This is a genomic window from Pseudomonas sp. BNK-30 (assembly GCF_047456185.1).
GTDB lineage: Bacteria > Pseudomonadota > Gammaproteobacteria > Pseudomonadales > Pseudomonadaceae > Aquipseudomonas > Aquipseudomonas putida_E.
The window spans coordinates 56,756-112,835 of sequence record NZ_CP179904.1 but is presented as its reverse complement, the minus strand read 5'-3'; the positions used below and the strand labels follow the sequence as shown (position 1 = coordinate 112,835).

The 56,080-nt window shown below is 63.2% G+C and carries 53 protein-coding genes and 2 tRNA genes (2 of these 55 cut by a window edge); 26 read left to right on the top strand and 29 right to left on the bottom strand.

What is annotated here, in order from left to right; all coding sequences use genetic code 11:
• From ispE to ACMGGN_RS00540, 7 genes are all read left to right on the top strand, one after another.
• Positions 1-643, top strand: partial view of a 4-(cytidine 5'-diphospho)-2-C-methyl-D-erythritol kinase gene (ispE, locus tag ACMGGN_RS00570; RefSeq protein ID WP_346640994.1) — the 3' portion only. Its footprint begins 218 nt before the window's first position; the window shows 643 of its 861 coding nt (coding positions 219-861); its start codon lies off the left edge, out of view; its stop codon occupies positions 641-643.
• 19 nt (positions 644-662) lie between these two features.
• Positions 663-737, top strand: a tRNA-Gln gene (locus ACMGGN_RS00565).
• A gap of 48 nt (positions 738-785) precedes the next feature.
• Positions 786-1,727: a ribose-phosphate pyrophosphokinase gene (locus tag ACMGGN_RS00560; protein WP_003247410.1), complete on the top strand. Its 942-nt coding sequence runs from the start codon at positions 786-788 to the stop codon at positions 1,725-1,727.
• 118 nt (positions 1,728-1,845) lie between these two features.
• Positions 1,846-2,442: a 50S ribosomal protein L25/general stress protein Ctc gene (locus tag ACMGGN_RS00555; protein ID WP_012316267.1), complete on the top strand. Its 597-nt coding sequence runs from the start codon at positions 1,846-1,848 to the stop codon at positions 2,440-2,442.
• A gap of 76 nt (positions 2,443-2,518) precedes the next feature.
• Complete coding sequence (gene pth / locus ACMGGN_RS00550; protein ID WP_008099045.1) at positions 2,519-3,103, top strand: aminoacyl-tRNA hydrolase; 585 nt, start codon at positions 2,519-2,521, stop codon at positions 3,101-3,103.
• Positions 3,104-3,125: 22 nt separating this feature from the next.
• Entirely contained in the window at positions 3,126-4,226 is a 1,101-nt protein-coding gene (gene ychF / locus ACMGGN_RS00545) for a redox-regulated ATPase YchF (RefSeq protein ID WP_046784567.1), read from the top strand.
• A 273-nt stretch (positions 4,227-4,499) separates the two neighbouring features.
• The gene (locus ACMGGN_RS00540) at positions 4,500-6,221 is read left to right on the top strand and encodes a SulP family inorganic anion transporter (RefSeq protein ID WP_414156374.1); all 1,722 of its coding nucleotides are present in this window, start codon (positions 4,500-4,502) and stop codon (positions 6,219-6,221) included.
• Between the two features lie 4 nt (positions 6,222-6,225).
• Here the strand turns inward: ACMGGN_RS00540 and ACMGGN_RS00535 are convergent, their stop codons facing one another.
• Genes ACMGGN_RS00535 through ycaC form a run of 7 tightly spaced genes read right to left on the bottom strand, consistent with a single transcriptional unit; the run spans position 6,226 to position 13,695 of the window.
• Complete coding sequence (locus tag ACMGGN_RS00535) at positions 6,226-7,236, bottom strand: DUF2955 domain-containing protein (RefSeq protein ID WP_414156373.1); 1,011 nt, start codon at positions 7,234-7,236, stop codon at positions 6,226-6,228.
• Positions 7,226-8,311: an HlyD family secretion protein gene (locus ACMGGN_RS00530; RefSeq protein ID WP_046784570.1), complete on the bottom strand. Its 1,086-nt coding sequence runs from the start codon at positions 8,309-8,311 to the stop codon at positions 7,226-7,228. The genes ACMGGN_RS00535 and ACMGGN_RS00530 overlap by 11 nt, the downstream gene beginning before the upstream one ends.
• Positions 8,311-9,822, bottom strand: a complete 1,512-nt coding sequence (locus tag ACMGGN_RS00525; RefSeq protein WP_414156372.1) for an efflux transporter outer membrane subunit — start codon at positions 9,820-9,822, stop codon at positions 8,311-8,313. Before ACMGGN_RS00525 ends, ACMGGN_RS00530 begins: the two co-directional genes overlap by 1 nt.
• A 13-nt stretch (positions 9,823-9,835) precedes the next feature.
• The gene (locus ACMGGN_RS00520) at positions 9,836-10,933 is read right to left on the bottom strand and encodes an AI-2E family transporter (protein WP_115273855.1); all 1,098 of its coding nucleotides are present in this window, start codon (positions 10,931-10,933) and stop codon (positions 9,836-9,838) included.
• 38 nt (positions 10,934-10,971) lie between these two features.
• On the bottom strand, positions 10,972-12,168 hold the full coding sequence (locus tag ACMGGN_RS00515) for a monovalent cation:proton antiporter-2 (CPA2) family protein (RefSeq protein WP_414156371.1): 1,197 nt from the start codon (positions 12,166-12,168) through the stop codon (positions 10,972-10,974).
• Between the two features lie 36 nt (positions 12,169-12,204).
• Positions 12,205-13,023, bottom strand: a complete 819-nt coding sequence (gene ppk2 / locus ACMGGN_RS00510) for a polyphosphate kinase 2 (protein ID WP_125923387.1) — start codon at positions 13,021-13,023, stop codon at positions 12,205-12,207.
• Between the two features lie 51 nt (positions 13,024-13,074).
• Positions 13,075-13,695, bottom strand: coding sequence for an isochorismate family cysteine hydrolase YcaC (ycaC, locus tag ACMGGN_RS00505; RefSeq protein WP_046784574.1), 621 nt, complete (start codon positions 13,693-13,695; stop codon positions 13,075-13,077).
• A gap of 201 nt (positions 13,696-13,896) precedes the next feature.
• Here ycaC and ACMGGN_RS00500 point away from each other — a divergent pair, with 201 nt between their 5' ends.
• The 5 genes from ACMGGN_RS00500 to ACMGGN_RS00480 all read left to right on the top strand — a co-directional run bounded on the left by ACMGGN_RS00500 (position 13,897) and on the right by ACMGGN_RS00480 (position 18,380).
• The gene (locus tag ACMGGN_RS00500; protein ID WP_046784575.1) at positions 13,897-14,292 is read left to right on the top strand and encodes a hypothetical protein; all 396 of its coding nucleotides are present in this window, start codon (positions 13,897-13,899) and stop codon (positions 14,290-14,292) included.
• A complete protein-coding gene (locus ACMGGN_RS00495) occupies positions 14,289-14,813 on the top strand; it encodes an RES family NAD+ phosphorylase (protein WP_115273853.1) in 525 nt (174 codons plus the stop codon). Before ACMGGN_RS00500 ends, ACMGGN_RS00495 begins: the two co-directional genes overlap by 4 nt.
• 137 nt (positions 14,814-14,950) lie before the next feature.
• Positions 14,951-15,340, top strand: a complete 390-nt coding sequence (locus ACMGGN_RS00490) for a YybH family protein (RefSeq protein ID WP_039601730.1) — start codon at positions 14,951-14,953, stop codon at positions 15,338-15,340.
• A 93-nt stretch (positions 15,341-15,433) separates the two neighbouring features.
• The gene (locus tag ACMGGN_RS00485; protein WP_115273852.1) at positions 15,434-16,936 is read left to right on the top strand and encodes a purine-cytosine permease family protein; all 1,503 of its coding nucleotides are present in this window, start codon (positions 15,434-15,436) and stop codon (positions 16,934-16,936) included.
• A 13-nt stretch (positions 16,937-16,949) separates the two neighbouring features.
• The gene (locus ACMGGN_RS00480; protein WP_046784578.1) at positions 16,950-18,380 is read left to right on the top strand and encodes an aldehyde dehydrogenase family protein; all 1,431 of its coding nucleotides are present in this window, start codon (positions 16,950-16,952) and stop codon (positions 18,378-18,380) included.
• Between the two features lie 58 nt (positions 18,381-18,438).
• Here ACMGGN_RS00480 and ACMGGN_RS00475 read toward each other — a convergent pair whose 3' ends face one another.
• From ACMGGN_RS00475 to ACMGGN_RS00465, 3 genes are read right to left on the bottom strand one after another with little or no spacing between them, the layout of a single operon-like run.
• On the bottom strand, positions 18,439-20,838 hold the full coding sequence (locus ACMGGN_RS00475) for a DUF3772 domain-containing protein (protein WP_237859850.1): 2,400 nt from the start codon (positions 20,836-20,838) through the stop codon (positions 18,439-18,441).
• 56 nt (positions 20,839-20,894) lie between these two features.
• Positions 20,895-21,947 carry a bifunctional DNA-binding transcriptional regulator/O6-methylguanine-DNA methyltransferase Ada gene (ada, locus tag ACMGGN_RS00470; protein ID WP_119687783.1) on the bottom strand — a complete coding sequence of 351 codons (1,053 nt, stop codon included), beginning with the start codon at positions 21,945-21,947 and terminating at the stop codon, positions 20,895-20,897.
• A gap of 30 nt (positions 21,948-21,977) precedes the next feature.
• Complete coding sequence (locus tag ACMGGN_RS00465; protein ID WP_119687784.1) at positions 21,978-22,604, bottom strand: DNA-3-methyladenine glycosylase family protein; 627 nt, start codon at positions 22,602-22,604, stop codon at positions 21,978-21,980.
• Between the two features lie 169 nt (positions 22,605-22,773).
• Between ACMGGN_RS00465 and ACMGGN_RS00460 the strand changes: the two genes are divergently transcribed.
• The 3 genes from ACMGGN_RS00460 (at position 22,774) to ACMGGN_RS00450 (ending at position 26,802) form a co-directional block, all read left to right on the top strand.
• Positions 22,774-23,289, top strand: a complete 516-nt coding sequence (locus ACMGGN_RS00460) for a sigma-70 family RNA polymerase sigma factor (protein ID WP_115273848.1) — start codon at positions 22,774-22,776, stop codon at positions 23,287-23,289.
• On the top strand, positions 23,276-24,232 hold the full coding sequence (locus tag ACMGGN_RS00455) for a FecR domain-containing protein (protein WP_161871135.1): 957 nt from the start codon (positions 23,276-23,278) through the stop codon (positions 24,230-24,232). Before ACMGGN_RS00460 ends, ACMGGN_RS00455 begins: the two co-directional genes overlap by 14 nt.
• Before the next feature lie 95 nt (positions 24,233-24,327).
• The gene (locus tag ACMGGN_RS00450; protein ID WP_204918897.1) at positions 24,328-26,802 is read left to right on the top strand and encodes a TonB-dependent siderophore receptor; all 2,475 of its coding nucleotides are present in this window, start codon (positions 24,328-24,330) and stop codon (positions 26,800-26,802) included.
• A 95-nt stretch (positions 26,803-26,897) separates the two neighbouring features.
• Here the strand turns inward: ACMGGN_RS00450 and ACMGGN_RS00445 are convergent, their stop codons facing one another.
• The 3 genes from ACMGGN_RS00445 to ACMGGN_RS00435 form a co-directional block, all read right to left on the bottom strand.
• The gene (locus tag ACMGGN_RS00445; RefSeq protein ID WP_115273845.1) at positions 26,898-28,058 is read right to left on the bottom strand and encodes an MFS transporter; all 1,161 of its coding nucleotides are present in this window, start codon (positions 28,056-28,058) and stop codon (positions 26,898-26,900) included.
• Positions 28,059-28,142: 84 nt separating this feature from the next.
• Positions 28,143-28,286 (bottom strand): hypothetical protein, encoded by a 144-nt coding sequence (locus ACMGGN_RS00440; RefSeq protein ID WP_176512188.1) that lies wholly within the window; start codon positions 28,284-28,286, stop codon positions 28,143-28,145.
• Between the two features lie 204 nt (positions 28,287-28,490).
• Positions 28,491-29,702, bottom strand: a complete 1,212-nt coding sequence (locus tag ACMGGN_RS00435) for an MFS transporter (RefSeq protein ID WP_115273844.1) — start codon at positions 29,700-29,702, stop codon at positions 28,491-28,493.
• A 180-nt stretch (positions 29,703-29,882) separates the two neighbouring features.
• Here ACMGGN_RS00435 and ACMGGN_RS00430 point away from each other — a divergent pair, with 180 nt between their 5' ends.
• Positions 29,883-30,815, top strand: a complete 933-nt coding sequence (locus tag ACMGGN_RS00430; RefSeq protein ID WP_115273843.1) for a FecR family protein — start codon at positions 29,883-29,885, stop codon at positions 30,813-30,815.
• Between the two features lie 95 nt (positions 30,816-30,910).
• Positions 30,911-30,987: transfer RNA gene (locus ACMGGN_RS00425), tRNA-Met, on the top strand.
• Positions 30,988-31,191: 204 nt separating this feature from the next.
• Here ACMGGN_RS00425 and ACMGGN_RS00420 read toward each other — a convergent pair.
• From ACMGGN_RS00420 to ACMGGN_RS00410, 3 genes are all read right to left on the bottom strand, one after another.
• Positions 31,192-31,776: a D-Ala-D-Ala carboxypeptidase family metallohydrolase gene (locus ACMGGN_RS00420; RefSeq protein ID WP_174141596.1), complete on the bottom strand. Its 585-nt coding sequence runs from the start codon at positions 31,774-31,776 to the stop codon at positions 31,192-31,194.
• Between the two features lie 106 nt (positions 31,777-31,882).
• Positions 31,883-32,338 (bottom strand): ribosomal protein S18-alanine N-acetyltransferase, encoded by a 456-nt coding sequence (gene rimI / locus ACMGGN_RS00415; RefSeq protein ID WP_012316291.1) that lies wholly within the window; start codon positions 32,336-32,338, stop codon positions 31,883-31,885.
• The gene (locus ACMGGN_RS00410; RefSeq protein ID WP_046784589.1) at positions 32,335-33,123 is read right to left on the bottom strand and encodes a hypothetical protein; all 789 of its coding nucleotides are present in this window, start codon (positions 33,121-33,123) and stop codon (positions 32,335-32,337) included. Before ACMGGN_RS00410 ends, rimI begins: the two co-directional genes overlap by 4 nt.
• A 219-nt stretch (positions 33,124-33,342) precedes the next feature.
• Between ACMGGN_RS00410 and mksB the strand changes: the two genes are divergently transcribed.
• From mksB to mksF, 3 genes are read left to right on the top strand one after another with little or no spacing between them, the layout of a single operon-like run.
• Positions 33,343-34,620: an Mks condensin complex protein MksB gene (mksB, locus tag ACMGGN_RS00405; RefSeq protein ID WP_012316293.1), complete on the top strand. Its 1,278-nt coding sequence runs from the start codon at positions 33,343-33,345 to the stop codon at positions 34,618-34,620.
• Positions 34,610-35,317 (top strand): Mks condensin complex protein MksE, encoded by a 708-nt coding sequence (gene mksE / locus ACMGGN_RS00400; RefSeq protein WP_046784590.1) that lies wholly within the window; start codon positions 34,610-34,612, stop codon positions 35,315-35,317. The genes mksB and mksE overlap by 11 nt, the downstream gene beginning before the upstream one ends.
• Entirely contained in the window at positions 35,314-38,145 is a 2,832-nt protein-coding gene (gene mksF / locus ACMGGN_RS00395) for an Mks condensin complex protein MksF (protein ID WP_115273842.1), read from the top strand. The genes mksE and mksF overlap by 4 nt, the downstream gene beginning before the upstream one ends.
• Before the next feature lie 118 nt (positions 38,146-38,263).
• On the opposite strand, the gene ACMGGN_RS00390 is transcribed toward mksF, so the two are convergent.
• The 5 genes from ACMGGN_RS00390 to rplU all read right to left on the bottom strand — a co-directional run bounded on the left by ACMGGN_RS00390 (position 38,264) and on the right by rplU (position 41,955).
• Positions 38,264-38,725 carry a CreA family protein gene (locus tag ACMGGN_RS00390; RefSeq protein ID WP_039603157.1) on the bottom strand — a complete coding sequence of 154 codons (462 nt, stop codon included), beginning with the start codon at positions 38,723-38,725 and terminating at the stop codon, positions 38,264-38,266.
• Positions 38,722-39,840, bottom strand: a complete 1,119-nt coding sequence (proB, locus tag ACMGGN_RS00385; protein WP_012316297.1) for a glutamate 5-kinase — start codon at positions 39,838-39,840, stop codon at positions 38,722-38,724. The genes ACMGGN_RS00390 and proB overlap by 4 nt, the downstream gene beginning before the upstream one ends.
• An 87-nt stretch (positions 39,841-39,927) precedes the next feature.
• Positions 39,928-41,154 (bottom strand): Obg family GTPase CgtA, encoded by a 1,227-nt coding sequence (cgtA, locus tag ACMGGN_RS00380; RefSeq protein WP_046784592.1) that lies wholly within the window; start codon positions 41,152-41,154, stop codon positions 39,928-39,930.
• A 190-nt stretch (positions 41,155-41,344) separates the two neighbouring features.
• Positions 41,345-41,602 (bottom strand): 50S ribosomal protein L27, encoded by a 258-nt coding sequence (rpmA, locus tag ACMGGN_RS00375; RefSeq protein WP_008092023.1) that lies wholly within the window; start codon positions 41,600-41,602, stop codon positions 41,345-41,347.
• A gap of 38 nt (positions 41,603-41,640) precedes the next feature.
• On the bottom strand, positions 41,641-41,955 hold the full coding sequence (gene rplU / locus ACMGGN_RS00370) for a 50S ribosomal protein L21 (RefSeq protein WP_008092021.1): 315 nt from the start codon (positions 41,953-41,955) through the stop codon (positions 41,641-41,643).
• A gap of 245 nt (positions 41,956-42,200) precedes the next feature.
• Here rplU and ACMGGN_RS00365 point away from each other — a divergent pair, with 245 nt between their 5' ends.
• The 3 genes from ACMGGN_RS00365 to ACMGGN_RS00355 all read left to right on the top strand — a co-directional run bounded on the left by ACMGGN_RS00365 (position 42,201) and on the right by ACMGGN_RS00355 (position 44,000).
• Positions 42,201-43,169 carry a polyprenyl synthetase family protein gene (locus ACMGGN_RS00365; RefSeq protein WP_039603156.1) on the top strand — a complete coding sequence of 323 codons (969 nt, stop codon included), beginning with the start codon at positions 42,201-42,203 and terminating at the stop codon, positions 43,167-43,169.
• A gap of 160 nt (positions 43,170-43,329) precedes the next feature.
• Positions 43,330-43,671: a zinc ribbon domain-containing protein YjdM gene (locus tag ACMGGN_RS00360; RefSeq protein ID WP_012316300.1), complete on the top strand. Its 342-nt coding sequence runs from the start codon at positions 43,330-43,332 to the stop codon at positions 43,669-43,671.
• Positions 43,672-43,754: 83 nt separating this feature from the next.
• Positions 43,755-44,000, top strand: coding sequence for a hypothetical protein (locus tag ACMGGN_RS00355; protein WP_039603155.1), 246 nt, complete (start codon positions 43,755-43,757; stop codon positions 43,998-44,000).
• Between the two features lie 117 nt (positions 44,001-44,117).
• Here the strand turns inward: ACMGGN_RS00355 and ACMGGN_RS00350 are convergent, their stop codons facing one another.
• The 5 genes from ACMGGN_RS00350 to ACMGGN_RS00330 form a co-directional block, all read right to left on the bottom strand.
• Complete coding sequence (locus ACMGGN_RS00350) at positions 44,118-44,735, bottom strand: FKBP-type peptidyl-prolyl cis-trans isomerase (protein ID WP_012316302.1); 618 nt, start codon at positions 44,733-44,735, stop codon at positions 44,118-44,120.
• An 85-nt stretch (positions 44,736-44,820) separates the two neighbouring features.
• Positions 44,821-45,126, bottom strand: a complete 306-nt coding sequence (locus ACMGGN_RS00345) for a DUF6482 family protein (protein ID WP_046784593.1) — start codon at positions 45,124-45,126, stop codon at positions 44,821-44,823.
• A gap of 144 nt (positions 45,127-45,270) precedes the next feature.
• Positions 45,271-45,759, bottom strand: a complete 489-nt coding sequence (locus ACMGGN_RS00340) for a TIGR00645 family protein (RefSeq protein ID WP_012316304.1) — start codon at positions 45,757-45,759, stop codon at positions 45,271-45,273.
• 201 nt (positions 45,760-45,960) lie between these two features.
• Positions 45,961-46,299 carry a hypothetical protein gene (locus ACMGGN_RS00335; protein WP_012316305.1) on the bottom strand — a complete coding sequence of 113 codons (339 nt, stop codon included), beginning with the start codon at positions 46,297-46,299 and terminating at the stop codon, positions 45,961-45,963.
• A gap of 163 nt (positions 46,300-46,462) precedes the next feature.
• Positions 46,463-48,901 carry a Lon protease family protein gene (locus ACMGGN_RS00330; protein ID WP_046784595.1) on the bottom strand — a complete coding sequence of 813 codons (2,439 nt, stop codon included), beginning with the start codon at positions 48,899-48,901 and terminating at the stop codon, positions 46,463-46,465.
• A gap of 251 nt (positions 48,902-49,152) precedes the next feature.
• Between ACMGGN_RS00330 and ACMGGN_RS00325 the strand changes: the two genes are divergently transcribed.
• From ACMGGN_RS00325 to ACMGGN_RS00315, 3 genes are all read left to right on the top strand, one after another.
• Entirely contained in the window at positions 49,153-49,641 is a 489-nt protein-coding gene (locus tag ACMGGN_RS00325; RefSeq protein WP_012316307.1) for a DUF3015 domain-containing protein, read from the top strand.
• A 74-nt stretch (positions 49,642-49,715) separates the two neighbouring features.
• Positions 49,716-51,569, top strand: a complete 1,854-nt coding sequence (locus tag ACMGGN_RS00320; protein WP_414156370.1) for a DUF4105 domain-containing protein — start codon at positions 49,716-49,718, stop codon at positions 51,567-51,569.
• Positions 51,570-51,770: 201 nt separating this feature from the next.
• Entirely contained in the window at positions 51,771-52,268 is a 498-nt protein-coding gene (locus ACMGGN_RS00315) for a GreA/GreB family elongation factor (protein ID WP_119687790.1), read from the top strand.
• Between the two features lie 36 nt (positions 52,269-52,304).
• Here ACMGGN_RS00315 and gdhA read toward each other — a convergent pair whose 3' ends face one another.
• The 3 genes from gdhA to ACMGGN_RS00300 all read right to left on the bottom strand — a co-directional run.
• On the bottom strand, positions 52,305-53,645 hold the full coding sequence (gene gdhA, locus ACMGGN_RS00310; protein WP_046784598.1) for an NADP-specific glutamate dehydrogenase: 1,341 nt from the start codon (positions 53,643-53,645) through the stop codon (positions 52,305-52,307).
• Positions 53,646-53,889: 244 nt separating this feature from the next.
• Entirely contained in the window at positions 53,890-55,557 is a 1,668-nt protein-coding gene (ettA, locus tag ACMGGN_RS00305; RefSeq protein WP_012316311.1) for an energy-dependent translational throttle protein EttA, read from the bottom strand.
• A gap of 206 nt (positions 55,558-55,763) precedes the next feature.
• A protein-coding gene (locus ACMGGN_RS00300; RefSeq protein ID WP_046784618.1) for a hypothetical protein crosses the window boundary here: on the bottom strand, positions 55,764-56,080 show its 3' portion. The gene runs 82 nt beyond the window's last position; the window shows 317 of its 399 coding nt (coding positions 83-399); the start codon falls outside the window, past its right edge; it ends in the stop codon at positions 55,764-55,766.

Sequence of the window (56,080 nt, the reverse complement as noted above, 5' to 3'; positions counted from 1 at the left end):
CAAGCTGCAGGAACAGTCCGGCACCGGCCTTGGCGCCGATATATGGCTGACCAAGGTGCTGCCCATGGGCGGCGGCATCGGCGGCGGCAGTTCGGATGCAGCGACCACACTGCTGGCGCTGGCGCACTTGTGGCAACTGGATTGGGACGAGGATCGCCTGGCTGCCCTGGGCCTGACACTGGGTGCCGACGTGCCGGTGTTCGTGCGTGGCCATGCAGCATTCGCCCAAGGAGTGGGTGAGCAACTGACGCCGGTCGACCCGGCCGAACCCTGGTACGTCGTGCTGGTGCCGCAAGTGTCTGTCAGCACAGTAGAAATTTTTTCACATCCACAGTTGACACGTGATTCCCTCCCCCTTAAGATGCGCCCCGTTCCCGAGGGAAACAGTCGAAATGACTGCCAACCGGTGGTAGAGCAGAGTTACCCGGAAGTTCACAACGCGTTGAATTCACTGGGTAAATTCACTGAAGCTCGATTAACCGGCACTGGAAGTTGTGTGTTTGGGGCCTTCCCAAGCAAAGCCGAAGCTGATAAAGTTCTGGCCCTTCTTTCAGCGACCCAAACAGGGTTTGTGGCGAAAGGAAGCAATGTTTCGATGTTGCATCGTAAGCTGCAAAGTCTGGTCAAGAAGTCGAGTGCCTAGCGCTCGCAGCAACAGATACAGGGGCGTCGCCAAGCGGTAAGGCAGCAGGTTTTGATCCTGCCATGCGTTGGTTCGAATCCAGCCGCCCCTGCCATTTTCCTTATACTCATCCAGGTATACCCTCAGCCTCCAGGTACTGCGCGTGTCCAAGATGATGGTCTTTACGGGGAACGCTAACCCCGATCTGGCTCGGCGTGTCGTACGTCAGCTGCATATCCCTCTCGGTGACGTCTCTGTCGGTAAATTCTCCGACGGTGAGATCAGCACTGAGATCAATGAAAATGTCCGCGGTAAAGACGTCTTCATTATTCAGCCGACCTGTGCCCCGACCAACGATAACCTGATGGAACTGGTAGTGATGGCCGACGCCTTCCGCCGCTCCTCAGCATCCCGAATCACCGCCGTGATTCCTTACTTCGGATACGCCCGCCAGGACCGCCGTCCGCGTTCGGCACGTGTAGCCATCAGCGCCAAAGTCGTCGCTGACATGCTCACTGTCGTGGGTATCGACCGTGTTCTCACCGTCGACCTGCACGCTGACCAGATCCAGGGTTTCTTCGATATCCCGGTCGACAACATCTACGGTTCGCCCGTACTGGTCGACGATATCGAAGACCAGCGTTTCGAGAACCTGATGATCGTCTCCCCGGACATCGGTGGTGTCGTGCGCGCACGTGCCGTCGCCAAGTCCCTGGGTGTCGACCTGGGTATCATCGACAAACGCCGTGAAAAGGCCAACCACTCCGAAGTGATGCACATCATCGGCGACGTCGAAGGGCGCACTTGCATCCTGGTAGACGACATGGTCGATACCGCCGGCACCCTGTGCCATGCGGCCAAGGCACTGAAAGAACACGGCGCGGCCAAGGTTTATGCCTACTGCACGCACCCTGTCCTCTCGGGCCGTGCGATCGAGAACATCGAGAAGTCGGTACTGGACGAGCTGGTGGTGACCAACACCGTTCCGCTGTCCGCCGCTGCTCAAGCCTGTGACCGTATCCGCCAGCTGGATATCGCACCGGTAGTTGCTGAAGCGGTGCGCCGCATCAGCAATGAAGAATCGATCAGTGCGATGTTCCGCTAAGCGGAATACGTGTTGATATGAAGCGCCCCGCCCCAGCATGTGTTGGGGCGGGGCTTTTTTGCCATCCCCGTTGGCGCTGGTCGCAAACGCCCTCGGGGGGCTATTTTGGAGAAACAAAATGACTGATTTCACTCTGAACGCCCAAGTGCGTAGTGACCTGGGGAAAGGTGCGAGCCGCCGCCTGCGTCACTCGCTGAACATCCCGGCCGTTGTATACGGTGGCGATAAAGAAGCTCAATCCCTGACCATCGTGGCCAAGGAAATCGCCAAACTGTTCGAAAACGAAGCTGCCTTCAGCCACGTTATCGAGCTGAACGTCGACGGCGCCAAGCAGAACGTCGTAGTCAAGGCCATGCAGCGCCACCCGGCCAAAGGCTTCATCATGCACGCCGACTTCGTTCGCGTCGTTGCTGGCCAGAAGCTGACCGCTGTTGTTCCAGTGCACTTCATCAACGAAGAAGCCCCGGTCAAGAAAGGCGGCGAGATCTCGCACGTTGAATCGCAGATCGAAGTTTCCTGCGAAGCCAAAGACCTGCCTGAGTTCATCGAAGTCGACCTGGGCAACGCTGAAATCGGCACCATCATCCACCTGTCGGACCTGAAAGCTCCGAAAGGCGTAGAGTTCGTCGCTCTGGCCCACGGTGATGACAAAGCTGTTGCCAACGTTCACGCGCCACGCGTTGCTCCAGAAGCTGAAGAAGGCGCCGCTGAGTAATCCACTCGCGCGCCGGTGTTGATCGGGTTACAGTGCCGCGCACCGTAACCCACCAACTCCAAGGAAGAGCCCCTACGTGACCGCCATCCAGTTGATCGTCGGCCTGGGTAACCCCGGCCCCGAATACGAACAGACCCGGCATAACGCAGGGGCTCTTTTCGTTGAACGCATTGCCAGCGCCCAGCGCGTCTCCTTGACCGCTGACCGCAAGTATTTCGGCCTGACGGCTAAATTCAGCCATCAGGGCAACGACGTTCGTCTGCTCATCCCCACCACCTACATGAACCGTAGCGGCCAGTCCGTGGCGGCTTTGGCCAATTTCTTCCGCATCAAGCCGGAAGCGATCCTGGTGGCGCATGACGAACTCGACCTGCCTCCAGGCGTCGCCAAGCTCAAGCGCGGCGGTGGCCATGGTGGGCACAACGGCCTGCGCGACATCATCGCGCAGCTCGGCAACCAGAACGACTTCCACCGCCTGCGGCTTGGCATCGGCCACCCGGGTGACGCCAAACTGGTCTCCAACTTCGTCCTGGGCCGCGCGCCGCGCGCCGAGCAGGAGAAGCTCGACGCCAGCATCGATTTTGCCCTCGGCGTGCTGCCGGACGTGCTTGCCGGCGACTTCGCCAAGGCAATGCGCGAGCTGCACAGCCAGAAGGCCTGATTTCCTAGAGAGGGGAATACCCATGGGTTTCAATTGCGGCATCGTCGGCCTGCCCAACGTCGGCAAGTCCACCCTGTTCAACGCCCTGACCAAGTCTGGCATCGCGGCGGAGAACTTCCCTTTCTGCACCATCGAGCCGAACAGCGGCATCGTGCCGATGCCCGACGCGCGCCTGGCTGCGCTGGCGGAAATCGTCAAGCCTAATCGCATCTTGCCGACCACCATGGAGTTCGTCGACATCGCCGGCCTGGTGGCCGGTGCCTCCAAAGGTGAAGGCCTGGGCAACAAGTTCCTCGCCAACATCCGCGAGACCGACGCCATCGCCCACGTGGTGCGCTGCTTCGAAGACGAAAACGTGATCCACGTTTCCAACAGCGTCGATCCCAAGCGCGACATCGAGATCATCGACCTGGAGCTGATCTTCGCTGACCTGGACAGCTGCGAGAAGCAACTGCAGAAGGTCACCCGCAACGCCAAGGGCGGCGACAAGGAAGCCCTGGCGCAAAAGGCAATCCTGGAAAAGCTGATCCCGCACTTCACCGAAGGCAAGCCGGCACGCAGCCTGATGAAGAACATGGCCGACGACGAGAAAGCCGTCATCCGTGGCTTCCACCTGCTGACCAGCAAGCCGGTGATGTACATCGCCAACGTGGCTGAAGACGGCTTCGACAACAACCCGCACCTGGACGTGGTCAAGGCCATCGCCGAAGAAGAAGGCGCTGTCGTGGTGCCGGTGTGCAACAAGATCGAAGCCGAGATCGCCGAACTGGACGACGGTGAAGAGAAGGACATGTTCCTCGAGGCCCTGGGCCTGGAAGAGCCTGGCCTGAATCGCGTGATCCGCGCCGGTTACGAGCTGCTCAACCTGCAGACCTACTTCACTGCTGGCGTGCAGGAAGTGCGTGCCTGGACCGTCCGCATCGGCGCCACCGCGCCTCAGGCAGCGGGTGTGATCCACACCGACTTCGAAAAAGGCTTCATCCGCGCTGAAGTGGTGGCCTATGACGACTTCATCCAGTTCAAGGGTGAAGGCGGTGCCAAGGAAGCCGGTAAGTGGCGCCTGGAAGGCAAGGACTACATTGTCAAAGACGGCGATGTCATGCACTTCCGCTTCAACGTCTGAGTTGTAAGCACGGGCTTGATACAGGCCGAGTAAAAAACCCTTGAAGCCTCGCGGCTCAAGGGTTTTTTTTGGTGTTCACAGGGCTTTGCTGATACGCCTGGGCGAGTGTCTGGATTGCTGAGGCCTGCGCAGGACAATTCCCAAGCTATCTTGAATTGAAGCATTCGGTTTCAAGTTGGTAATTGGCTTACATCTGGGGGCTGCGCAGTGGCGCCCATTCGGGCCAGCCCACTAAAAGCACTTTCATGCGACCTCCGCCCAGGAGCCACCACCATGCATGAAACACCGCCCCGCCCCGGCTTCGACTGGCAACGCTGGCTCCCCGGGCTGGCCACGCTGATGCACTACCAGCTCGCCTGGCTGCCCAAGGACATCGCTGCCGGGCTGGTGCTCACCACCATGCTGGTGCCCGTGGGCATCGCCTACGCCGAAGCCTCCGGTGTACCCGGCATCTACGGCTTGTATGCGACCATCATTCCCTTGCTGGCCTACGCCTTGTTCGGCCCCAGCCGGATCCTGGTGCTGGGCCCGGATTCAGCGCTGGCCGCGCCGATCCTCGCCGTGGTGGTGCAATACGCCGCCAGCGACCCACAGCGAGCCATTGCCGTCGCCAGCCTGATGGCCCTGGTGGCCGGCGCCTTCTGCGTGATCGCCGGCCTGATGCGCCTGGGCTTCATCACCGAGTTGTTGTCCAAGCCTATCCGCTATGGCTACATGAACGGCATCGCGCTCACCGTGCTGATCAGCCAGTTGCCCAAGCTGTTCGGCCTATCGATCGACAGCCAGGGGCCCCTGCGCGACCTGTGGTACTTGGCGAAGACCTTGATCGCCGGCCAGGGGCACTGGCCCAGCTTTGCAGTCGGTGGCGCCAGCCTGGCGTTGATCCTGCTGCTCAAGCCCTACAAGCGCCTACCGGGCATCCTGATCGCCGTGGTGCTCGCCACCCTGGCGGTAAGCCTGTTAGGCCTCGACCAGATGGGTGTGAAAGTACTCGGTGAACTACCCCAGGGCTTGCCCAGCTTCGTCTTTCCCTGGGTGACCGACATCGACCTGGTCGAGGTACTGCTGGGCGGTATCGCCGTGGCGCTGGTGTCGTTCGCCGATACCAGCGTGCTGTCACGCACCTACGCGGCGCGCCTGAAAACACCGGTCAACCCGAACCAGGAAATGTTCGGCCTGGGCGTGGCCAACCTGGCCTCCGGGCTGTTCCAGGGCATCCCTATCAGCAGCAGCTCATCGCGCACTCCGGTGGCTGAGGCGGCCGGCTCAAAGACCCAGCTTACCGGCATCATCGGTGCGGTGGCTGTGACAATCCTGTTGTTGGTCGCGCCCAACCTCCTGCAACACCTGCCCAACAGCGCACTGGCCGCAGTGGTGATCGCGGCGGCACTGGGGCTGTTCGAGTTCGCCGACCTCAAGCGTATCTTTCGCATGCAGCAATGGGAGTTCTGGCTGTCGTTCACCTGCTTCGTGGGGGTTGCGGTGTTCGGCGCCATCCCCGGCATCTGCATTGCCGTGGCGATTTCGGTGATCGAGTTCCTGTGGGATGGCTGGCGACCGCATCATGCGGTGCTCGGGCGGGTGGACGGCACCCGCGGCTACCATGACGTGCAGCGTTATCCACAGGCTCGCAGGGTACCGGGGCTGGTACTGCTGCGCTGGGATGCGCCGCTGTTCTTCGCCAATGCCGAGCAGTTTCAGGCCACGGTGCTGGCGGCGGTGGATGAGTCGCCTACCCCCGTGCAGCGGTTGGTGATCGCAGCGGAACCGGTGACCAGCATCGATATCACTTCGGCGGACATGCTGGCCGAACTCGACCGGGCGCTGGAGGCCCGGGGAGTCGAGTTGCAGTTCGCCGAGATGAAGGACCCGGTGAAAGACAAGATGAAACGGTTCGAATTGTTCCAGCACATGGGAGAAACGGCGTTTCACCCCACTGTCGGTGCTGCGGTGGATGCTTATCTGCAGGACACCGGGGTGGACTGGAAGCCATGAGCCGCTAAACGGCGCTGAGCCGACGCCGGTCGAGCCATATCAGCAGGGCACTGGCATACAGCGACACGGCCAGAAACAACGCCATGCGCACCGCAAACGCCCGGTAGACGTCCTGGCCGGCTGCACTGTCCTGCACTGACTGCCCCAGCAGGATAAGCAGCGTGGTCAGGCAACTCACCCAGTACGCAGGGCTGTGCCGCGTACTTACCACGCGGTAGAGCCTGCGCCCCTGCCACAGCGTGAACAGCAGCACCCACAGGAAAAACATCCACACGTGCACGAACACGCTCAATGCCGCCCACATGAGCATCGCCAACACCCCCGCCAGCACCGTCGAGCCTATCAGCTCACGGCTGGCATGCCGGGCCCGGGTCTCGCCAGCCTGCTGCCCAAGGCTCACCGCCTTCATGATAAGCGGCATGAACGCGTCGGGCGCGATCAGCGCCAGCAGGAACGCCGGCATGACGATCAGCGTGGCACGCAAGGCTATCCAGCCGACATCGGCGCGATCGGGCAATGGCGGCGCAGGTTGCGCAGGCGCATCCGCAGGTTCTGGAACCAGCACATGGGCCAACGCCGTCCCCAGCACCGCCAGCAGCATGCCCTTGGCCATCGCCTCGACCACCATGAGCGCCAGGGTGAAATCGCTGGTACCGGCAGCGGCGATCATGGTCAGGCCAACCACCAACAGGTTGGCCAGCAGGCCGTTGCCACCCTTGAGCGCATAGCGCAACACCAGAAATACCCCCACACCGACCAGCAACACGCCACTCACCGGCGCATGGCGCAACAGGGGTATCAGCAAAAGGCCGCTGCCACAACTGAGCAACACCAGTATCGCCAACATCGGTGCGGCCTTGATCGGCAACGGCTCGCTGCGCATGGCCAACAACAGCACTGCGAACACCGGCGCAAGTATGGGCACCGGCAGGCCCATGCCAAAACTCGCCACCAGGCATAGCGCCACGCCCAAGGCCAGGCGCAGCGCGCGCAGGCGTCGCAGCTCAATAGGCATAGGACAGCCAGCTCATCAGCCACATGAACACACGCCCCAGAAGGTTCAAAGGGTTACCTTCGCCGGGCAGGGCCATGACTTCGGCCTGACCGCCCACACGCAGCCCGGACCTGTCTGCAAGTTGGTCTCGGTCGAGCTCGACGATCACCGGGAAGCGCTGCGCCGAGCGTAGCCATTCGCGGCTGTTCTGTACGGTCGGCAAGGCGCCCGGCGGCGTACCCTGCCCCACACTCACGCCATAGCCGATGCTGCGGATATGCCCTTGCAATACCTTACCGGGCATGGCGTCCAGCACCACCAGCACCGGTGTACCAGGGCGCAGACGACCGAGGTTGTTCTCGGTCATGTCGGCGCTTATCCACACGTCGTGGATGGCGATCAGGGTCATCATCGCACTGCCGGCGGGAACATAGTGGCCCACGTCAGTGCGCAGGTCAGTGATCAGCCCATTGGCATCGGCGCGCACCACGGTGCGGGCCAGGTCCAGGCGGGCCTTTTCGACATTGGCCGCCGCACTGCGCAGTTGCGCGTTGTCCGCCTCCACCCCGCCTTGCTGCTCCCGCGCCCGTTCGACTTCCGCACGGGCTGCCGCCACTTGGCTGATGGCCTGGTCGCGGGTCGCCTGCGCCCCTTCAAGGCGACGGACAGACACTGTACCTGGGTCTTCTTCGATCAGCCGTTTGAGCCGCTCGGCATCCTGGCGGGCCTTGCGCTCGTTGGCCTGGGCCGCCACCAAGGCGGCCTTGGCCGAGTCGATGCCGGCGGTATTGGCGCCGATCTGCCGGCGTACCGTATCCAGATCTGCCTGAGCGCGGGTCAAGGCAATGCGGTACTGCTCCTGATCCAGCTCGAACAGCACATCACCCTGGCGCACTTGCTGGTTGTTGCCCACCGCCACGCGCTTGACCTGCCCGGCAACTTCAGCGGCCACGGGCACCACATAGGCTTGCAGACGAGCCTGCTGGGTGTAAGGCGTGAACCGGTCGGCAAGCAGGTACCAGACCAGGCTCACGATGATCAGCACCAACACCCAGTGCATGGCGCGGTCAGGGGGCGTGTCCACGGCGTCACTCATCAGGGCTCACCTTGTTCAGGGTCGGCAGGGGCCGGCTCGTCCAGCAGGTCACCCCAATCGGTACGGTTTTCCATCTGCTGGCGGGTGGCCGGGTCAACGGGCTTGCGCTGGTTGTCCCAACCACCGCCCAGCGCTTTGTACAGCGTCACCAGGCTGCTCACTGCGTTGCCCCGGCTGACCAGGTAGCCGTCCTGCTGCTGCAACAGCAGTTGCTGGGCATCGAGCACGCGCTGGAAATCGGCAAAACCTTCCTGGTACTGGGCGCTGGCCAGGCTCAGCGAGCGCTGGGCGGCCTGCGAGGCCTCCTGGCGAATGCTGGCGCTCTGCAGCGAACGCACCAGGCCACTGGCGGCGTCATCGGCCTCACGCGCAGCTTCACGCACCCCTTGCTGGTACAGCTCGATCAACTGCTGCAGGCGCGCATCCTCGACACGCACGGCATTCTTGCGGCGGCCGTAGTCGAAGGGGCTCCATAGCAGGCTTGGCCCGGCAGCCAGGTCGAAGGTGTTGGGCAGTTGATTGGCCGATACGAAAGTCCAGCCGATGCTGCCCAGCAGGCTCAGCTGTGGATAAAGATCCGCGGTGGCCACCCCGACGAGTGCCGACTGCGCCGCCACGGCTTGCTCGGCGGCACGAATGTCGGGGCGCCGCTGCAGCAGGCTGGCGGGCACGTCCTGCAACACAGCCCGGTCCGGCAGTGGTAACTGGCCGTACCGCGCAGCCAGCTGCGGCAACGGCCCGGGCGGCCTGCCCAGCAATGCGCAGAGCACATTGCGCAAGGCATTGAGCTGGTTTTCGAACTCGGGAATCGTGGCCTGAGTTGCCAGATACTGGGTACGCGCCTGCTGCCAGTCGAGCTCGTCGTTCTCGCCGTGGCGGAACAGCCGCTCGGTAATTTGCAGGCTACGCGCCTGGCGCCTGGCGTTCTCCGTTGCGATCTGCAGCCGCGCCTCGGCGGTGCGCAGGGCAAAGTAGGTGTCGGCCACCTGCGCACGCATCAGCAGCATGGCGTCGGCGTAATTGGCCTGGGACGCGAAATAAGCGGCATCGGCGCTTTCGATGGCGCGGCTGAAACGCCCCCAGAAATCGATCTCCCACCCGATATCGAAACCCACGCTGGACTGCCAGAACACCGAATCGCGGGCGCTGTCGGTGCCGGACTGGTCCTGTTTGAGGTACAGGCTCTGCCCACGCAGTTGCTGCAACTGTGGATAACGCCCGGTCTGGACGATGGCCAACTGCGCCCTGGCCTCGGCGACGCGCAGGCCGGCCAGGCGCAGGCTGGTGTTATTGGCGTCGGCCTCGGCGATCAGTGCGTCCAAGGCCGGGTCGGCAAACACTGCCCACCACTGGCGCAGCTCCGGCTGCTCAGCCCTGCGCTGGGCCTGCTCGAGCAATGGCGTGCTCCAGCTGTCCAGCCATGGGTGCCGGGGCGTCTCATAGTCCGGGCCGACCTGGGTGCAACCGGTCAGCACCATCAGCAGGCTCAACCCACAGCAGCGCCTGGGCATGGCAGGCCTTGGCTCAGGCTGCCGGCGGCGCGGGTTGCTCCGGCACCTGCAAGGCCACCCATTGCCAGAACAGCACGTAGGTCACAGCGAGGATCACCGGGCCGAGGAACAGCCCGATGATGCCCTTGACCACCATGCCGCCCAGCGCACCGATCAACACCACCGGCATCGGCACATCCACCCCGCGGCCCAGCAACAAAGGTTTGAGCACGTTGTCGGCAAGCCCGGCGACGAAGGTGTAGACAGCGAACACGATAGTGACCACGGTGAAGCCCTCGACGTTGAGTACGTAGATGATCACCGGCAACGTGATCAACGTCGCCGGGGCCTGAGCGATGCCCAGCATGAGGATGAGAATGGCCAGCATGCCGGCACCTGGGACGCCTTTGATCACGAAGCCCACACCGATCAGCAGCATCTGGATGAAGGCGATGCCGATCACCCCTTGCGCCACTGCACGAATGGTCGCGGTGCACAACGTGGCAAGCGGCTTGCCCCGCTCTTGGCCAGAAATCCGCATAGCGATGCGCTGTGCTGCGATTTCGCCACGATCACCAAAAGCCATGATCACGCCGGAAATGATGATCGCGCCGACGAACAGCAGGAAGGCCCCGCCGGCACTGGCCGCCGCACCCAATGCCGTACGCCCGGCGCTCTTGAGCTGGGGCATCCATTGCGCAATCACATCGGCCAGGTTCTCGGAGGCTGACAGCCACAGCGCATGGACTTTCGGCCCGATCAGTGGCCAGTTGGCCACAGAGTCGGGCGGCACCGGCACGCTCCAGCTGTCGCTCCTGATCAGCGACACCAGGTGGTCCACCGATTCACCGATGGACATCACCACCAGGTAGATCGGTACCAGCAACACCACCAGCACCAGCAGCACCACCAGTGTCGCCGCATAGCCGTCCTTGAAACCTGAACCACGTTTGATGCGCTGGTACAGCGGATACAGGGTCACCGCCAGGATTACCGACCACAGCATCAGCTCCAGAAATGGCTGGAAAACCTGAAAGGCAAATAGCACCAGGGCTGCCACCAGGCCTGCCTTGATGAGCACATCGAGCAGACCCCGTGACCGGGCGCTGTCCAGTTTGATACTCGGCTGCATGACTCATCTCCTCGTGCTCAATGCGCCAGGGGCGCGATTCAGTGGTCCGTTCTGGGTGCAGGGTGCGAGATATCGCGCTCAGGCAGCTGCCGCGCCAGGGCCATCATCACCAGCGGCACTACCGCCATCGACAGGGTGATCGCGAGCACCAGCAGGTCGTGCACCTGTCGAGTCAGTACGTGATGTTCGTGCGCCATTTTGAATACGACGAACGCAAACTCGCCGCCCGATGCCAGTACCACCCCCAGGCACAGCGCCTGCGGGTGAGTGAGTCCACCCGCCAGCCGGCCCAACCCCCAGAGCAGCGGCAACTTGATGCCCACCAACAACAACGTCAGCCCCAGCACGGCCAGAGGCATGCCGAACAGCAGGCGCAAATCGGCGCTCATTCCCACCCCGACGAAAAACAACCCCAGCAACAGGCCCTTGAGCGGCTCGATCTGGGTTTCCAGTTCGTGGCGAAACGGTGACTCGGCCATCAGCACACCAGCAAGAAAGGCGCCCAGGGCCATGGATATGCCCACGTGCTCCATCACCCAAGCCGTGCCCAGCACCACCAGCAAGGCGGTGGCGGTCGACAGCTCCGGCAGGCCCGACCCGACTGTCCATTTGAACACCGGCGTCATCAGGTAGCGGCCGCTGACGATCACCAGGCCAATGCCAAGTGACACCGCCAGTAGCGGCCAGGCGCGCTCATCGGCAGTGCTGACATCACCGCCAAGCAACGGCACCACGGCAATCAGCGGTATGGCGGCGATGTCCTGAAACAGCAGGATGGCCACGGCCAAGCGGCCGTGCGGTTTGCCCAGGTCCTTGCGTTCGGCCAGGACCTGCAGGCCGAACGCGGTGGACGACAGGGCAAGGCCCAGCCCCAGAACGATCGACGCCGGTTTCGATTGGCCGAACACTGCATACGCCAGCAAGCCAAGCACCAGGGCAGTCAGCCCGACCTGCAGCGCCCCGACACCGAACAGCGCCCGACGCATGGTCCACAAGCGCTGTGGTGATAGCTCCAGGCCAATCACGAACAGCAACATGACCACACCGATCTCTGAGATCCGTGCCACGTTGCCTGGGTTATCAAGCAGCCCCAATACCGAAGGGCCAATCAGGATGCCGGCCAAAAGATAGCCAGGCACCGCCCCCATCTTCAGACGCTGCGCCAGTGGCACCAGAAGCACCACGGCCAGCAGGAAGACCACTGTAGCCTGCAGCAAGCTGCCGTCATGTGGCATAGGTTCGTACCCTTGCGACCATGCGCAGTGAGGGAATCAGAAACGCTCTTCGACCACTTTGAAGGGATAGGCTACAGCTTTGTACTTGCCGATCTTGCCGCGTTTGGGCAGCTTCACCACCTTGTCGCCAGTGACGTCCTTGTAGGGAATGCGCGAAAGCAGATGGCTGATGATGTTCAGGCGAGCACGGCGTTTGTCGTCGGAATGGGCCAGGAACCACGGCGCCCACGATGAATCGGAAGCCGCGAACATTTCATCGCGGGCGAGTGTGTATTCGTCCCAGCGGGTGTAGGACTTAAGGTCCATGGGAGAGAGTTTCCATACCTTGCGGCCGTCATTGATGCGGTCCTGCAGGCGGCGGGTCTGCTCCTGGGCGCTGACTTCGAGCCAGTACTTGATGAGGATGATCCCCGACTCGACCATCAGCTTCTCCAGCAAGGGCACCACCGCGAGGAACTTGCCGGCCTGCTCGTCGGTGCAAAAACCCATTACCCGCTCAACGCCTGCGCGGTTGTACCAGCTGCGATCGAAGATCACTACCTCCCCCGCTGCCGGCAGGTGGTTGAGGTAGCGCTGGGCATACATCTGGGACTTTTCCCGTTCAGTCGGCGCCGGTAGCGCCACCACGCGGAACACCCGTGGGCTGACCCGCTCGGTGATGGCCTTGATGGTGCCGCCCTTGCCGGCACCATCACGGCCCTCGAACACGATGCACACCTTCAGGCCCTTGGCCACGACCCATTCCTGCAGCTTCACCAATTCCACATGCAGGTCTTTCAGCTGTTTGTCATAGGCCTTGCCGCCCAGCTTCTCGGCGGGCGCCTGCAAGTCTTTCTTCCTGGACGGCTTGGCCATGACACGCTCCTTGGGGCGAATGAACAGTGAGTATGGTCGATCCCTGCCGTTTTACTTGGCCAACTTGCTGTAACTGGTCATCAGGTTGCGGTAATCGGGAATATGGTTGGAGAACAACGTGCCCAGGCCTTCAACATCATTGCGCCAATCACGGTGCAGCTCGCAGGCCACGCCGAACCAGGTCATCAGTTGCGCCCCGGCTGCCTCCATCCGCCGCCAAGCCGAATCACGGGTCAGCTCATTGAAGGTGCCGGAGGCATCGGTGACCACGAACACCTCGAAGCCCTCCTCCAGCGCCGACAACGCCGGGAAGGCCACACAGACTTCCGTGACCACCCCGGCGATCAGCAACTGCTTCTTGCCGGTGGCCTTCACCGCCTTGACGAAATCTTCGTTGTCCCAGGCGTTGATGTTGCCCGGCCGGGCGATGTAGGGGGCGTCGGGGAATTGCTCCTTGAGTTCGGGCACCAGCGGCCCGTTGGGGCCCGTTTCGAAACTGGTGGTGAGGATGGTGGGCAGCTTGAAGTACTCGGCCAGGTCGGCAAGCGCCAACACGTTGTTCTTGAAACGGTCAGGGTCGATATCCCGGACCAGCGACAACAGGCCGGTCTGGTGATCGACCAGCAGAACCGCGGCGTTGTTCTTGTCCAGACGCTTGTATTGGAAGGCCATGTCCGATCTCCTTGCTAACGTTGGGGTGGGAGTTTCAGCGTAGGCAAGGATGGGGGGTGAGTAAGACCGCCAGTCGGATCCAAGGCGGCGGTGCAGAACCGATGACAGCGCGGTCCCAGCCTGCGTGCAAAGATCTTGATTTATGCTCAAATTGTGCAAATATTGTGCTTGTGAGAAGCGAAACCCCTCAGGAGGTCAATCATGGCCAGCAATGCAGTATTGGAACTTCAACCCACAAGTTTCGAGGGGCTGATGGAAGCGCTTCGGGAAGTCAATCGGGTCATGTTCTCCCCTGAGCGGTTCCTGAAGGTGTTCTCGATGGACCAGCAGACATTCGCAACCCGCGCCCATGTCCATCGCAACACCGTGCGCAACGCCCCCGAGTCGGAGAAGATCCAGGCGTACATACGTGATGCCGTGCGGGTCTTGCGTGCTGTAACTGACATGGGCACGGACATGACCAAGGCCATTTTCTGGTTCAAGAACGAACCGCTGTCGACATTCGACTACAGAACGCCAGAAGAGGTTGTCAGCGACGGCCGAACTGAACAGTTGATCGCCTTCCTGCAGTCGTGGGAAGCCGGTTCTCAAGGATGAAAATCATCGCGTTGAAGAACCTGCCCTGCTACCGGCTGCACACACCGAAATGGGCAATAACACCCACATCCGGCACCGGCGCGGCTACCCAAGGTGGCCGCGCCAATCGCAAAGGGCTTGAGGCGCTTTACCTATCCCTGGAGCCGGCCACTGCCGTGGCCGAGTTCCAGCAGGGTAGTCCGTTTTTACCGCCGGGATTGCTGGTGAGTTACTCCCTGACATTGGACCGAGTGATCGACTTTACCGGCGGCTACCAAGCAGACTGGCCACCCATCTGGAAAGACTTCTTCTGTGACTGGCGCAAGATTCGCTTCAACGAGGGTGTCGAACCGCCCAGTTGGCTCATAGGGGATCTTGTTCTGGAAGCTGATTGCGCGGGCATCATTTTTGAATCCGTTGCGCATGCTGGCGGCAAGAATCTGGTGCTCTACACCGATCAACTCCCCGCGCATGGTTCTATCATCGTTAATGACCCCAGAGGCGACTTGCCTCGCGACCAATCTTCCTGGAGTGATTCCTGAGTCAGGCTAAGCGCCTGGTTCATCGCACTTCACTTCACAAATTCCTGAACTAATTATTTCCCCCCAGCGATTTGTTCACCCGCCAACCCCCACCAGAATCGCTTCACCACAATCACAATAACCGTGAGGCCACTCCCGTGGACCAGACACTTCAGGTACGCCAGGCCGCCGCCGACCTTGTAGCCGCCTTCGCCAGCAACGACACCGCCCGCTACTTCGCCTGCTTCAGCGAAGACGCCACCTTTCTTTTCCACACCCTGGCGCAACCGCTGCTGTCGCGCGGCGCCTACGAAGACCTCTGGGCCCAATGGCAGGCCGAGGGTTTTGCCGTGCTCGGCTGCGTTTCGAGCAATGCGCAGGTGAGCCTGCAAGGTGATGTGGCGATCTTCATGCACGATGTTGCCACGCACATCCGCATCGCCGGCGAGCAGCACCAACTGGCCGAGCGCGAAACCATCGTGTTCCGCCGCCACGGCGAACGCTGGCTGGCCTGCCATGAGCACCTGTCGGTCGTCACCGTCGCCTGATTCACCTTTACGCGGCCCTGCCGCCCTGCCATCGCACCCACAAGAGGGCCCGCGCACCGCGCCGGCCTACAACAACCGCGCTGGAGCATCACCATGAGCCACTCGACCGGTATCGAGACCAATGGCGTCGAACAGATCCCTGACGATCAACGCGACGCCTCCCCGCTGGACCTGTTCCGCCTGATCTTCGGCGGTGCCAACACCTTTGCCACCGCCGTGCTGGGCAGCTTCCCGGTACTGTTCGGGCTGTCGTTCCAGGCCGGGGTCTGGGCGATCCTGCTCGGCGTCGGCGTGGGTGCGCTGATCCTTGCGCCCATGGGCTTGTTCGGCGCGCTCAACGGCACCAACAACGCGGTGTCGTCGGGCGCGCACTTCGGCGTGCATGGGCGCATCGTCGGCTCGTTCCTGTCGCTGCTCACCGCCGTGGCGTTCTTCTCGCTGTCGGTATGGAGTTCCGGCGATGCCCTGGTCGGCGGCGCCAAGCGCCTGGCCGGGCTGCCCGAAACCGACCTGACCCTGGGCCTGGCCTACGGCCTGTTCGCCATCCTGGTGCTGGTGGTGTGCATCTTCGGCTTCCGCTTCATGCTGTGGGTCAACAAGGTTGCCGTGTGGGCCTCGAGCCTGCTGTTCCTGCTGGGCATCTTCGCCTTTGCCGGCCCGTTCGATGCGGGCTACGCCGGGAGCGTCAACCTTGGCCAGGTCGGATTCTGGGCAGCCTTCGTCGGCGCGGCGATTCTGGCCATGAGCAACCCGGTATCGTTTGGCGCCTTCCTCGGCGACTGGTCGCGCTATATCCCGCGGCAAACGCCCAAGGCGCGCATCATGCTGGCGGTGATCGCCGCCCAGGCCGCCACGCTGATCCCGTTCCTGTTCGGCCTGTGCACCGCCACCCTGGTGGCCACCCACGCCGCGGACTACATCGCCGCCAACAATTACGTAGGTGGCCTGTTGGCGATTTCGCCTAGCTGGTTCTTCCTGCCGGTGTGCCTGATCGCGGTGATCGGTGGCATGTCCACCGGCACCACTGCGCTCTACGGCACCGGGCTGGACATGTCGAGCGTGTTCCCGCGGCTGCTCAGCCGCGCAGGCGCCACCGTGCTGATCGGGGTAATGGCTATTGCCTTCATCTTCATCGGCCGCTTCACCTTCAACCTGGTGCAGAGCGTTTCGACCTTCGCCGTGCTGATCATTACCTGCACCAGCCCGTGGATGGTGATCATGATTCTCGGCTTGATCACCCGCCGCGGCTTCTACCACGCCGACGACCTGCAAGTGTTCACCCGCGGCCAGCGCGGCGGTCACTACTGGTTCCTGCATGGCTGGAACTGGCGCGGCATGGGCGCGTGGGTCCCCAGCGCGGTGGTAGGCATGAGCTTCGTCAACCTGCCTGGGCAGTTCGTCGGCCCGCTGGGCGACCTGGCTGGCGGCATCGACGTGAGCCTGCCGGTAACCCTGGGCATGGCTGGTGTGCTGTACCTGCTGCTGCTCAACCTGTTCCCTGAACCTGCTGGCGTGTATGGCCCCAACGGCCCGCGCTGGGTGCGTTGCAAAAGCACCGCGCACACGCCGGTGCTGAAACCTGCCGAAATGGCCTGACTGGATAACGACCATGACCACTTCCCACTACATCGCTGGCCGCTGGGTCGAAGGCCAGGGCAGCGACTGCATCAGCGTCAATGACCCTGCATTGGGCCAACCTTTTGCCGAACTGATGGCCGCCAGCGTTGCCCAGGTCGACCAGGCCGTGGCGGCGGCGCGCAATGCCCTGCCCACTTGGAAGCAGGTCAGCGCCAACGAGCGTGCGGCGTACCTGCGCGGTTTTGCCGAGCAGCTTGGGCAACGCCGTGAAGCACTGATCAGCCTGCAAATGCGCAACAACGGCAAGCCTCGCCATGAGGCCGAAATCGACCTGGACGATGCCATAGCCACCTTCGCTTATTACGCCGACCTGGCCGAGCAACTGCCGGAAAGGAATCGCGAAGTGGCGTTGGCCGCACCGGGCTTTACCGCCCGCACCCGGCTGGAGCCGGTGGGTGTGGTCGGCCTGATCGTGCCGTGGAACTTCCCGTTGGTGACCAGCGCCTGGAAGCTCGCCCCGGCCTTGGCGGCAGGCTGCACCGTGGTGCTCAAGCCCTCGGAAGTCACCCCGCTGATCGAGCAGGCCTACGGCCAGATCGCCGATACCCTGGGCCTGCCTGCGGGCGTGCTGAACATTGTCAACGGCAAAGCCGAGACCGGCGCGGCACTGAGCAGCCACAGCGGCCTGGACAAGCTGTCGTTCACCGGCAGCAACAGCGTCGGCAGCCAGGTGATGCGCAGCGCATCGGCACAGTGCCGGCCCGTGACCCTGGAGTTGGGCGGCAAATCGGCGATCGTGGTGTTCGATGATTGCGATGTGGACCAGGCAGTGGAGTGGATCGTCGCCGGTATCACCTGGAACGCCGGGCAAATGTGCTCGGCCACCTCGCGCTTGCTGGTGCACGATGGCATTGCCGATGCGCTGCTGCCACGCCTGCAACAGGCACTCGAAACGCTGCGCGTCGGTAACCCACTGACTGAAGAAGTGGACATGGGCCCGCTGACCAGCCAGGCGCAATGGTTGAAGGTTGCCAGCTACTTTGCCACCGCCCGTGAAGAGGGCCTGCAGTGCCTGGCCGGTGGCAAGGCGCTGGACCGCGACGGCTGGTTTGTCAGCCCGACGCTGTATGCAGACGTCCCCGTGGACAGCCGCCTGTGGAATGAAGAAATCTTCGGGCCGGTGCTGTGCGCGCGTCGATTCTCGACCGAAGCACAGGCAATTACCGAGGCCAACGACAGCCGGTTCGGCCTTGTCGCCACCGTTTGCTCAGCGGACCTGGAGCGCGCCGAGCGGGTGGCCGATGCGCTGGAAGTCGGGCATGTGTGGATCAACTCGGTACAAGCGGTGTTCGTCGAAACGTCCTGGGGCGGCACCAAGGGTAGCGGGATCGGGCGGGAGCTCGGGCCTTGGGGGTTGTCGGGCTACCTGTCGGTCAAGCATGTGACGCGGTGCCTGGGCTGATTGCCCCAGGGGCCGCCAGGCGGCCCAATCGCCGGCGGCCGTCTTGCGCGCCAGGGTATTACGCCGGCTCGTCAGCCGGGCGCGCGCCCTCCTGCACCAGCACCATGCTCTGCGGTGAAGACAGGGGAATGCCCTCATCACGCAAGCGCCCCAGGATGGTGAACAGCAGGTCGCTGCGCGCCCCTGACACCTGCCGCGGCCCCGCCACATAGCCGCTGACACTGATCACCATGCCGCTGGTCGTCAGGTCCTTGAAGGTTACCGAAGCAGCCGGCGCGTCCAGGATCGCCTCATGCTCGTGAAAGGCAGTCAGCAGCAGGTCGCGCACCTGGTTGGCATCGGTCTCCAGCGGCAAGGTCAGGGTGATGCCCACCACGCCCAAGGCATTGCCCATGGTCACGTTGCGCACGTTCTGCGAGATGAACTGCGAGTTGGGCACGATCACCGTGGAGCGGTCGGACATCTGGATCTCGGTGGCGCGCACGTTGATCCGGCGAATGTCACCCTCGACGCCCGCCAGGCTCACCCAGTCGCCCACCTTGACCGGGCGCTCGGTGAGCAGGATCAGACCGGAAATGAAGTTCTGCACGATCTGCTGCAAGCCGAAACCGATACCCACCGACAGCGCACTGACCACCCAGGTCAGGCTGGTGAGGTTGATGCGCAGGGTCGACATCACCAGCATGGCCAGGAACAGGAAGCCCAGGTAACCGACCAGGGTTACCAGCGAGGCACGCATGCCGGCGTCCATGTCGGTTTCCGGCAGCAGGCGCTCGCTCAGCCAGCGCTTGAGCACACGGATACCGAGCATGCCGCCTAACAGCATCGCCACGGCCAGCAGGATGTCTTGCGGCACGATGTTCAGGTTGCCAAGCAACTTGCCACCGGTGCCGTCCCAATCGCCCAGGCTCAGCAGCAGCTCGCCGGGGCTGGTGCCCGACGGCATCAACGCCAGCATCACGGCCAGGAACAGCAGGACCGTGCGGCTGACACCGGTCAGGATGGTGCTGGCCTGGGCCTGATGGCGTGGTGCCAGGCCCAGCGACGACGCCAGCGCCAGGCCGCCGGGTTGACGCGGCGACAGCAGGGTTTCGCACAGATCAGCCAGGAAGGTGGTCAAAAGGTAGGCGCAGGTGGCGACCATGCTGATCCACAGCAGCTTGGCAGTGAGGAAGTAAGCCAGGGTGAGGTAGCCGGCCAGCAGCGTCAGCAAGATGAGCCCGACCCACACCACGATCACGAACGGGATCAGCCCTGCCAGGCCGGTCGGGCGCGCCAGCTCATGTTTGCGCAAGGTCCGGCGGTAACGTATGAGCGCCGTTGAGAAGATGGCGGCCACCACCAGCGCGGTCAGGCCGTTGGTGGCGACAGTCAGCGCCAGGCTGGTGCCGATCACACTGTTGATGCGCTCGAAGGTCAGCATCACCATCAGTGCCAGGGCCAGCAACTTGGGGAACCAACCCAGAGCACTGGCCACTTCGTCGGGGATCGGCGGCAAACGCCAGGAAGGCCGTTGCAGCATCAACATGGCCCGGCCAAGGCCGGTGATGAAGGCACTGAACACCACGAGCATGAGGAAGTGGTTGGTCAGGCTGGCCATGTCCGAGCCCAGCATGGCACTGCTTTGAAGGCCCCAACGCAGCAGCGACACGGCCCCGGCGATAGTGCCCAGGGTGGCCAGGCTCACGCTCAGGGCCAGTGCGCTTCGGCGCAGGCGGCCTTCGGGCAGCCAGCGAATCATGGCGGCAGCGAGCAGGCGCTCAAGGACCAGGCGGACCAGTGTCCAGACCAGGATCGCGGCCACCAGGCTAGTGATGAAGAACCCGCGGTGTTCAGCGCTCAAGGCACTGGCGACGGCATCGGCCGCCTCGCCGCGCAAGTCACGCAGGCGCATCACATCGTCCTCGGTAGGACGGATCAGCGACTGCCAGAAAGCCGGGCTCAGCGGGGTGGCCGCCCGGCTGGTCACTTGCGAGTTGAACTGGCTACGGCGCAGGTTGACGATTTGCGTGGACAGGTCGCGCGCCGACTGAGTCAGCTTGGTGGCCTGATCCTGCTCGGCGAGCACGGACTTTTTCTGCGCCTCCAGCTCCTTGCGCTGCAAGGCCAGGGTCGCGGCTTCATCCTTCTGTACCGGGCCGATGACCTTGAGCTTGTCGTCGAGCTTCTGCACGTCAGCAGCGCGCAAGGTGCTCAACGCATCGGCCTGTCGCTGGACCTGCACGGTAGCCATGCGCAGTTGCGAGAGCAGGTCGTCGTTGGCGTTGCTGGTCACGCCCTGACGAATCTGGTCGAGCCTGTCGCTCAACTGCTCGATACTTGCGTTTTCATCCAGCACCGGCAGCTCGCTGGCAACCAGGTTGGCAACCGGCACGGAAGCCGACCAGGCCGGCGACGCAAGCGCCAGCATCAGGGCCATTACACCCAGGTAAAATCGGGCAAGGCAGACACGCCTCATCGAACGTTCCTCATCACAAGGCTATTTGGCGGTGGATTCTACGCGGCTTGCGGCCTTCAGGAGAGTGCCGTTTCTCGCTCCAACAGTTGCCGCTTGCGCTCCACCCCCCAGCGGTAGCCGCTGATGTCGCCGTCTCGGCGCACCACCCGATGGCAAGGAATCGCCACGGCGATACGGTTGGCCGCACAAGCCATGGCCACGGCACGCACGGCTTTGGGCGCGCCAATGCGCTCGGCAATCTCGGTATAGCTTACCCGGCCGCCCAGCGGGACTTCGCGCAGGGCTTGCCAGACCCGCTCCTGAAACGCGGTGCCCTGCACATCCAGAGGCAAGTCCAGGCCCAGGGCGGGCGCCTCGACGAAGCCCACCACCTGCGCCACCAGTCGTTCGTACTCGGCATCGCCGCCGATCAGGCGAGCGTTAGGGAATTGATCCTGCAATTGCTCGAGCAGCGCTTCAGGTGCATCACCCAACAGGATTGCGCAGATGCCTTTTTCGCTTTGCGCCACCAGGATCGCCCCCAGTGAACACTGCCCTACGGCGAAATGAATGGCCATACCCGCGCCACCGGCGCGGTACTGGCGCGGGCGCATGCCCAAGCGCTGATCGGCGCTTTCGTAGAAACGGCTATTGGAGTTGTAACCGGCATCAAAGATGGCATCGGTCACCGATGTTTTCCCCTCGCCCAGCCGCTCGCGCAGGCGCCGGGCGCGGAAGGCTGTGGCATAGGCCTTTGGCGTGAGGCCGGTTGCAGCCTTGAACAGGCGGTGCAAGTGGTACGGGCTGACCCCCAGTTGTGCCCCGAGCTGGCCGAGGCCGGGTGGATTGTCCGGGGTTTCGAGCAGGCGGCAGGCGCGGGCTACCAGTTCGCAGCGGCGAATGCTCGACGGCTTGGCCTGGCAGCGCCGGCAGGGACGATAGCCTGCGGCCTGCGCGGCGGCGGCATCGGTGAAGAATTCGACGTTCTCGCGTTTGGCCATGCGCGATTTGCAGCCGGGTTGGCAATAAATGCCGGTGGTGCGCACGGCGTAGACGAAATGGCCTGCTGCTGCCGCGTCGCGGGTGTAGACAGCTTGCCAGCGTTGTTCGTCAGTGGTGTAGGGGGTCATTGCGGTATGCCTCAACCAAGCTGATTCGTCTCAGGCCCGCCACAGATACCAGGCTGCCACCGTGCGGTGCGGACGCCACCCGGCGCCCAGCGACCGCATCTGCGCCGGCGTCGGCGCCTTGCCCAGCCCCTTGAGGCGACGATACCCCTCACGCACCGCAAAATCGTCCACCGGCAACACATCCGAGCGCTCCAGGCTATAGATCAGCAGCATCTCGACGGTCCAGCGGCCCACGCCGCGCAAGGCAACCAGGCGCTCGATCAAGGCCTCATCGCTCATGCCCAATGCCTCTTCCCGGCACGGCACCGCCCCGTCCAGCGCGGCCTGGGCAATCCCGTGGATTGTCGCCAGCTTGCTCGCGGAAAACCCACAGGTACGCATCGTTTCCGGCGCCACCTCAAGCAACTGCCTCGGCGCGGGAAACCCATCGTCAGGAAACAGCGCCAGCAATCGCCCCAGTATCGCTTCGGCCGCACGGGCATGCAGCTGCTGGTAGGCAATCGCCCGTACCAGCGCCTCATAGGGCTCGCGCCCCGGTGTCGCCCGGTGCAGGCACGGCCCGGTCACAGCAATGTGCCGCGCCCAGTCAGGGTCCAGCGCGGCCAGGTAATCGGTGGCTTCGCGGTAGGCTTCAGGCGAGAGGTCGGCCAGGATCATCCATAGCTCCAGTGGGTTCAAGGCAGGACCAGCTTAGCCCAGCCACTGATCGTGGAAACGCCGAATCTTGCGCAGCTAATTCCGGGCAACCATTGCCCAGTGCCATCATCCATGCATAGAATTGAGAACTATTCACAGTCACGCATGCTTCCTGGGATCAGCCGCTACGATGCAGCTCAACGACACGCTCAAACCGGCCGAAGTCGCCCTGCTCTATCAGTCCCATCACGCTTGGCTACGTGGGTGGCTGCGCAGCCGGGTCGGCTGCCAGGAACACGCTGCAGACCTTGCGCAGGACACCTTCGTGCGCCTGCTGCGTGCACGCCAGGTTTCGCCGATCAAAGAACCGCGGGCTTACCTGAGCAGCATCGCTCGCGGCCTGATGATCGACCAGTTCCGCCGTCGCGCCCTGGAGCGCGCCTACCAGGAAAGCCTGGCCCATGTACCCGAAGGCGAAGTGCCCAGCGAAGAACATCGCCTGGTGATTCTGGATACCCTCGAGCGCCTTGACCGTGCCCTGCACCAGCTCAGGCCCCGCGCCCGCCAGGCCTTTTTGCTGGCCCAACTCGATGGCCTGAGCATCGCGCAGATCGCCCTTCGCCTTGGCGTTTCGCGTGCCACCGTGGAACGCGACCTGGCCAAGGCCCTGGGCGTCTGCTACCGGTTGCGCTATGCCGAGCTCTGATCAAGTACCCGCGCAGGCCCAGGTCGACCAGGCCATCGAATGGCTGGTGAAGCTGCGCTTCGACACCCCAAGCCCGGCTACCGAACAGCAGTTCCAGCAATGGTTGGCCCACCACCCGCACAACGCCCAGGCCTGGCAGCGGGTGAGCACCCTCAGCGACGAACTGGCGGGGCTCCCCAGCGACCTTAGTCGGCGCACCCTCGATGGCCGCCAACGCCAGCGCATCAACCGCCGTGACCACCTCAAACTGCTGGCGGTGCTGGCGATCGGCGGCACCGCCGGTTGGGCCGCGCGCGAGCCGCTCGGCCTGCCCGCCCTGATGGCCGACAACAGCACCGGCACTGGCGAACGTCGCCGGTTGCAGGGTAGTGATGGCAGCCAGATCCAGCTCAACACGGCCAGCGCCATCGACCTGCACTACAGCGCCGAGCTGCGCGAACTGACCCTGCTGCGCGGCGAAGTCAGCCTGGCCAGCAACCCTGGCGACAACCGCCCGTTCCGCATCACCACCCGGGTCGGCGCCCTGGCTACCCAGGACGGCCAACTGCTGCTGCGCGAAAACGATCAGGGCCTGTTGCTGGCCGTGCGCCGCGGCAAAGTCACCTTGTTCCCGGCCTCCCCTTCACCACGCGTGGTGCAGGCGGGCGAGGTGTTGCAAGTATCGCCGCACGGGGCTCACGCGCTTGCCTCGTTGCATGGCGACCCGTGGGGCTGGACCGACGGTGTGCTCAGCGTGCAACAGATGCCACTGGGCGAGTTCTGCGCCGAACTGGCCCGTTACCGCCCGGGCCTGCTGCGCTGCGCTGGCGAGGTGGCCGCGCTGAAGGTATCCGGCACTTACCAGCTGAACGATACCGAGCAGATTCTGCAACTGCTCACCCGCAGCCTGCCGGTACGTGTCGATTACCGCACACGCTATTGGGTCAGCGTCGGGGCTGCCTGATCTTTTTTGAAAAAGAATGAGGTGGAATCTCATTCTCGTCCGGCCTGAAGGAACAAAGCCCGAAAAGTGGTCTACGAAACCTTCAGGAGCGGTCCATGATCCACCCGTGTTCCCCCCGCAACGACAGGCTGCGCCACGCCGTGCGCGCCGCCGTGTTCGGCCTCGGCCTGGGCAGCGCCCTGGCACTGCCCGCACAGGTCGCGGCTGCACCCGCCAGCCAGCACCGGCAAATCGACTGGAGCATCCCCGCAGGCCCTCTGGCCCCGGCACTGGACCAGGTGGCCCGGCAAGGCGGCCTGAGCCTGTCGTTCGATGCGAACAGCCTGCAGGGCAAGACCACCCAAGGCGTGCAGGGGCGCCACGAGCCGGCCCAAGCATTGACCCTCGTGCTGATGGGCAGCGATGTGCAAGTGCAACAGGAAGGCGATAACAGCTTTCTGCTGATACCCGCACTGGACGCCGGTGGCGCACTGCAACTGGGTGCCACCAGCATTTCCAGCGATCGCCTGGGGGAAACCACCGAGCACAGTGGCTCCTACACGACTGGTGCGGTCACCATCGGCAAGACCGCACAAAGCATTCGCCACACCCCGCAGTCGGTGACCGTGGTCACCCGCCAGCGCATCGACGACCAGAACATCACCAACCTGACCAACCTGCTGGAGCAGACGCCTGGTGTGGTGGTGAACCTCACCGACAGCGAACGCGTGCAGTACTACTCGCGCGGCTATGCGATCGATGCCATCCAGTACGATGGCGCCACCGTGGTACAGGGCAGCGGCGGTGGTTCATTCATCCAGAGCGATTCGGCCATCATCGACCGGGCCGAGATCTTGCGCGGGGCCACCGGCATGATTCGCGGCGCGGGTAACCCGTCAGGCACCGTCAACCTGGTGCGCAAACGCCCGACGCACGTATTCCAGGGCGAAGGCAGCGTCACCCTCGGCTCCTGGGATGCCCAGCGTTATGTCGCCGATATCTCCGGCCCGCTGACAGAAACCGGCAACGTGCGAGGCCGGGTGATCGCCGTACACGATGACAAGGACCATTTCCAGGACTCGCGCCAGGAGCGCAAAGAGGTGTTCTACGGTGTGCTGGCCTTCGATCTGAATGAAAGCACCACCCTGACCACTGGCCTTGAGTGGACCAAGCTCGATGCCACCGGCGCCTGGGGCAACCTGCCCGCCGACTATGATGGCTCGCCCCTTGCGTTTGGCCGCAGCACTTACCTGGGTGCCGACTGGAACCGCTGGGACCGCAGCAACCTGCAGACCTTTGCCGAGCTCGAACACCGTTTCGACAACGACTGGTCGCTCAAGCTGATGGCCCAGCGCACGCACTTCGAGCTGGATGACCACGGTTTCAAGCAGACCTACTTCACCCGTGCCAGCGGCGCTGCCAACCCCAGCAACAACCCCTACCTGATGAACTATCAGGTTACCGAGGGCGACGGCGGCGAGAGCCTGCAGAACAACCTGAGCGCCACCCTCAACGGGCCGTTCGAGCTGCTCGGTCGCAGCCATGACCTGATGCTGGGTGTCGAGCGCATTCGCAATGACTCCTACGCCTCGGCCACCAACTTCGTATCCTCCGGTGTTTTCGACATCCGCGAGTGGGACCCAAAGACCAGCCTGGCCGAACCGGACATCAACATAACCGCCCATCCGGTGCGCACGCGCACCACCCAGGAAGCGGCCTACGCCACCTGGCGCATTTCCCTGGCAGACCCGCTCACGGCTATCATCGGGGTACGGGCCAACTGGTATGACTACGAGCAGGAAAACAACGTCAAGTCGAACGGCAAGTTCAGCGTCGACAACAAGATCGTGCCGTATGCGGCGCTGATCTACGACCTCAACGATAACTTCAGCACCTACGCCAGCTACACCGAAATCTTCAACCCGCAGACCGCCACCGACGTCAGCGGCTCGGTGCTGGAGCCCACCACAGGCGAAGCTTACGAGACCGGAATCAAAGGCGAGTTCTACGAGGGGCGGCTGAACACCTCGCTGGCGTTCTTCCGCATCTACCAGGTGGGCAACGCCCTGGATGACCTGAGCGGCCCCAACCCCTGCCCGCCCAACTACACCTCGGGCTATTGCAAGGTGGCTGCTGGCAAGAACCGCAGCCAAGGCTTCGAGCTGGAGATTTCCGGCGAAGTATTGCCAGGCTGGAACGTGACCGGTGGCTACACCTACAACACCACCAAGCAACTCAAGGACACCATCAGCAACACCGGCAACGCCATCCGCACCACCGACCCCAAGCGCATGCTGCGCCTGTTCACCAGCTATCGCCTGCCGGGCGAGCTGCAAGCGTGGACGGTTGGCGGCGGCGTGCAGGCGCAGAGCGACATCTACAACCGCAGCGGCAGCGCCGAGGCCACGCAGGCGGGGTATGCGGTGTATAACGCGATGGTCAATTACCGGTTCAACGAGCATTACTCGTTGCAGCTCAATGCCAACAATATCTTCGACAAGAAGTACTACCGCCAGGTGGCGCCGACGCCGACCGGGTATTACTGGGGTGACCCGCGCAATGTGTCAGTGACCTTGCGCGGCAGCTTCTGACCCAGGCTGCCAGGCCCCCACTACCCTCAAGGCCTCAGGTGCACCTGTAGGAGCCGGCTTGCCGGCAATAGGGCCAGCACTGGCAACAACAATCCTCAGTCCGCCACTGCCCGCAGCTTACCGGCCCGCCGGTACGACTGCCGGGCAAAGCACACGAACAGCCCCGCCATGATCGCCAGCGCCATCGGCAGCCCATGCGGCGCCACATCCATCGCCGCGCCGCTGACCAGCGGCCCGACCAGGCTGCCCACGCCCCACAAAAGGCCAACGCTGGCATTGGCGGTGACCAGATCCTGGCCCTTGAAACGCTGCCCGATCAGCACCAGCGCCAAGGTATAGATACCCCCTGCCACAGCGCCAAGCACCACCAGCAGCGGCCATAGCAGCCAGGCCATGTCCAGCAGCCATGGCAAGGCAATACCGATCGCCATCGCCACCAGCCCGCACACCAGGTGCAGCCCGGTGCGCTCGACCCGGTCGGCCAGCCAGCCCAACGGCAACTGGAAAACCATGTCACCGGCGAACACCACCGTCACCATCAGCGCCGCCACGCCCACGGCAAAACCATGGCTGGTGGCATACACCGGCAGCAACGACAGCACGACCGCATCGAAGAAGGAGAAGAACAGCACAGCCACGCACAACGCCGGGGCGACGCGGAAGAAGCCCGCCAGGCCGAAGCTTTTCTCGCCTTCTTCACCATGCTCCACATGATCGTTGGGTACGGTCAGCACAATGCACAGCAGCGCCAGGCCATAACAGAAGGTCACCACACCGGTGATCCACGGGCTGTTGGCGCCAATCACTGCGAGCATCGCCGGGCCGAGTACCTGGAAGCCGGTGAAGCTGGTGGCGTAAAGCGCCATGATCTTGCCGCGGTTGTGATCGGGGCACAGTTCGTTGACCCATGACTCGCCCAAGATGATCGCGATGCCCATGCCGATACCCAGGCCCAGGCGCAGCAGGGCCAGCATCCAGACCGAATCGAATGCCCATTCCAGCAAGGCGATGCTCACGGTGCACAGGCTGAAGCAAAGCAGGTAGATGGTGCGCCGGGTCAGGTACCGGCAACAGGCGTCGACCATGAACGCCGAAAGCATCATCCCCGCAGCGGGGATGGCCGAGATGATGCCGATCTGCAAGGTGCCGGCACCGGCCTCATGCAGACGCAACGACACCAGCGGCAGGCTGGCCCCCAGGCTGAAGCCGACCACAGACACGGCGAACAGAAGGCCCGCCAGCAAACGCATGTTCATGTACCACTCCCAGCAAACTGAAAAGACGCGCAGATACAGGCGCCCAGGCGCACGCCGGGACGGCGGACGACGCAGGAGCGCAGGTCAGTTCAGGGCGAGGTGTGGCGAGAAGGTAAAGGCAAACAGCACACTGCGGCGACGCTTGAGCACCGTATCGCTCGGCCACGCGCGACGCATGGCCTGGAGGGCAGGCTGGCGGGCGTGTGGTAGGGACTGGGTACGGCGCATTGCTTTGGCTACTACGCAGGTTGGGGAAAAGAGGCGGCACTCTAGGCCAAGCCAGGCTGAGCCGTCAATTGCCGGCGCCCACAGCGAACATCAGCACTGCCCCGATAGTGGGAGCAACTGTCTTGCCCAATTTCCAGAAGTTAACACAATTACCTGTGGGAGCCGGCTTGCCGGCGATTGGGCTGCAAAGCAGCCCCTACGCTGTCAGCGCTTACCGGTATTGGGCAGAAACACGGCCAACAGACCGAACAACGGCAGGAACGAACACACGCCATACACGTACTCGATACCGCGCAAATCCGCAACGTACCCCAGCAGCGCTGCGCCAATCCCGCCAAAGCCGAACATCAGCCCGAAGAAGACCCCGGCAATCATGCCCACACTGCCCGGTACCAGCTCCTGGGCGTACACCACGATCGCCGAGAACGCCGACGCCAGAATGAAGCCGATGACCACGCTCAGCACGGTGGTCCAGAACAGATCGGCGTACGGCAGCGCCAGGGTGAACGGCGCCACACCAAGGATCGAGAACCAGATGACCGCCTTGCGCCCGATGCGGTCACCGATCGGGCCACCAAAGAAGGTGCCGGCCGCGACCGCGCCAAGGAACAGGAACAGGTGCAGTTGCGAGCTGGCCACCGACAGGTCGAACTTCTCGATCAGATAGAAGGTGAAGTAGCTGGTGAAGCTGGCCATGTAGAAGTACTTGGAGAACACCAGCAGGCCCAGCACGACCAACGCCGCGATCACACGCTTGCGCGAGATGCCATGGGTGGCCTGCACCACCTTGCGCGCCTTGGCCTGGTTGAGATGCTCGGTGTACCAGCGGCGCAGCATCAGGGTCACGGCAAAGAACAGCAGGCCAGCCACGCCGAACCAGGCCACATGGGTCTGGCCGAACGGGATGACGATGGCTGCCGCCAGCAGCGGGCCGAAGGCCGAGCCTGCGTTGCCACCGACCTGAAAGGTCGACTGCGCCAGGCCGAAACGCCCACCTGAGGCCAGCCGCGCAATCCGCGAGGTCTCCGGGTGGAAGGTCGACGAGCCGATACCCACCAGCGCAGAAGCCAGCAAGATCATCGGGAAGCTGCCGACGAAGGCCAGCATGACGATACCTACCAACGTGCACAGGGTGCCGAGCGGCAACAGGTTCGGTGTCGGCCGGCGGTCGGTGAAGAAGCCGACCCAGGGCTGCAGCAGCGACGCCGTTATCTGGAAGGTCAGTGTGATCAGGCCGATCTGGGTGAAGCTCAGGTCGTAATTGGCCTTGAGCATCGGGTAGATCGCCGGCAGCACCGACTGGATGAGGTCATTGATCAGGTGCGCCAGCGCGCAGAAGGCGATGATGCGCATCACCAGTGGGTTGGCTTGGCTTGCCGAACCGGTGCTGGCGGTGGAGGTGCTGCTGATGGCCATGAGCTTGAGTTCCGTCCGCAGGTTTGGGATCCGATTATCAGGAAACAAATGGATACATAGCTACCTTTTTATCCCTCTATTACTGCGTACTTGCAAATGGTTCTCAATATATTTAGCATCCTCGCACCAAATCCCCCGCAATTGTTGGGCGCAAACGCCCTTTAGCGAGCACATTTCAGCATGAGCCCGATGCCCGCCACGCAGATTCAGGCCGACGCCCAACAGGAAGCACTGGCGTGGTTCTCCCGCCTGCGCCAACCAGGCTGCGATGACCGGGAACGCCAGGCCTTCGCCCGCTGGTGCCAGGCCCCGCTAAATGCCCATGCCTACGCCGAGCTCGAAGCCTGCTGGCAGCAATTGCAAGCGCCACCAGCACGGCCTCGCCCGCGCCAGGTCACCGTGCGACGCAGCCACCTCGGCAAAGGGCTGGCATTGCTGTTCCTGCTGGCGCTGGCCGTGTTGGCGTACCTGTATTGGCCACTGATGCAGCGCCTGGGCAGCGAGCTGCACACTGGCGCTGGCGAGCGGCGCAGCGTACGCCTGGCCGATGGCTCAACCCTGCACCTGGACAGCGCGAGTGCACTGAATGCCGACCTGCGCGGGCGTACCCGCCTGCTGCAGGTTGTGCAGGGCCAGGTCGAGCTGCACGTGATGCTCGACGGCCGCGCCCTTGAACTGCAGGTGGACGATGCGCGTATCCAGGTATTCGGCACTCGCCTGATGGTGGCGCGCCATGCCGGGCATGACGAACTGGTGGTGCTCAATGGCAAGGCCATGATCGTCCAAGGTAGCGACCAGCGCATGGTGTCGGCGGGTGAGCGGGTGACCTTCACCGATGCCCGGATCAACCCCGTGCAGAAGGTCGATGTCAAAAACGCGAACGCCTGGCGCAGCGGCCACCTGCGCGCCATCGACATGCCGTTGGGCCAAGTCATCGAACGCCTGGCCAGCTACCAGGGCCGCCGCGTATGGATGATGGACGAACAGGTGGCCGATCGGCGGGTAAGTGGCGACTTCAACCTCGACCGCGCCGGCGAAACCCTCGACGCCCTGATTGCCGAGCAGCGCCTGCAGGTGTACAGCATTCTTGGTCAATGGCTGATCGTGCGCTGAAAACAGGCTGGGCGGCTAAGTTTTTGAAAGCGTGCAAATTTTTTTTGAAATGAGTGTTGACACAGGGGCATCACAAGGGAATAATGCGCGCCATCGGCTACATAGCTCAGTTGGTTAGAGCATAGCATTCATAATGCTGGGGTCCGGGGTTCAAGTCCCTGTGTAGCCACCAAACTTGAAAAGGGCTTACCGCAAGGTAGGCCCTTTTCTTTTGCCCGCAAAAAAGTTTGCACCCTTCTCTATCGCTTTCAGCGCACCCCCGACACCACCACTGCCAAGCCGAGCCCTATCAGCGCTACACCAATCAGGCGGTCGACCAGCCGCTAGATGACGGCGGCAAGCGCCAACGCTTTGCCGATTGGGTAATGGGCCTCGCTCACCTGGGCTTGCTGCAGAACGACGACGCCGCACTGCCATCACCGCCCCAGGTGCGATAACCCGCGGTATCGATATGGATGCGGCCTGTCGGGTAGCGCCCCAGCCCCATGCCCCAGGCCTGGCCATGCTGCTGCCAGAAGCGGCACAACGGGTTGGGGTCGGCCCAGGCCGGCAGGAGGATATCGACTGCGAAAGCACGGGTATGGGCACTGCCCGCGGCCCCACCTGCGCACCTGTTCAAGCCGGGGTCACGGTAGGCGGAGACCACTTCGAACTGGCGCAGGATGCCTTGCTTTTCCAGCGTATTGATCAGCGCCAGCGTAGAGCGCACCGCCGGCCAGTTGCCAGGCGGCGGCACGGCAAACGGTGAAGCCTTGCACAGCCGCCAGTCCGACGCCGAGCGCAGCAATTGATGAATCGGCACCACGCCATACAGGCGGGCGTCCACCAGCATCTCCCGAAAAGGGCGGGTGTGATGATCCCCGGCCCATTGCGCGAACATCCACAGGTCACGCTCATCGGCCTGAGCCACGCCACCCAGCATCACGCTTGCGGCCATCAGCAGCCATTTCGTCCTTCTCATCCCCGCTCCTTCTGCCCCAGCATGAGCACGGCCGCCCATCGGGGCGGCCATTACAAGGAGTTAAGCATGCACAAATTACTGGCAACAGAGCAGGAAGGATTGAAAGTCAGTCTTCGAGCAACGTACAAGCCATCACCAGCGCATCCTCGCGCCCGCCAGCCACCGGGTAGTAATCACGCCGACGGCCGATCTCGTTGAAGCCGTACCGCTCATACAAGCGATAGGCCGACTGGTTGCTGGCCCGCACCTCCAGGAAACACTCGCGCCCATTGAGCTGATAGGCCCGAGCCATAAGGTGCTCGAGCAAGCGCAAACCCAGGCCACGCCCCTGGTTCTCCGGCTTGACGGTAATGTTCAGCAGGTGCGCTTCGTCGATGATCACGTTGATCACACCATGGCCGACCTGCTGCTGACCATCGAACATCAACCACACTTCGTAGGACTTGAGCGCATCCTGGAAAATCCCGCGGGTCCAGGGATGGCTGAACGCGGCATATTCGATCTTAAGCACGGCATCCAGATCCGCCTCGGTCATGGGGCGGAAACTGATCGATTCACTCATTCAACGCTCTTCCAGCGCGCCATCAGCTGGCGCATCGCTTTCCAGACGTCCGCCTTGCGCTGCGGCTCGTCCATCAACAGTTCAAGGCCCGGCAAGGCCCAGGCATCGCCCAGGCCGTCGAGCTTGAGTACTTGGTAATAGGCCTGGGCGTCGGTATTGGCGGCAAAGCGCAAGGCCGGCATGCCGATCAGCCAAAGGCAGGTACAAGGGGCTTCTTCAAGGCGCGCCTGGATGAAACCCTGGACGAAATCACGCGCGGCATCCGGCCCCTGGTCCATGTTGCCACGCACCAGCAGCGGCCAGCGCACCGGCTCGCCGATGATCTGCGGGGCATCTGGCAGGCCTGCGGCGCGCAGCATGTCCTTGAGCAGCAGGTAGGATGGGTCGCGGCTCTGGAAGGGTTGGCCGGTGGCCAACTCCACCAGCAGCAGGCAGTTGCCGGCGCGCAGCAGTTGCAGCGAAAAACGCGGTGGCGGCACGGGGGCCGGGCGTGGCGCAGGGGCTTGTTCCTCGGCCTCGACCGGTTTGGCGGCGGGCTTTGGCGTGTTGCCCGGGCGCGGAATTTCGATTTTCGGCCGTTCGCCGGAGCGCGCCTGGGGTGCGACCGGCGCTTCGTTGGCAGGGGCTGGCGAAGGCCTGACCTCGAACGCGGCGTGCTCGACCGGAACCTGCGGCAACAGCAGCTCGGGCCGCGACGGCGCAGCGAACGGCAGTTCGGCGCGCGGCAGCCAATGCACCACTTGCATGGCGGAAAGGTAGGCGCGGCGGCGGGACTCGGTCAGCAAGGCACGGGTATCCGGGGGCTTGAACAATTGGGCATTCTAACGCTGTTGGCTGCCGAGCGCCGCAACTGGTCGGCAGAAAATTGCTGCCTGTACCGCCGAGGGGCCAGGGAAACCCCCAGCCAATCCGGGGTTATCCCTCATTACAGACCAAGGGGTGAAATCCTCCCCCCATGATGCAGTACAATCGCCCCCTTTTTACTTGGCAACGAGTAGACGCCAATGATCGAACCCAAGCGCGTCCTGCGCGCCCTAGCCGAACACTGGGCCCTCATCGAGCCGCTGTGCGAGCGTTTCGACCAAGGCACCCTGAGCCTGGTCGAACTGCGCCAGCAGCTGGGCCGCCAGCAAGTGGAAAGCACGCCGCAGGACATCACCCAGCTGCTCGACGTGTGGATCCGCCTGGATATCCTGGTCCCGGTGGCCAAGAGCCCGAACCGTTTCGAGCTCAACGCCCAGATCCACGACTTCCTCGCCTACCTGCGCCGCGAGCACCGCCTGGGCCTGTGCCTGGAGATCGAGGCCTACCTGCGCCACCTGGAGCGCCTTGCCGGGCACATTCAGGATGCCTTCGACAACCGCGACAGCGATGACCTGGCGCGCCAGCTGCGCCTGCTCGACATGCGCGTGCGCGACGTGCTGAAAAAGCTCGACAACGACGAACAGGCGCTGGTCGCCGTGGCCGAACGGGCCAAGACCAGCAACCGCCAGATCCCGCTACGCCAGCGTTATGCCGAAGTCCTGGCGACCTGGGACGAATACGTCGAGCCGATGATCCAGCTGGTCAATGCCGACGGCGCCTTCGAACAGGGCGTGCGCAAGGTCGAGACCGTGCTGCTGAAACTGCTCGGCGAACAGGCGCGCCTGGGCCATCTGGTCGACGACGACATGCTGCTGCGCACCCATGCGCGCATCCTCGAGATGCAGACCAGCGCCCAGCTGACCCTGCGCCACGCCCGTGAACTGCTGCTGCCGCTGCGCGAAGAAGCGCGCCGGCACAATGCCGTGACCCGCGGCGCCGCCCTGGCCCTGTCGGTGATCCGGCGCAAGGGTATCGACGCCGTGCCGCAGGCCGCCATGCCATTGTTCACCCGGCCGCAGAGTACCTTCCTGGGCAGCGCCAGCCAGGTCGAGGCGTACGTCTATGCCCTCGCCCGCTTCGAGCCGAAACCGGCCAAGTTCCCCAAGGCGCACAAGACCCAGACTGGCCCGCTGCCGCGCGCGCCACGCACGGTCAAGGAAATGCTCGAACGCTGCGAGGATGCCCTGCCACTGCCTGACCTGATGGTCTGGCTGCTGGACCAGGAGCCCGAAGGCGCCACCGACGAACTGTTGTACTGGTTCTCGCGCCTGTCGCGTGAGAAGCGTTTCAAGCGCGAACGCCTCGAACGCCGCGAGTACACCACCCACGAACACCTGGTCAGCCTGCGCTCGTTCGCCCTGACATCCAGCCGCGAAGCGCAACCTGAAACCAACGCGAGCCCAGCCAATGCATCTTGATCTTTCCGAACTGTCCCAGCTCGCGCCGATCTTCCGCGAGCTGTTCAAAGGGTTCCACGTCAGCCGCCGCGACCCGGAGCTGTACGCCCAGCTGTCGAACTTCCAGGACCAGTACCGCACCCTGTTCAAGGCTTTGGGCTTCGAGCTGGTGTGCGATACCCGCGGCTTCTATTACTTCGTCCCCGAGCAGGCCGCCGCGCAGGTCAACAAGACCGCCCAACGCCTGTCGCTGTTCACCTTCATCCTGGTCGAACACCTGGCCGACCAGGGCCGCGACCCGATGGCGGTGCTCGACGGCGGCAGCATCGGGCGCGACGAGCTGCCCTCGCTGCTGGAAAAATACCGTGACCTGTTCCTGCAGGCTGAAGTGCAGACTGTCGACGAGCTGGAAGAAAAGATCATGCGCCGCATGACCCAGCTCGGCTTCGCCCACGAAGAAGGCGGGATCTACCGCTTCCTGCCGCCGATGCACCGTTTCCTCGATGTGTGCCTGTCGGTGCAGCAGGACCGCGACCTGGCCGCCAGCCTGCACAGCGACCTGCCGCTGCCAACGCCGGTGCTGGTCGAGGAAGAAAGCCCCGAAGCACTGGCCCGCACCGACGACCCGCTCGACCTCACCCCGTTCGAGGGCGAAGAAAGCGAAGAAGAGGCCCTGGCCCGGGCCATCCGCGAAGAGCAACAGGAGATTGACGCATGAGCCAGGAACGCTACGGCATCCGCCGCTTCGCATTGCTCAACACCGCCGGCTACAGCCTGGGCCTGTTCCCGCTGGAGCACCCGCTGTCGGTCTACGGCGCCAACAACCTGGGCAAGTCCGCCTCGATCAACGCCCTGCAGTTCCCGATCCTGGCGCGCATGTCCGACATGAGCTTCGGCAAGTACAGCCTGGAGCAATCGCGCCGTTTCTACTTCGCCAGCGACACCTCGTACATCCTCTGCGAACTTAATCTGCCCCACGGCCCCCACGTGATCGGCGTGGTCGGTCGCGGGCCGGGTGGCGGTTTCGGCCACCAGTTCTTTGCCTACAAGGGTGAACTGGACCTGGATCACTACCAGAAGAACGACACCTGCCTGCGCCAGAAAGAGCTGTTCACCAACCTCGAGCGCCTGGGCCTCAAAGCCTACGAGCTCAAGCCGGACGAACTGCGCCGGTTGCTGGTCGGCGGCCACACCTCGGTGCCGCTGGACCTGACCATGATCCCGCTGCGCTCGACCAGCGAGCAGAGCCTGAAAACCTTCCGCGCACTGTTCATCAACCTGCTGCACATGCGCGAAATCACCGCCGCCAAGCTCAAACAGCTGTTCCTCGACGCGTTCGAGCACAGCCTGCGCTCGGGCAGCGTCGACTACATCGCCGCCTGCGAAGAAGCCTTCCGCGACGTACGCCGCATGGAGCAGGACTACAACGCCCTGGTTGCCGCCGGCCCCCTGGTCGAAGCCCTGGCCGGCGGCGTGGCCCAGCGCGACATCCTGCGCGGCAAGCTGCACCGCCTCTCGCCACTGCTCGACAACCTGCTGGGCACCTGGCAGGAATACGCCATGGCGCGCAAGGAAGAGCTGGTAATCCAGGCCGAGCACTACCGGGGCGAGCAGGACCGCCTGCAGAACGACCAGCGTGGCGGCACCCAGGAGCTGATGCGCCTGGAGCGTGAAATCACCGGTATCCAGCGCTGGCTCGGCGAGCTGTCGGTACTCAAGCACCGCTTCGCCCTGGTTGATGACGTCAAAGTGCTGGAGCAGCAGTTGCTGGCCGCCAAGGATGCCCACGACGAACTGGCTGGCGCCCTGGCCCAGTCGCGGCAGTTCTCTGCCGAGGACCTCGACGAGCGTGTGCGCGACCTGGAAAAGCGCCTCAAGCAGGTCAAGCAGCAGCTCGACCACGCCGACAACAACAGCTACGCCCGCCTGCGCGAAGAGTTTTCGCAGGCAGACGTCGACCGCCTGATGCGCCTGTTCAACGGCGCACTGTTCAGCCTGCCGCTGGGCGAGCGCGGTATCGAACTGGACGATAGCGACCTGTGGGTGAAATCGCTGGAAGCGGTGCTCGATGGCTTCAAGGGCGAGCGCTTCGAGGCCCCAGGCATTTCCATCGACCTTTCGCACATCGACCCACCGGCCCTGCAAGCCCTGGCCGACCGCGCCGCCCTGCGCGACCAGAAGGACCGCCTGGAGCGCGAGCTCAAGCAGCTCAAGACCCAGCAATCGGTGGCCGCCGACCGTACCGCGTCCAAAGCGCAGACCGAAGCCCTGTACCAACAGGTGCTGGATGCGCAGAAGGCCCTGGAGGACTACCGTCGCAGCGAAACCCTGGCGGCTGAAGAACCGGAGAAGATGGAGCAGCTGGCGCAACTGGAGGCGGCCCAGGACGAACTCAAGCGCTCCAGCGATGCGTTCACCGAGCGCGTCCAGCAACTGTCGGCCAAGCTGCAGCTGGTCGGCCGCCAGATCGCCGACCTGGAAGCCAAGCAGCGCACCCTGGAAGACGCCTTGCGCCGTCGCCAGCTGCTGCCTGCCGACCTGCCGTTCGGTACGCCGTTCATGGAAGCGGTCGACGACTCCATGGACAACCTGTTGCCCCTGCTCAACGATTACCAGGACAGCTGGCAGGGCCTGCAGCGCGTCGACAACCAGATCGAGGCGCTGTACGCCCAGGTACGCCTCAAGGGTGTGGCCAAGTTCGACAGCGAAGACGACATGGAGCGGCGCCTGCAACTGCTGGTCAATGCCTATGCGCACCGCACCGACGAGGCCCTGACCCTGGCCAAGGCGCGCCGCGCCGCAGTCACCGACATCGCCCGCACCCTGCGCAACATCCGCAGCGACTACGACAGCCTCGAACACCAGCTGGCCCTGTTCAACCGCGAGATCAACAAGCGCCAGGTTTCCAACCTGCAGAGCTTCCGCGTGGTACTGGCGCCGAACAAGGAAGCGCTCAAGCACATCGACCAGATCATCCACAGCGCCGGCCAGTACGAGGAAGGCGAGACCTTGTCGGTGTTCGACCTGACTCAGAATTCGGAGCAGGATCACAAGAACGAAGAAGCCAAGGAATACCTGGCACGGCTGGTGGCGGCCAACCACAACCAGCTGGGCCTCAAAGACCTGTTCGAACTGGCTTTCGAGATCACCAAGATCAACAGCCAGCCGGTGATCCACGCCGACATCGACGGCGCCGCTTCCAACGGCACCACCATGACCATCAAGGCGCTGACCAACATGTACCTGTTGCTGCACTTGATGGACCGCGACCTGGCCGGGCGCATCCGCCTGCCTTACTACCTCGACGAAGCGGCGGACATCGACGAGCGCAACCAGGCCGCACTGCTGGAGACCAGCCTGCAACTGGGCTTCGTGCCGATTCTGGCGAGCGTGAAGCCACAGGTATCGGCGCATGTGGCGATCGACCTGGAAGGCGGTAGCGGGCCGAATGGCATCTATATCGACGAGGCGGACTGGAAGTACATCAGCCGACGTGATGTGGAGAAAGCGATCGTGCGCGAGGATCAGGCAGAGGAGCTGGCCTGAGGAACTGGGGCCGCTTTGCGGCCCTTTCGCGACACGAGGCCGCTCCTACAGGCATATACGTTCGCCTGTAGGAGCGGCCTCGTGTCGCGAAAGGAGGCCAAAGGCCTCCCCTAAAGTATCAGTGAGCCCAAGGCAGAATCGGAATCGCCGTCACCGCATTCTGCGGGCTGCCTTCGATCATGCGGTCGCTGTACACCAGGTACACCAGTGTATTGCGCTTCTTGTCCAGGAAGCGCACCACCTGCATGGTCTTGAACACCAGCGAGGTGCGCTCCTTGAACACCTCCTCACCGTCTTTCAACTCACCCTTGAAGTTGATCGGCCCGACCTGGCGGCAAGCAATCGACGCCTCCGCACGGTCCTCGGCCAGGCCCAGGCCACCCTTCACTCCGCCCGTCTTGGCGCGCGACAGGTAGCAGGTCACACCTTCGACCTTGGGGTCGTCGAACGCCTCGACCACGATGCGATCGTTGGGCCCGACGAACTTGAACACAGTAGATACCTGGCCGATTTCCTCGGCCCCTGCCAGCATCGGCAGCGCCAGGGCTGCCACGGCAATCACGCGCTTGAGCATGTTCATACCAGCACCAGGTTGTCGCGGTGGACCAGCTCCGGCTCGGCACTGTAGCCAAGCAGGGACTCGATGGCATCGGACGATTGGCCAATGATTTTCTGTGCTTCCAGCGCGCTGTAGTTGGCAAGGCCACGCGCCACTTCAAGGCCGTCCGGGCCTACGCACACCACCATTTCGCCACGGCGGAAGCTGCCTTGGACGGTCTTCACGCCTACCGGCAGCAGGCTCTTGTTGGCCTGGCGCAGGGCCTGAACCGCACCGGCGTCCAGCACCAGCGTGCCGCGGGTTTGCAAGTGGCCAGCCAGCCACTGCTTGCGCGCCGCCAGCATGCCGCGCTCAGGCGACAGCAGGGTACCCAGACGCTCGCCAGCCTTGAGGCGGTCGAGTACGCGTTCGATACGGCCACCGATGATGATGGTATGGGCGCCGGAACGGGCTGCCAGGCGCGCGGCGCGCAACTTGGTCTGCATGCCGCCACGGCCCAGGGCACCGCCGGTACCGCCGGCTACGGCGTCGAGCGACGGGTCATCGGCACGGGCCTCGTAGATCAGCTGTGCCTCTGGATTGTTGCGTGGGTCGGCGTCGAACATGCCGTCACGGTCGGTGAGGATCACCAGCAGGTCGGCTTCGACCAGGTTCGCCACCAACGCGGCCAGGGTATCGTTGTCGCCGAAGCGGATCTCGTCGGTAACCACGGTGTCGTTTTCGTTGATCACCGGCACCACGCCCAAGTCGACCAACGTACGCAGCGTGCTGCGGGCGTTGAGGTAACGCTTGCGGTCGGACAGGTCGTCGTGAGTCAGAAGGATCTGCGCGGTGTGCTTGCCATGCTCGCCAAAGCTCGACTCCCACGCCTGCACCAGGCGCATCTGGCCGATCGAAGCGGCAGCCTGCAGCTCGTTCATCGCGCTCGGTCGTGCGGTCCAGCCCAGCTGGCTCATGCCGGCAGCCACGGCCCCGGAGGACACCAGCACCAACTCAACGCCCGCCTCACGCAGGGCAACCATCTGCTCGACCCATACGGCCATGGCACCGCGGTCGAGGCCCTTGCCATCGGCCGTGAGCAGCGCACTACCGATCTTCACGACCCAGCGCTTGGCGCCAGTCACCTTGCTTCGCATCTTCTCTTCCAACCTATGTCGAATCTGTAGATACCGTGGATACAAAAACGCCGCTCCAGAGAGCGGCGTTTAGTGTACTGCAACCGGTCAGTCGCGCACGTAAATGATTTCCGGGCCGTCTTCGTCGTCCTCGAAATCATCGTCCCACGCGTCATCGTCGCCGATGTCATGCACGCTCTTGACGCCAGTACGACGCAGGGTACGGGCGTCGTCCAGGGCCTGCAGCTGGGCACGGGCTTCGTCTTCGATGCGCTGGTCGAGGTCGGCCAGCTCTTCAGCGTAGGCCGGGTCATTGGCCAGGCGATCGGCACGGTCTTCGATGTAGCGCATCAGGTCATGAGTGAGCTGCTCGGTGCCCTGCTTGGCGATGGCCGAGATCACGTAGACCGGGCCTTCCCACTGCAGACGCTCGACCACTTCCTTGACGCGCTCGTCGCGCTCGTCGTCCATCAGCATGTCCGCCTTGTTCAGCACCAGCCAGCGCTCACGGTCGGTCAGCGACGGGCTGAAGCGGGTCAGCTCGTTGATGATCACTTCAGCGGCATCGGCCGGGCTGCTGCCGTCCAGCGGCGCCAGGTCGACCAGGTGCAGCAGCACGCGAGTACGGGCCAGGTGCTTGAGGAAGCGGATACCCAGGCCGGCACCGTCGGATGCGCCTTCGATCAGGCCAGGGATGTCGGCAACGACGAAGCTCTTCCAGCGGTCGACGCTGACCACGCCCAGGTTCGGCACCAGGGTGGTGAATGGGTAGTCGGCAACCTTCGGCTTGGCGGCCGACACCGAACGGATGAAGGTGCTCTTGCCGGCATTCGGCAGGCCCAGCAGGCCCACGTCGGCCAGGACTTTCAGCTCCATCTTCAGGTCGCGCTGGTCACCCGGCTTGCCTGGGGTGGTCTGGCGCGGCGCACGGTTGGTGCTGGATTTGAAACGGGTGTTGCCCAGGCCGTGCCAGCCGCCTTGGGCGACCATCAGCTTCTGGCCAGGGGTGACCAGGTCACCGATCACTTCCTGGGTGGAAGCGTCGATCACCGTGGTACCGACCGGCACACGCAGGAACAGGTCCTCACCCTTCTTGCCGGTGCAATCGGTGCTGCCACCGTTGGCGCCGCGCTGGGCTTCGTGGTGACGGGTGTAGCGGTAGTCAACCAGGGTGTTGAGGTTTTCGTCGGCCACCATGTACACCGAGCCGCCATCGCCACCGTCACCCCCGTTGGGGCCACCGTTCTCGATGAACTTCTCGCGACGGAAGCTCATGCAACCGTTACCGCCATCACCGGCCTTGACCCGGATGGATACTTCGTCAACAAACTTCATTCAAAAACCGCCTCTCGCCTTCCGACGAGCTGAATACTTAAAAAACCTGAGGCTCTTGCAAAAATGAGCGCGGCGGCCCCGTACGACCGAAGAAACCCACGCCGGCAGCCCATACAAACAGCTTTGCAAGAGGCTCACCACAAACGAAAAAGCCCCGTCGCATGACGGGGCTTCTGGAGCGACGTCGCGATTAAGCGGCGACGATGCTCACGTAACGGCGGTTGAACTCGCCTTTCTTCTCGAACTTGATCACGCCTTCGATCTTGGCGAACAGGGTGTGATCCTTGCCCATGCCAACGCCGTAGCCGGCGTGGAACTGGGTGCCGCGCTGACGGACGATGATGTTGCCGGCCTTGACGACCTGGCTGCCATACATCTTCACGCCAAGGCGTTTCGATTCTGAGTCGCGACCGTTACGAGTACTACCACCAGCCTTCTTGTGAGCCATGGTTCAATTCTCCAAATAAATTCAGGGGATCTGAGCGATTAAGCCTGGATACCGGTGATTTTGATCTCGGTGAACCACTGGCGGTGGCCCATACGCTTCATGTGGTGCTTACGACGACGGAACTTGATGATGCGTACTTTATCGTGACGGCCTTGCGAAACGACTTCGGCAACAACTTTAGCGCCAGCGACGACTGGAGCGCCGATGGTGACTTCTTCACCGTTGGCAACCAGCAGAACGCGATCGAAAGTCACGGATTCGCCAGTGGCGATTTCCAGCTTTTCGATTTTGAGGAATTCACCTTCAGCGACTTTGTACTGCTTGCCGCCGGTAACGATTACTGCGTAAGACATGGGTATTTCTCCGATAATCCTGCTCACCCAGCGCTTTATATGATGAGTATTGGCTGGCATGGCTGCACAGGGCTGGAACGGCCCGGCGCAATTGCGTAAGGCAGGTGCTGCCCAGGAAGTTAGGGTGCGCGATTGTACGCAACCCGGGTTTTGCTTGCAAGTACCGGCCCCGCTCACCGGGCGGCGCGCCTTGACACACCGGGACCCGCGACCTAGCATGCCGCGCAACCTCACTGGAGCAGCCGATGCAACCCCAAACCTTCTACCGCGCGGTAGCTGACGATTTCAGCGCCGTCGACGAGATCATCAAGAAGCAGCTGACCTCGCGCGTGCCGCTGGTATCGAAGATCGGCGACTATATCACGTCGGCCGGCGGCAAGCGCCTGCGCCCCCTGCTGGTGCTGCTGTGCGGCAAGGCCCTGGGCCGCGAGGGTGACGACCTGCGCCTGCTCGCCGCAACCATCGAGTTCCTGCACACCGCCACCCTGCTGCACGACGATGTGGTCGACATGTCCGGCATGCGCCGCGGCCGCTCCACCGCCAATGCCCTGTGGGGCAACGCACCGAGCGTGCTGGTGGGCGACTTCCTTTATTCGCGCTCGTTCGAAATGATGGTCGAGCTGGGCTCCATGCCGGTCATGCAGATCCTCTCCAAGGCCACCCGGGTGATCGCCGAAGGCGAAGTGCTGCAGCTGTCGCGCGTGCGCGATGCCAGCACCACCGAAGAGGTGTACATGGAGGTCATCCGCGGCAAGACCGCCATGCTGTTCGAGGCCTCGACCCACAGCGCCGCCGCGCTGGCCGGTGCCACCGACGAGCAGCGCGAGGCCCTGCGCACCTTCGGCGACCACCTGGGCGTGGCCTTCCAGCTGGTCGACGACCTGCTGGACTACAAAGGCGATTCGCAGACCCTGGGCAAGAACGTCGGCGACGACCTGGCCGAAGGCAAGCCAACCCTGCCGCTGATCTACACCATGCGTGAAGGCACGCCAGAGCAGGCTGCACTGGTGCGCAAGGCGATCCAGAAGGGTGGCCTGGAAGACCTGGAGCAGATCCGCGTGGCGGTCGAAGCTTCGGGTGCGCTGGACTACACCGCGCAGCTGGCACGTGATTACGTGAAGCGGGCCATTGAGTGCCTGGAAGTGCTGCCGGCCAGCCAATACCGGGATGCACTGGTCGAGCTGAGTGAGTTTGCGGTAGCGCGCACACACTAAGATCGCGCCACCCTCTTCGCGGGCAAGCCCGCTCCACAGGATCCGCGTGGTTCCAGAGGAGCAGGCTTGCCCGCGATGCATTTGTACGGACAAAAACACTTCCCCGTTAAAACCTTATACAATATGGGCCTTTAACCGTCTGTCTGTTTAAGGAACCGAAGTGAGCACTTTGCCGCCCTGCCCCAAATGCAATTCTGAATACACCTACGAGGATGGCACCCAGCTGATCTGCCCCGAATGCGCCCACGAGTGGTCGGCCAACGGCGAAGCCGATGCCGGCAGCGATGACGTGGTGAAAAAGGATTCGGTGGGCAACGTGCTGCAGGACGGCGACACCGTCACCGTGATCAAGGACCTCAAGGTCAAAGGCTCCTCCCTGGTGGTCAAGGTCGGCACCAAGGTCAAGAACATCCGCCTGTGCGACGGCGACCACGACATCGACTGCAAGATCGACGGCATTGGCGCCATGAAGCTGAAGTCGGAATTCGTGCGCAAGGTCTGATTACATAAAAAACAGCCAATAGTCTCTTGCTATTTTGATAATAAGAATTATTCTCATTGGACTGCTATCCAAGGAGAATAGCCATGACTTATCTGATCGACGCCTGGCTGGACCGCCCCCACCCTTACCTGCGCATCCTGCATCGCGAAACCGGCGAAGTGTGCGCCATGCTCGAAGAAGAAGCGCTCGACGAGCTGCGTGACCAGGGCGACCTGGACATGAGCGGGCTGAATTCGAGTGAGCCGGTGGTGCTCAAGGAGCTGGTGCGCAATCTGTTCCTGTTTTGCTATGCGCGGGCATTGCGCCCGGTGGGAACAGACTGGAATTGATCGGCATAGCGAGGGCTTTGCCCTCGTTCGCGACACAAGGCCGCTCCTACAAGAGCATCATGGGCCTGTAGGAGCGGCCTTGTGTCGCGAATGGGCCGCAAAGCGGCCCCAGAGGCATTACAGAACGTCGAGCAGCTCGACGTCGAATACCAGCACGCTGTGCGGCGGGATGCTGCCAACGCCTTGGGCGCCGTAGGCAAGCTCGCTCGGCACATACAGGCGCCATTTGCTGCCAGCGTTCATCAGCTGCAGGGCTTCGGTCCAGCCAGCGATCACGCCACCGACCGGGAATTCAGCCGGCTGGCCACGCTCGTAGGAGCTGTCGAACACGGTGCCGTCGATCAGCGTGCCGTGGTAGTGGGTACGCACGTTGCTTTCGCGGGTCGGCTTGGCGCCTTCGCCAGCGGTCAGCACTTCGAACTGCAGGCCCGAAGCGAGGGTGGTGATGCCTTCACGCTTGGCGTTCTCGGCCAGGAATTCCTTGCCGGTGGCAGCCGCAGCTTCAGCCTTGGCAGCAGCTTCTGCTTGCATCACGTCACGGATGACCTTGAAGCTGGCCGACAGGTCGGCTTCGCTGACGCGGCTGTCGGCACCGTTGAAGGCGTCGGTCAGGCCGGCCACGATCGCTTCCAGGTTGACGCCCGGTGGCGGGTTGTCGCGCAGCTGGCCGCCCAGCTGACGGCCGATGCCGTAGCTTACGCGGGTTTCGTCGGTGGACAGGTTGAGTTCGGACATTGTCGTGCTCCACTGCAGGGCGCAGTGCAGCCGCGCCCTTGATGAAAAGGGCGAGCAGCCTAGCACACTGGGAAGCTGCGAGCAGCTACCAGGCCGAACGCTGGGAAATGGGTACCTTGAGGTCTTCTTCGGGGTGCGAACCCATGCCGCACATTTCGTCCTGCACAGACCAGTGCACCAGGTTCATCGAGACCATCGGGATGGCTTGCAGCAACTTGCGGGCGTCTTCCACCGAGTGCACGCGCAGGCGTTCACCGCGGGTATCGGCAAGGGGGTGGGCGTGGCCCTTGATGCGGGCCTCGAGCAGATAATCACCACCTTCGATGGCGATCAGGTTCACTTCGTCGACATGGCCGGCCCTGGCCTCGGTATTGAGCTGATGCAGGTTCATGAGAGCACCTCGCTGCTGGAACCAGGCATGAGTGCTCATTTTTCGTACAGGACCAGGGAATACACAAGGCATTGCTGACGCCGCTCGTCAGTTGGGCCGCGCTGGCCCCAGCACCGGTACGCCGGCGATGGGGCCCGAAAGCACTCAGTGCTTGGTGACTTTGTCCAGGTAGCCCATGCAGAACGCCGACACCACGAAGGTCATGTGGATGATCACGTACCACATCAGGTAGTCGGTAGAAATGTTCTGCGCGTCCATGAACACCCGCAGCAGGTGGATGGAGGAAATGGCCACGATCGAGGCGGCGACCTTCATCTTCAGCGACGAAGAGTCCATCTTGCCCAGCCAGTTGAGCTTCTCCTTGCTGTCGTCGATGTCCAGCTGCGAGACGAAGTTCTCGTAGCCGGAGATCATCACCATGACCAGCAGGCCGCCCACCAGCGACATGTCGATCAGCGACAGGATCACCAGGATCAGGTCGGCTTCGCTCAGGGCAAAGACGTTGGGCAGGACGTGGATGACTTCCTGGAAAAACTTCAGCGCCAAGGCCAACAGGCCGAGGGACAGGCCGAAGTAGATGGGGGCGAGCAGCCAGCGCGAGGCATACATCGCGTTTTCGAGAATACGTTCCATGGAGGGTTGGGACTCGTCAGGTGACTAAAAAAGCGACGCCGAGTATAGCCAGCCACCTGTTACAGCAAAAGCCCGGCCTGAAGGGGGCTGCCGTGCAGCGCAACCGCCGACAAGCCGGCTACCTCAGGTACACCACTGCCTTGGTAAGCAGTGAGGCCCCAGTGCGAGCCGGCTTGCCGGCGATTGGGCCAGAAGAGGCGCTCAGGTTTCAGGATGGAACTGGTAATCCCCCAGGTTGCGACAACGTTCACCGTTGATCCGGCGCAACTGCGCCTGCAGGTGCAGGCACCAGATCTGCGGATCCTCGGCCACCTGGTACCCATGCAGGGTCAGGCTGTCGACAATGGCGTTGAGCACCGACTCGGCCACCAACGGCCCATGGAACGGCCCTTGGGCCTTGATGGCTGAGGGTTGTTCACCGGCCATGCCGGCAGCGAACAGCAAGGTCCACATGCCGTTATCACCGGCCAGCGGGCGAATGCTGCATTCGATACGCGTCACCAGGCCCAGGCACTGGCGAGTGAGGCAGAGGTTGCGCATGGCCGCGTCCCCCTCCAATAAGCCGTATTCAGCTCGAAACGTTCGGGCTGTTTCCATCCTGAACCCTGATACCGTCCTAAGTTCCAGCATAGAATAGCGGCGCAAAAAGATGGAAAACCGGCGCTGAACGGTAGCACATGGCCGCTAGCGCCGATTTATTGACTCAGGCTGGCTTGGCCTGGGCAATCACCTCTTCCAGGCGTTCCTTTTCCGCCTTCTCGATGTCTTCCTCGCTGATCATCTCGGCGATCTCGCGCAAGCGCTCGACCACCCGGGCGTTGACGCTGCCTTCGGTGAACTGGCCCTGCTCGTCCTGCTCCCCGGCGTCCTCACCCACCAGCAGGCTCAGCGCCTCGTCAGCCTGGCTGACCGCATAGACGTGGAACACGCCGTTCTCGACCGCCTGCAGCACACGCTCATCGAGCATCAATGTCGCCACATTGGCACGCGGGATGATCACCCCCTGCTCGCCCGTCAGGCCACGGGCCTCACACAGGCGGAAGAAGCCTTCGATCTTCTCGTTGACCCCACCCACCGCCTGCACTTCACCAAACTGGTTGATCGAGCCGGTGATCGCGAAGCACTGCTTGAGCGGGGTGCGCGACAGTGCCGAGATCAGCGTGCAGGCCTCACCCAGCGAGGCACTGTCACCGTCCACATAGCCGTAGGACTGCTCCAGGGCAATGCTCGCGGAAATCGCCAAGGGGAATTCCTGGGCATAGCGGCTGCCCAGGTAACCGGTGAGGATCATCACCCCCTTGGAGTGGATCGGCTGGCCCAGGTTGACCTCGCGCTCGATGTCGACGATGCCGCTGCCGCCCGGGTAGACGGTGGCGGAAATGCGCGCCGGCATGCCGAACGCCGAGTCGCCGACCTCCAGCACGGTCAGGCCGTTGCACTTGCCGATAGCCGCGCCTTCGGTGTCGATCAGAATGATGCCGGCGAGCATGTCGTCGAGCACGCGCTGCGAAACGCGCCCGGTGCGGGTGGCCTTGGCCTTGAGCGCACGCTCGATATGCCCGGCGTCAGTCATCTCGTCACTGGCCAGCTGGCGGATGAAATCGGCCTCGCTGACCAGCTGGAACAGGTCACCGATTCGCGCCGACAGGCGCGACTGGTTTTCCGCCAGGCGCGCACTGTAGGTGGCCAGGCGCGCCACCGCATCGCTGGTCAGCGGCGCCATGCCCTCCTCGTTGGTGCGGGTGCGCAACAGCTGGGCGAACTGCTCGAGGTTCTCGTCGACCATCGGCATGTCTTCGTCGAAATCCACCAGCACCCGGAACATCTCCTGGAAGTCCGGGTCATGGTCCTGCAACGCGTAGTACAGCTGACGCGAGCCGATGATCACCAGCTTGACGTTGAGCGGGATCATCTGCGGCGTCAGGCTGACGCTGGCGACACGGCCCAGCTCACCGATCGGCGACTCCATCTTCAACTTGCGCGACTGCAGGGCGCGCTTGAGCGCATCCCAGACGAACGGCTCGCCGAGCATCTTCTCCGCTTCAAGGATCAGGAAGCCACCGTTGGCACGGTGCAGCGCGCCTGGGCGCAGTTGGCGGTAGGAGGTGTACAGCGCCCCTTGGTCGGTGCTGTATTCGATCCGCCCGAACAGGTTGTCGTAAGTTGGGTGCGGTTCGAACACCACAGGGGCGCCACCGACGGCGTGGTGGCCGACCACCAGGCTTGGGGCGTATTGCTCTTCGAGCAGCTTGCGCGCCACGGCGTCGGTCTTGCTGTCATCGACCAGTTGCTCGACCACGGTACGCAGCAGGTTCAACTGCACCGATTGCAGGTAGGCGCACACCGCGGCGTTCTCGGCGTACTTTTCCGACAGCGGCGCCAGCAATGGCTGCAGCGCCAGGGTAATGGTTTCTTCGTTGAGCTGGCGCAGGTGGTTGTTCGACTCGCGCTTCCACTGTGGCAGGCTGGCCAGTTCTTCATTGAGGCGCTCCTCAAGGAAGGCGATGTCCTCGTGAAACTGCTCGCGGACCTCTTCCGGCAGCTGGGCGAATTCGGCTTCGTCCAGGGCCTTGCCGTCGGCCATCGGGGTGAAGGCGACATTGCTGGCGTCGCGATACAGGGCCACGTCCTTTTCCAGCGAGGCGCGCTCGATGACATCCAGGGCGCGGTCGTAACGCTGGTTGAAGGCGCGGTCGATGGCGCCCTTCTTCTGCTGGTAGGACGGGTGCTCGAACACCGCCGGGAAGGTCGCCAGCAGGTTGTCGATCAGGCCGCCCATGTCGCTGATGAATTCTGCGGCGCTGCCCGACGGCAGCTCCAGTGCCCGCGGCTCGCGGGTGTCATCGAAGTGGTTGACGTAGACCCAGTCGGCCGGGGTCTGCTGGCGCTTGCCCTCGGCCTTGAGGTAGCGCTTGACGAACGAGAAGCGCCCGGTGCCGGGCTCGCCCATCACATACACGTTGTAACCAGGGCGTGGCATGGCCACGCCGAACTGCAGGGCCTCGACAGCACGTTCCTGGCCCAGGACTCCGCGAAACGGCTCCAGATCGTCGGTATTGGCAAAGGCAAACTGCTCGGGGGAAAAACGCCTGGTCAAAGCTTCAGGCGCGAGACGCAGGCGCGCAGCGACGGGATCGGGCATTGGGTTTCCTTACTTCGGCGGGGCAGATACGCAGCATTCTGGCGCTGCCCGCGCGCGCCTTGCAAGGCTCAGCGGGACTTTATGTCGCAGTATCGATTAGCGACCCAAGCAAATTTTTCGCAATCAACGACGCAACCTTTAGATCGTGCCTAAACTCCAAGCTGCGCGGGTGGGTGAAAAGCTTTCCCGACCTGGCAACCGAGTTGCCAGCAACCCTGACCCTTGGTTAAGACAAATAGAGAACAAATGCTATGAAACGGATTCTTCTGGGTACTCTGTTCACCGTAGTCTCACTCAATGCCATGGCCGAAGCGCCAGGCGGCCCGAACTGCGGCTGGGGCAACATGCTGTTCGAAGGCCAGCGCGGCACGCCGGCTCACTTCCTGGCATCCACCACCAACGGTACGTCCGGTAACGCCACCTTCGGCATGACCTCCGGCACCAACGGCTGCTCCACCAAGGCCTCGCTGACCTATGGCGGCAAGTCCTGGTTCGCCATGAATGGCATGATGAACGAACTGTCCGAAGACATGGCCATGGGCCAGGGCGAAGCACTCACCACCTACGCGGTGGTACTGGGTGTGGCGCCGGAAGACCGCGGCTACTTCAACTCGGTCACCCACCAGCACTTCAACCAGATCTTCAGCAGCGCTGACGTGAATGCCGAAACTGTCCACAGCAACACCCTGGCCGTTCTGAAGAACGACCCACGCCTGGCCAAGTACGCTACCGAGGCCTAAGCGCAGCTGCTCCCGCCCCGCTCGGGGCGGGTTTTCGCCTTTTTATCGGCATCGTTAAGAAGTAGTTGCCCGACATGCTCAAACGCCTCGCTTACCTGGCGCTGTGTGCCTGCGCCCCTGTTCATGCCGCGCCTGCGCTGGATGAAGGCCGTCTCCAGCAACTGGCCAATACCCCCTACTGGATTGCCCTGGGCCATTACGAAACCGCCAAGCTCGGCGGCTGGCGCAGCTATGTAGACGACCGCAAATTCTTCCTCGCCGAGGACGGTGCGCACCACCCGGACCAGGAACTGCGGGCTACGGTGCAAGCGCTGTATGCCCCGGCCAGCCTGGGCGACAAGCATGCCCAATGCGTGTTCCCCGCACGCACCCGCTGGCTGACCGAGCAACTGGGCCTGCAAGGTTTGCCGCAGCCGGACTGCCAGGAGTTCAAGACCTGGTACAAATCGGTCGACCCGCACAGCGCGGCACTGATCTTCCCGGCGGCCTACCTGAACAGCCCGTCATCGATGTTCGGCCATACCCTGCTGCGCATCGACCAGTCCAACACGCGCAGCGACGACACCACGCTGCTGAGTTACGCCATCAACTTCGGCGCCTATATCGAAGGCAGCGACAACAGCATCCTGTACGCCTGGAAGGGCCTGATGGGCGGCTATCCCGGGCTGTTTGCCCTGATGCCCTACCAGGAAAAACTCTCGGAATACCGCAGCCTGGAAAACCGCGACCTGTGGGAGTACCAGCTGGACCTCACCCCGGAAGAAACCGGGCGCATGGTCGAGCATGTGTGGGAACTCAAGCAAGTCCAGTTCGATTATTTCTTCTTCGACGAAAACTGCTCCTACCGCCTGCTGGAACTGCTGCAGGTGGCGCGGCCGAGCCTGGACCTGACCTCGCAGTTCCCGCTGACCGCGATCCCCACCGACACGGTCAAGGCCGTGAAACAGTCGGGCATGGTCGCCAGCGAGACCTACCGGCCCTCGCGTGAACGGGAATTGTTGGCCCGGGCCGAACCGCTGGACCTCGATGAGAAGCGCCAGGTGCTGGCCGTCAGTGCCGACACTGCGCAGTTGCAGAGCCCGGCATTCACCGCCCTGCCCCGCGAGCGCCAGGCCTTGGTGCAGGATGCCGCCTACCGCCTGGAACGTTACCGAGCCAACGGCCAGGAGCGCGACCCCGGCCAGGCACGGCGCAGCTTCGAGCTGTTGCGGGCGATCAACCGCAACCCGCCACCGCCCCTGCAAATTGAACGCCCCGGCCTGCCCGAGGACGGGCACGACTCACGCACCTGGCAGCTTGGCGTCGGCACCCGGGAAGACCGCGCCTATGCCGAATACGGGCTGCGCATGGCGTATCACGACCTGAACGACAATGCCTACGGCTTCCCGCTCGGCGCGCAGATCGAGATCCTGCAGCTCAAGGTGCGCCAGTACGAAGGCAACGACTGGCAAGTGCAACGCCTGGACCTGGCCACCATTCGCTCACTGACCCCTCGCAACGAACTGCTCAAGCCCTGGTCGTGGCAGGTCGCCGGTGGCCTGGAGCGGGTGCCGGGCAAGCATGACGACGAAGTGCTGGTGAGCCATGTCAACGGCGGTGCCGGCGGCACCTGGCAGTTGGCCGATGGGCTGCTGGGCTTTGCCTTGGGCACGGTGCGGGTCGAGCACCATAACGACTTCGCCCAGTTCATCGCCCCGGCGGCGGGGTTCAATGGCGGGCTGCTGTGGCGCAACGGGCTGGGCAACATGACACTGGAAGCCAAAGGCGATTACTTCACCAATGGCGAAGTGCGGCGCAGTGTGAGCCTGAACCAGCAGTGGGAGATCAGCCAGAACCTGGGGCTGAGGCTGAGTGCCTCACGGGAGTTCAGCCACCTGGCTACTGCCCAGAATGAGGTGATGCTGGAGCTGAAGTGGTATCACTACTGACGCGCCCTGCTCTTCGTAGGAGGGGCCTTGTGTCGCGAAAGGGGCGCGCAGCGGCCCCAAGGCCTATGGCGTGGCAAGTAATGCCGGGGCCGCTGCGCAGCCCTTTCGCGACACAAGGCCGCTCCTACGACGGCCGCATCAAGGCCGGCGAGTGTGAACCCACCGGCTCTTTCACGCTGTTTTGAGCAAAAGGAGGTCCCTATGAGCCGCGCATTCGTCAACGAGGACCAAGCCGCCGCCCAGGCCGACCAGCCGGTGGAGCGGCACGTCAGCGACCAGCCCAACTACGTCACCACCAATGGCCTGCGCCAGCTGCAGCAGCGCGTGGCCGAACTCAATGCCTTGCGTGCCGAGCTGCAGGCCCTGGGCGAACAGGGCGACAAGCAACGCCTGGCCGATGCCGAGCGTGACTTGCGTTATTTCAGCGCCAGGGTGCAGAGCGCGCAGGTGGTGCCAGCTGCCACCTCGACCAGCAAGGTGCAGATTGGCAGCCGGGTGCGGTTTGCCGATGAGCAGGGGCAGGAACAGACCGTGCAACTGGTTGGGGAGGATGAAGCCGATGCCAGCCGGGGGCTGATCAATTGGGGGTCGCCATTGGGGCGGGCATTGCTGGGCGCAGGGCCTGGGGATGAAGTGATTTGGCGGCGGCCGGCGGGGGACCAGGTGATCGAGGTGATGGGTATCGTGGGTGAGGCCTGAAACAAAGGGGCCGCTGCGCGGCCCCAATCTTTCGAATCAGACCACGCCCTGGGCCAGCATCGCGTCCGCGACTTTGACGAAGCCGGCGATGTTGGCGCCTTTCACGTAGTTGATCTTGCCATCGGCCTCTTCACCGTAGTGCACGCAAGCATGGTGGATCGACTGCATGATGTGGTGCAGCTTGCTGTCCACTTCACCGGCGGTCCACAGCAGGCGCATGGCGTTCTGTGACATCTCCAGGCCCGAAACGGCCACGCCGCCGGCGTTGGATGCCTTGCCCGGTGCGTACAGGATGCCAGCCTCCAGGAAGATATCCACAGCCTCCAGCGTGGTCGGCATGTTGGCACCTTCCGCTACGCAGATGCAGCCATTGCGCAGCAGGGTGCGGGCGTCTTCGCTGCCCAGTTCGTTCTGCGTGGCACACGGCAGGGCGATGTCGCACGGCAGGCTCCATGGCGTCTGCCCCTTGCGGAACTCCAGGCCGAACTGATCGGCCAGTTCGCTGATGCGGCCACGCTTGACGTTCTTCAGCGCCATCACGGCGTCCCACTGGGCGTCGGTCAGGCCGGCTTCGGCGTAAAGGGTGCCTTCGGAGTCGGACAGCGAGATCACCTTGCCGCCCAGGTCCATGACCTTGCGCGCAGCGTACTGGGCAACGTTGCCGGAACCGGAAATTGCCACCCGACGACCGTCGATGCGCAGGCCCTGACGCTTGAGCATTTCTTCGGCGAAGTACACACAGCCATAGCCGGTGGCTTCAGGGCGGATCAGGCTGCCGCCGTAGGTCATGCCCTTGCCGGTCAGCACCGAAGTGAACTGGTTGGCCAGGCGCTTGTATTGGCCGAACATGAAGCCGATCTCGCGGGCGCCCACACCGATGTCACCGGCAGGCACGTCCAGGTCGGCGCCGATGTGGCGGTACAGCTCGCTCATGAAGGCCTGGCAGAAGCGCATCACTTCGGCGTCGCTCTTGCCCTTGGGGTCGAAGTCCGAGCCGCCCTTGCCGCCGCCCATGGGCAACGAGGTGAGGGAGTTCTTGAATACCTGTTCGAAGGCCAGGAACTTGAGCACACCCAGGTTTACCGAGGGGTGGAAACGCAGGCCGCCCTTGTAGGGGCCGATGGCACTGCTCATCTGGATGCGGTAGCCGCGGTTGACCTGAACCTTGCCTTGGTCATCGACCCACGACACGCGGAACAGCACCGCGCGCTCGGGTTCGACCATGCGCTCGAGAATGCCGGCCTGCAGGTAGTGTGGGTTGGCTTCGAGGAACGGCCAAAGGCTGCGCAGCACTTCTTCCACCGCCTGGTGGAATTCGGGCTGGGCCGGGTCGCGCTGCTTCAGGCGCTCGAGGAAATGGTCGACAGATTCGATCATGGGTAGACATCTCACCAAGAGGGATTGGACTTATTGGTTTTTTCTGGAATGTACCAAGAAGCAATCGCACTGGAATAGGGCGAAATGTCGTTTTTATGAAATTATTTGGTGCGTTTTATATAAGTGTATACAAAACAAGGTGCCTTCCGATGGCCGATCAGCCCGCCTGGCGGGACAGGCCACTTCATGCCAGGCACAAAAATGGGGCCCCTGAGGGCCCCATTCTTGTGCATCGGAAACCGGCTTACTGGGCCAGCTTCTTGTGCCGTACCCGGTGCGGCTGGGCAGCGGCGTCGCCCAGGCGCTTCTTGCGGTCGGCTTCGTACTCGGTGTAGTTACCTTCGAAGAACACCACGTTCGAGTCGTCTTCGTACGCCAGGATGTGGGTAGCCACACGGTCCAGGAACCAACGGTCGTGGGAAATCACGATCGCGGCGCCCGGGAAGTCCAGCAGGGCTTCCTCCAGCGAACGCAGGGTTTCGACGTCCAGGTCGTTGGACGGTTCGTCGAGCAGCAGCACGTTGCCGCCCTCTTTCAGGGTCAGGGCCAGGTGCAGACGGCCACGTTCACCACCGGAGAGGTCCTTGACGAACTTCTGCTGGTCGCCGCCCTTGAAGTTGAACCGGCCAACGTAGGTGCGCGACGGGATCTCGTAGTTGCCGATGCGGATCATGTCGGAGCCATCGGAGATCTGCTGGAACACGGTCTTGGCACCGTCCAGGTCCTCGCGGCTCTGGTCCACACAGGCCAGTTGCACGGTTTCGCCGATCTCGATGCTGCCCGAGTCCGGCTGTTCCTTGCCCATCAGCATGCGGAACAGGGTCGACTTACCGGCACCGTTACCACCGATCACGCCGACGATGGCACCTTTAGGCATGGCGAACGACAGGTTGTCGATCAGCACCCGGTCGCCATAGCCTTTGGAGACGTTCTTGAACTCGATGACCTTGTCGCCCAGGCGCGGGCCAGCCGGGATGTAGATCTCGTTGGTTTCGCTGCGCTTCTGGAATTCCTGCGACTGCATCTCTTCAAAGCGCTGCAGACGGGCCTTGGATTTGGACTGGCGGGCCTTGGCGCCTTTGCGCACCCACTCCAGTTCCTCTTTCATGGCCTTCTCGTGGGCGCTCTGCTGCTTGGATTCCTGCGCCAGACGGTCCGACTTGGCCTCCAGCCAACCCGAGTAGTTGCCTTCGTACGGGATGCCGGCGCCGCGGTCCAGCTCAAGGATCCAGCCTGCGACGTTATCGAGGAAGTAACGGTCGTGGGTAATCGCTACCACGGTGCCCGGGAAGTCGTGCAGGAAGCGCTCCAGCCAGGCCACCGAGTCGGCGTCCAGGTGGTTGGTGGGTTCGTCGAGCAGCAGCATGTCGGGTGCCGACAGCAGCAGACGGCACAGGGCCACACGGCGCTTCTCACCACCGGACAGGTGTTCGATGCGGGCATCCCAGGCCGGCAGGCGCAGGGCGTCGGCGGCGACGTCGAGCTGGCGCTCGAGGTTGTGGCCGTCGGCAGCCTGCAGGATGGATTCGAGCTTGGCCTGCTCGGCGGCCAGCTTGTCGAAGTCGGCGTCGGGTTCGGCGTAGGCAGCGTAGACCTCGTCCAGGCGGGCCTGGGCGTCCTTGATCACGCTGACCGCTTCTTCGACCACTTCGCGTACGGTCTTGCTCGGGTCCAGTTGCGGCTCCTGGGGCAGGTAGCCGACGTTGATGTCGGGCATCGGACGGGCTTCGCCGTCGAATTCCTTGTCGACGCCCGCCATGATCCGCAGCAGGGTCGATTTACCCGCGCCGTTCAGGCCGAGTACGCCGATCTTGGCGCCCGGGAAGAACGACAGGGAAATGTTCTTGAGAATTTCCCGCTTCGGCGGCACGACCTTGCTCAGCCGATGCATGGTGTAGACGTATTGAGCCAAAACCAAGCCCTCTAATCAGATAGGTAAAGACATCGACGATCGCCCCGGCCAGGTGGCCAGGCGGATGTGTTTACGGGGTGTCATTGAACAAAGTCGACCATTCTACGCCAACGCGCCGCGTTGCACAGGGTGGTCGGATGGTGGGGTCAACAGGGCCGCTGTGCGGCCCATTGGCGGCGGTGAGGCCGGTGCTGGCCCCACACAGATCAGACGTGACGCTGCTTTGCCTTGCCCCGCGGCAACCGGCAACGGTCGCCCTGCCCGGCCAGGCGCGCGGCCCAGGCAGATTTCACGCTGAAACCACCCTGGCGGGCAGGCTGCTCGGCAGCCTTGGCCGGCTTGGCGGCAGGTTTGTTCACGGCCTTGCTGGCCGGTTTCACTGCAGCCTCAGCCCCAGCTTCGACCGGGGCTACTGCCGCCTTGGCGGTCTTGCGCAGCTCGGCCAGCGACGGCGCCTTGGCTTTCGAGGCCGAGGCCTCAGGTTTGACCAGCGAACGCTGGCACGACTTGCAGGATACATCCT

Excerpts from the sequence above, each read along its gene's own strand:
- ada (WP_119687783.1), bottom strand. The coding sequence starts at position 21,947 with ATGACCCCCTACACCACTGACGAACAACGCTGGCAAGCTGTCTACACC.
- ACMGGN_RS00460 (WP_115273848.1), top strand. The coding sequence starts at position 22,774 with ATGCAGCTCAACGACACGCTCAAACCGGCCGAAGTCGCCCTGCTCTAT.
- mksB (WP_012316293.1), top strand. The coding sequence starts at position 33,343 with ATGATCGAACCCAAGCGCGTCCTGCGCGCCCTAGCCGAACACTGGGCC.
- ACMGGN_RS00315 (WP_119687790.1), top strand. The coding sequence starts at position 51,771 with ATGAGCCGCGCATTCGTCAACGAGGACCAAGCCGCCGCCCAGGCCGAC.
- ychF (WP_046784567.1), top strand. The coding sequence starts at position 3,126 with ATGGGTTTCAATTGCGGCATCGTCGGCCTGCCCAACGTCGGCAAGTCC.
- ACMGGN_RS00480 (WP_046784578.1), top strand. The coding sequence starts at position 16,950 with ATGACCACTTCCCACTACATCGCTGGCCGCTGGGTCGAAGGCCAGGGC.
- ACMGGN_RS00555 (WP_012316267.1), top strand. The coding sequence starts at position 1,846 with ATGACTGATTTCACTCTGAACGCCCAAGTGCGTAGTGACCTGGGGAAA.
- ACMGGN_RS00515 (WP_414156371.1), bottom strand. The coding sequence starts at position 12,168 with ATGCCACATGACGGCAGCTTGCTGCAGGCTACAGTGGTCTTCCTGCTG.
- ACMGGN_RS00440 (WP_176512188.1), bottom strand. The coding sequence starts at position 28,286 with ATGCGCCGTACCCAGTCCCTACCACACGCCCGCCAGCCTGCCCTCCAG.
- ACMGGN_RS00475 (WP_237859850.1), bottom strand. The coding sequence starts at position 20,838 with ATGAGGCGTGTCTGCCTTGCCCGATTTTACCTGGGTGTAATGGCCCTG.
- proB (WP_012316297.1), bottom strand. The coding sequence starts at position 39,840 with ATGCGAAGCAAGGTGACTGGCGCCAAGCGCTGGGTCGTGAAGATCGGT.
- rplU (WP_008092021.1), bottom strand. The coding sequence starts at position 41,955 with ATGTCTTACGCAGTAATCGTTACCGGCGGCAAGCAGTACAAAGTCGCT.
- ACMGGN_RS00495 (WP_115273853.1), top strand. The coding sequence starts at position 14,289 with ATGAAAATCATCGCGTTGAAGAACCTGCCCTGCTACCGGCTGCACACA.
- ACMGGN_RS00420 (WP_174141596.1), bottom strand. The coding sequence starts at position 31,776 with ATGAGAAGGACGAAATGGCTGCTGATGGCCGCAAGCGTGATGCTGGGT.
- ACMGGN_RS00540 (WP_414156374.1), top strand. The coding sequence starts at position 4,500 with ATGCATGAAACACCGCCCCGCCCCGGCTTCGACTGGCAACGCTGGCTC.
- ACMGGN_RS00535 (WP_414156373.1), bottom strand. The coding sequence starts at position 7,236 with ATGCCTATTGAGCTGCGACGCCTGCGCGCGCTGCGCCTGGCCTTGGGC.
- ACMGGN_RS00330 (WP_046784595.1), bottom strand. The coding sequence starts at position 48,901 with ATGCCCGATCCCGTCGCTGCGCGCCTGCGTCTCGCGCCTGAAGCTTTG.
- rimI (WP_012316291.1), bottom strand. The coding sequence starts at position 32,338 with ATGAGTGAATCGATCAGTTTCCGCCCCATGACCGAGGCGGATCTGGAT.
- ACMGGN_RS00390 (WP_039603157.1), bottom strand. The coding sequence starts at position 38,725 with ATGAACATGCTCAAGCGCGTGATTGCCGTGGCAGCCCTGGCGCTGCCG.
- ACMGGN_RS00465 (WP_119687784.1), bottom strand. The coding sequence starts at position 22,604 with ATGATCCTGGCCGACCTCTCGCCTGAAGCCTACCGCGAAGCCACCGAT.
- rpmA (WP_008092023.1), bottom strand. The coding sequence starts at position 41,602 with ATGGCTCACAAGAAGGCTGGTGGTAGTACTCGTAACGGTCGCGACTCA.
- ACMGGN_RS00365 (WP_039603156.1), top strand. The coding sequence starts at position 42,201 with ATGCAACCCCAAACCTTCTACCGCGCGGTAGCTGACGATTTCAGCGCC.
- ACMGGN_RS00455 (WP_161871135.1), top strand. The coding sequence starts at position 23,276 with ATGCCGAGCTCTGATCAAGTACCCGCGCAGGCCCAGGTCGACCAGGCC.
- ACMGGN_RS00530 (WP_046784570.1), bottom strand. The coding sequence starts at position 8,311 with ATGAGTGACGCCGTGGACACGCCCCCTGACCGCGCCATGCACTGGGTG.
- ACMGGN_RS00430 (WP_115273843.1), top strand. The coding sequence starts at position 29,883 with ATGAGCCCGATGCCCGCCACGCAGATTCAGGCCGACGCCCAACAGGAA.
- ACMGGN_RS00525 (WP_414156372.1), bottom strand. The coding sequence starts at position 9,822 with ATGCCCAGGCGCTGCTGTGGGTTGAGCCTGCTGATGGTGCTGACCGGT.
- ACMGGN_RS00355 (WP_039603155.1), top strand. The coding sequence starts at position 43,755 with ATGACTTATCTGATCGACGCCTGGCTGGACCGCCCCCACCCTTACCTG.
- ACMGGN_RS00445 (WP_115273845.1), bottom strand. The coding sequence starts at position 28,058 with ATGAACATGCGTTTGCTGGCGGGCCTTCTGTTCGCCGTGTCTGTGGTC.
- mksF (WP_115273842.1), top strand. The coding sequence starts at position 35,314 with ATGAGCCAGGAACGCTACGGCATCCGCCGCTTCGCATTGCTCAACACC.
- mksE (WP_046784590.1), top strand. The coding sequence starts at position 34,610 with ATGCATCTTGATCTTTCCGAACTGTCCCAGCTCGCGCCGATCTTCCGC.
- ACMGGN_RS00435 (WP_115273844.1), bottom strand. The coding sequence starts at position 29,702 with ATGGCCATCAGCAGCACCTCCACCGCCAGCACCGGTTCGGCAAGCCAA.
- ACMGGN_RS00350 (WP_012316302.1), bottom strand. The coding sequence starts at position 44,735 with ATGTCCGAACTCAACCTGTCCACCGACGAAACCCGCGTAAGCTACGGC.
- ACMGGN_RS00335 (WP_012316305.1), bottom strand. The coding sequence starts at position 46,299 with ATGCGCAACCTCTGCCTCACTCGCCAGTGCCTGGGCCTGGTGACGCGT.
- ppk2 (WP_125923387.1), bottom strand. The coding sequence starts at position 13,023 with ATGGCCAAGCCGTCCAGGAAGAAAGACTTGCAGGCGCCCGCCGAGAAG.
- ACMGGN_RS00500 (WP_046784575.1), top strand. The coding sequence starts at position 13,897 with ATGGCCAGCAATGCAGTATTGGAACTTCAACCCACAAGTTTCGAGGGG.
- ACMGGN_RS00325 (WP_012316307.1), top strand. The coding sequence starts at position 49,153 with ATGAAACGGATTCTTCTGGGTACTCTGTTCACCGTAGTCTCACTCAAT.
- ACMGGN_RS00485 (WP_115273852.1), top strand. The coding sequence starts at position 15,434 with ATGAGCCACTCGACCGGTATCGAGACCAATGGCGTCGAACAGATCCCT.
- cgtA (WP_046784592.1), bottom strand. The coding sequence starts at position 41,154 with ATGAAGTTTGTTGACGAAGTATCCATCCGGGTCAAGGCCGGTGATGGC.
- ACMGGN_RS00450 (WP_204918897.1), top strand. The coding sequence starts at position 24,328 with ATGATCCACCCGTGTTCCCCCCGCAACGACAGGCTGCGCCACGCCGTG.
- ACMGGN_RS00520 (WP_115273855.1), bottom strand. The coding sequence starts at position 10,933 with ATGCAGCCGAGTATCAAACTGGACAGCGCCCGGTCACGGGGTCTGCTC.
- ycaC (WP_046784574.1), bottom strand. The coding sequence starts at position 13,695 with ATGGCCTTCCAATACAAGCGTCTGGACAAGAACAACGCCGCGGTTCTG.
- ACMGGN_RS00345 (WP_046784593.1), bottom strand. The coding sequence starts at position 45,126 with ATGAACCTGCATCAGCTCAATACCGAGGCCAGGGCCGGCCATGTCGAC.
- ACMGGN_RS00320 (WP_414156370.1), top strand. The coding sequence starts at position 49,716 with ATGCTCAAACGCCTCGCTTACCTGGCGCTGTGTGCCTGCGCCCCTGTT.
- gdhA (WP_046784598.1), bottom strand. The coding sequence starts at position 53,645 with ATGATCGAATCTGTCGACCATTTCCTCGAGCGCCTGAAGCAGCGCGAC.
- ACMGGN_RS00340 (WP_012316304.1), bottom strand. The coding sequence starts at position 45,759 with ATGGAACGTATTCTCGAAAACGCGATGTATGCCTCGCGCTGGCTGCTC.